44 protein-coding genes, 1 tRNA gene and 2 pseudogenes (1 of these 47 running past the window's edge) are annotated in these 57,671 nt (G+C 55.9%); 27 read left to right on the top strand and 20 right to left on the bottom strand.

The window, feature by feature from the left end; all coding sequences use genetic code 11:
• Together QK300_RS02075 and QK300_RS02070 are read right to left on the bottom strand one after the other, a co-directional pair.
• On the bottom strand, positions 1-116 hold the 5' end (the start) of the coding sequence (locus tag QK300_RS02075) for a Na+/H+ antiporter subunit E (protein WP_281300211.1). It extends 358 nt beyond the left edge of the window; the window shows 116 of its 474 coding nt (coding positions 1-116); it begins with the start codon at positions 114-116; the stop codon falls past the left edge of the window.
• A gap of 206 nt (positions 117-322) precedes the next feature.
• Entirely contained in the window at positions 323-7,669 is a 7,347-nt protein-coding gene (locus tag QK300_RS02070; protein WP_281300212.1) for an Ig-like domain-containing protein, read from the bottom strand.
• A 434-nt stretch (positions 7,670-8,103) separates the two neighbouring features.
• Between QK300_RS02070 and QK300_RS02065 the strand changes: the two genes are divergently transcribed.
• The 15 genes from QK300_RS02065 (at position 8,104) to QK300_RS01995 (ending at position 26,548) form a co-directional block, all read left to right on the top strand.
• Positions 8,104-9,789 (top strand): ABC transporter transmembrane domain-containing protein, encoded by a 1,686-nt coding sequence (locus QK300_RS02065; RefSeq protein WP_281300213.1) that lies wholly within the window; start codon positions 8,104-8,106, stop codon positions 9,787-9,789.
• Positions 9,786-11,987 carry a peptidase domain-containing ABC transporter gene (locus QK300_RS02060; protein ID WP_281300214.1) on the top strand — a complete coding sequence of 734 codons (2,202 nt, stop codon included), beginning with the start codon at positions 9,786-9,788 and terminating at the stop codon, positions 11,985-11,987. Before QK300_RS02065 ends, QK300_RS02060 begins: the two co-directional genes overlap by 4 nt.
• Before the next feature lie 74 nt (positions 11,988-12,061).
• Positions 12,062-13,378: an HlyD family type I secretion periplasmic adaptor subunit gene (locus tag QK300_RS02055; protein WP_281300215.1), complete on the top strand. Its 1,317-nt coding sequence runs from the start codon at positions 12,062-12,064 to the stop codon at positions 13,376-13,378.
• A gap of 368 nt (positions 13,379-13,746) precedes the next feature.
• On the top strand, positions 13,747-14,247 hold the full coding sequence (locus QK300_RS02050) for a PAS domain-containing protein (protein ID WP_281300216.1): 501 nt from the start codon (positions 13,747-13,749) through the stop codon (positions 14,245-14,247).
• Between the two features lie 95 nt (positions 14,248-14,342).
• Positions 14,343-15,116 (top strand): hypothetical protein, encoded by a 774-nt coding sequence (locus QK300_RS02045; protein ID WP_281300217.1) that lies wholly within the window; start codon positions 14,343-14,345, stop codon positions 15,114-15,116.
• A complete protein-coding gene (locus QK300_RS02040) occupies positions 15,113-15,877 on the top strand; it encodes a DnaJ domain-containing protein (RefSeq protein ID WP_281300218.1) in 765 nt (254 codons plus the stop codon). Before QK300_RS02045 ends, QK300_RS02040 begins: the two co-directional genes overlap by 4 nt.
• 23 nt (positions 15,878-15,900) lie before the next feature.
• Positions 15,901-17,298: a phosphomannomutase/phosphoglucomutase gene (locus tag QK300_RS02035; RefSeq protein ID WP_281300219.1), complete on the top strand. Its 1,398-nt coding sequence runs from the start codon at positions 15,901-15,903 to the stop codon at positions 17,296-17,298.
• A 208-nt stretch (positions 17,299-17,506) separates the two neighbouring features.
• Positions 17,507-18,433, top strand: coding sequence for a phasin family protein (locus QK300_RS02030; protein ID WP_281300220.1), 927 nt, complete (start codon positions 17,507-17,509; stop codon positions 18,431-18,433).
• 317 nt (positions 18,434-18,750) lie between these two features.
• Positions 18,751-19,077: an ATP-dependent Clp protease adapter ClpS gene (clpS, locus tag QK300_RS02025; RefSeq protein ID WP_042086323.1), complete on the top strand. Its 327-nt coding sequence runs from the start codon at positions 18,751-18,753 to the stop codon at positions 19,075-19,077.
• An 83-nt stretch (positions 19,078-19,160) separates the two neighbouring features.
• The gene (gene clpA / locus QK300_RS02020; protein ID WP_281300221.1) at positions 19,161-21,506 is read left to right on the top strand and encodes an ATP-dependent Clp protease ATP-binding subunit ClpA; all 2,346 of its coding nucleotides are present in this window, start codon (positions 19,161-19,163) and stop codon (positions 21,504-21,506) included.
• 288 nt (positions 21,507-21,794) lie between these two features.
• Positions 21,795-22,667, top strand: coding sequence for a UTP--glucose-1-phosphate uridylyltransferase GalU (gene galU, locus QK300_RS02015; RefSeq protein ID WP_281300222.1), 873 nt, complete (start codon positions 21,795-21,797; stop codon positions 22,665-22,667).
• Positions 22,668-22,680: 13 nt separating this feature from the next.
• Positions 22,681-23,994, top strand: coding sequence for a UDP-glucose/GDP-mannose dehydrogenase family protein (locus QK300_RS02010; RefSeq protein ID WP_281300223.1), 1,314 nt, complete (start codon positions 22,681-22,683; stop codon positions 23,992-23,994).
• 87 nt (positions 23,995-24,081) lie between these two features.
• Positions 24,082-24,170 (top strand) — tRNA-Leu (locus QK300_RS02005).
• 104 nt (positions 24,171-24,274) lie between these two features.
• Positions 24,275-25,750 carry a magnesium transporter gene (mgtE, locus tag QK300_RS02000; RefSeq protein ID WP_281300224.1) on the top strand — a complete coding sequence of 492 codons (1,476 nt, stop codon included), beginning with the start codon at positions 24,275-24,277 and terminating at the stop codon, positions 25,748-25,750.
• Between the two features lie 42 nt (positions 25,751-25,792).
• Positions 25,793-26,548: a response regulator gene (locus QK300_RS01995; RefSeq protein ID WP_281300225.1), complete on the top strand. Its 756-nt coding sequence runs from the start codon at positions 25,793-25,795 to the stop codon at positions 26,546-26,548.
• Positions 26,549-26,574: 26 nt separating this feature from the next.
• On the opposite strand, the gene panC is transcribed toward QK300_RS01995, so the two are convergent.
• Positions 26,575-27,462: a pantoate--beta-alanine ligase gene (gene panC, locus QK300_RS01990; protein WP_281300226.1), complete on the bottom strand. Its 888-nt coding sequence runs from the start codon at positions 27,460-27,462 to the stop codon at positions 26,575-26,577.
• A gap of 123 nt (positions 27,463-27,585) precedes the next feature.
• On the opposite strand from panC, the gene QK300_RS01985 reads away from it, so the two are divergent.
• From QK300_RS01985 to QK300_RS01975, 3 genes are read left to right on the top strand one after another with little or no spacing between them, the layout of a single operon-like run.
• On the top strand, positions 27,586-28,671 hold the full coding sequence (locus QK300_RS01985) for a TRAP transporter substrate-binding protein (RefSeq protein WP_281300227.1): 1,086 nt from the start codon (positions 27,586-27,588) through the stop codon (positions 28,669-28,671).
• Positions 28,668-29,207: a TRAP transporter small permease gene (locus QK300_RS01980; RefSeq protein WP_281300228.1), complete on the top strand. Its 540-nt coding sequence runs from the start codon at positions 28,668-28,670 to the stop codon at positions 29,205-29,207. Before QK300_RS01985 ends, QK300_RS01980 begins: the two co-directional genes overlap by 4 nt.
• Complete coding sequence (locus QK300_RS01975) at positions 29,204-30,478, top strand: TRAP transporter large permease subunit (protein WP_281300229.1); 1,275 nt, start codon at positions 29,204-29,206, stop codon at positions 30,476-30,478. The genes QK300_RS01980 and QK300_RS01975 overlap by 4 nt, the downstream gene beginning before the upstream one ends.
• Before the next feature lie 11 nt (positions 30,479-30,489).
• On the opposite strand, the gene recO is transcribed toward QK300_RS01975, so the two are convergent.
• The 11 genes and pseudogenes from recO to QK300_RS01920 all read right to left on the bottom strand — a co-directional run bounded on the left by recO (position 30,490) and on the right by QK300_RS01920 (position 39,507).
• Positions 30,490-31,239 carry a DNA repair protein RecO gene (gene recO / locus QK300_RS01970; RefSeq protein ID WP_281300230.1) on the bottom strand — a complete coding sequence of 250 codons (750 nt, stop codon included), beginning with the start codon at positions 31,237-31,239 and terminating at the stop codon, positions 30,490-30,492.
• A 54-nt stretch (positions 31,240-31,293) separates the two neighbouring features.
• Complete coding sequence (era, locus tag QK300_RS01965; RefSeq protein WP_281300231.1) at positions 31,294-32,214, bottom strand: GTPase Era; 921 nt, start codon at positions 32,212-32,214, stop codon at positions 31,294-31,296.
• Positions 32,211-32,951, bottom strand: coding sequence for a ribonuclease III (gene rnc, locus QK300_RS01960; RefSeq protein ID WP_281300232.1), 741 nt, complete (start codon positions 32,949-32,951; stop codon positions 32,211-32,213). The genes era and rnc overlap by 4 nt, the downstream gene beginning before the upstream one ends.
• Positions 32,952-32,960: 9 nt before the next feature.
• Positions 32,961-33,764 carry a signal peptidase I gene (gene lepB, locus QK300_RS01955; RefSeq protein ID WP_348651811.1) on the bottom strand — a complete coding sequence of 268 codons (804 nt, stop codon included), beginning with the start codon at positions 33,762-33,764 and terminating at the stop codon, positions 32,961-32,963.
• A 110-nt stretch (positions 33,765-33,874) separates the two neighbouring features.
• Positions 33,875-34,303, bottom strand: a complete 429-nt coding sequence (gene acpS, locus QK300_RS01950; RefSeq protein ID WP_348651810.1) for a holo-ACP synthase — start codon at positions 34,301-34,303, stop codon at positions 33,875-33,877.
• Positions 34,303-35,127 (bottom strand): pyridoxine 5'-phosphate synthase, encoded by an 825-nt coding sequence (locus QK300_RS01945; protein ID WP_281300235.1) that lies wholly within the window; start codon positions 35,125-35,127, stop codon positions 34,303-34,305. The genes acpS and QK300_RS01945 overlap by 1 nt, the downstream gene beginning before the upstream one ends.
• A gap of 77 nt (positions 35,128-35,204) precedes the next feature.
• On the bottom strand, positions 35,205-35,750 hold the full coding sequence (locus QK300_RS01940; protein WP_281300236.1) for a DUF2062 domain-containing protein: 546 nt from the start codon (positions 35,748-35,750) through the stop codon (positions 35,205-35,207).
• A gap of 88 nt (positions 35,751-35,838) precedes the next feature.
• Positions 35,839-36,417: an orotate phosphoribosyltransferase gene (gene pyrE, locus QK300_RS01935; RefSeq protein ID WP_281300237.1), complete on the bottom strand. Its 579-nt coding sequence runs from the start codon at positions 36,415-36,417 to the stop codon at positions 35,839-35,841.
• A gap of 98 nt (positions 36,418-36,515) precedes the next feature.
• Positions 36,516-38,672 carry a bifunctional (p)ppGpp synthetase/guanosine-3',5'-bis(diphosphate) 3'-pyrophosphohydrolase gene (locus tag QK300_RS01930; protein ID WP_281300238.1) on the bottom strand — a complete coding sequence of 719 codons (2,157 nt, stop codon included), beginning with the start codon at positions 38,670-38,672 and terminating at the stop codon, positions 36,516-36,518.
• A gap of 207 nt (positions 38,673-38,879) precedes the next feature.
• A pseudogene (rpoZ, locus tag QK300_RS01925) lies at positions 38,880-39,143 on the bottom strand (DNA-directed RNA polymerase subunit omega); the annotation flags it as partial.
• Positions 39,144-39,369: 226 nt separating this feature from the next.
• Positions 39,370-39,507, bottom strand: coding sequence for a hypothetical protein (locus QK300_RS01920; protein WP_281300239.1), 138 nt, complete (start codon positions 39,505-39,507; stop codon positions 39,370-39,372).
• Between the two features lie 66 nt (positions 39,508-39,573).
• Between QK300_RS01920 and QK300_RS01915 the strand changes: the two genes are divergently transcribed.
• The gene (locus tag QK300_RS01915; RefSeq protein WP_281300240.1) at positions 39,574-39,702 is read left to right on the top strand and encodes a hypothetical protein; all 129 of its coding nucleotides are present in this window, start codon (positions 39,574-39,576) and stop codon (positions 39,700-39,702) included.
• Positions 39,699-41,576 carry a sodium:proton antiporter gene (locus QK300_RS01910; RefSeq protein WP_281300241.1) on the top strand — a complete coding sequence of 626 codons (1,878 nt, stop codon included), beginning with the start codon at positions 39,699-39,701 and terminating at the stop codon, positions 41,574-41,576. The genes QK300_RS01915 and QK300_RS01910 overlap by 4 nt, the downstream gene beginning before the upstream one ends.
• Positions 41,577-41,602: 26 nt before the next feature.
• Here QK300_RS01910 and QK300_RS01905 read toward each other — a convergent pair whose 3' ends face one another.
• Entirely contained in the window at positions 41,603-42,748 is a 1,146-nt protein-coding gene (locus QK300_RS01905; protein WP_281300242.1) for a hypothetical protein, read from the bottom strand.
• 173 nt (positions 42,749-42,921) lie between these two features.
• Between QK300_RS01905 and QK300_RS01900 the strand changes: the two genes are divergently transcribed.
• The 7 genes and pseudogenes from QK300_RS01900 (at position 42,922) to QK300_RS01870 (ending at position 51,616) form a co-directional block, all read left to right on the top strand.
• Positions 42,922-44,490, top strand: coding sequence for an EAL domain-containing protein (locus tag QK300_RS01900; RefSeq protein ID WP_281300243.1), 1,569 nt, complete (start codon positions 42,922-42,924; stop codon positions 44,488-44,490).
• Positions 44,491-44,684: 194 nt separating this feature from the next.
• Positions 44,685-46,484, top strand: coding sequence for an acetolactate synthase 3 large subunit (locus QK300_RS01895; RefSeq protein WP_281300244.1), 1,800 nt, complete (start codon positions 44,685-44,687; stop codon positions 46,482-46,484).
• A gap of 16 nt (positions 46,485-46,500) precedes the next feature.
• Complete coding sequence (gene ilvN, locus QK300_RS01890) at positions 46,501-47,016, top strand: acetolactate synthase small subunit (protein WP_042083301.1); 516 nt, start codon at positions 46,501-46,503, stop codon at positions 47,014-47,016.
• Between the two features lie 242 nt (positions 47,017-47,258).
• Positions 47,259-50,756: an autotransporter domain-containing protein gene (locus QK300_RS01885; protein ID WP_281300245.1), complete on the top strand. Its 3,498-nt coding sequence runs from the start codon at positions 47,259-47,261 to the stop codon at positions 50,754-50,756.
• 137 nt (positions 50,757-50,893) lie between these two features.
• Positions 50,894-51,328, top strand: a complete 435-nt coding sequence (locus tag QK300_RS01880) for an AtaL-like protein (protein ID WP_281300246.1) — start codon at positions 50,894-50,896, stop codon at positions 51,326-51,328.
• Positions 51,329-51,411: 83 nt separating this feature from the next.
• A pseudogene (locus QK300_RS01875) lies at positions 51,412-51,507 on the top strand (transposase); the annotation flags it as partial.
• Positions 51,503-51,616: an SAM hydroxide adenosyltransferase gene (locus QK300_RS01870; protein ID WP_281300247.1), complete on the top strand. Its 114-nt coding sequence runs from the start codon at positions 51,503-51,505 to the stop codon at positions 51,614-51,616. The pseudogene QK300_RS01875 and the gene QK300_RS01870, both read left to right, overlap by 5 nt.
• A 26-nt stretch (positions 51,617-51,642) precedes the next feature.
• On the opposite strand, the gene parC is transcribed toward QK300_RS01870, so the two are convergent.
• From parC to motA, 5 genes are all read right to left on the bottom strand, one after another.
• On the bottom strand, positions 51,643-53,892 hold the full coding sequence (gene parC, locus QK300_RS01865; protein WP_281300248.1) for a DNA topoisomerase IV subunit A: 2,250 nt from the start codon (positions 53,890-53,892) through the stop codon (positions 51,643-51,645).
• A gap of 52 nt (positions 53,893-53,944) precedes the next feature.
• Positions 53,945-54,811, bottom strand: coding sequence for a squalene/phytoene synthase family protein (locus QK300_RS01860; RefSeq protein ID WP_281300249.1), 867 nt, complete (start codon positions 54,809-54,811; stop codon positions 53,945-53,947).
• Positions 54,808-55,362 carry a gamma carbonic anhydrase family protein gene (locus QK300_RS01855; RefSeq protein WP_281300250.1) on the bottom strand — a complete coding sequence of 185 codons (555 nt, stop codon included), beginning with the start codon at positions 55,360-55,362 and terminating at the stop codon, positions 54,808-54,810. Before QK300_RS01855 ends, QK300_RS01860 begins: the two co-directional genes overlap by 4 nt.
• Positions 55,363-55,400: 38 nt before the next feature.
• Positions 55,401-56,525 (bottom strand): N-acetyl-gamma-glutamyl-phosphate reductase, encoded by a 1,125-nt coding sequence (gene argC, locus QK300_RS01850; protein ID WP_281300251.1) that lies wholly within the window; start codon positions 56,523-56,525, stop codon positions 55,401-55,403.
• Between the two features lie 70 nt (positions 56,526-56,595).
• The gene (motA, locus tag QK300_RS01845; RefSeq protein WP_281300252.1) at positions 56,596-57,468 is read right to left on the bottom strand and encodes a flagellar motor stator protein MotA; all 873 of its coding nucleotides are present in this window, start codon (positions 57,466-57,468) and stop codon (positions 56,596-56,598) included.
• Positions 57,469-57,671: the final 203 nt, after the last annotated feature.

Below are 57,671 nucleotides of genomic sequence, written 5' to 3'. Positions count from 1 at the left end.
CATACCACAAAAAGGCATGAAACAAGCCCTAAGGATAAAAGGAGCGGCTCATAGAGCCCCGACCATAAAAGCCAGGTGCCACACAGCGCCAAAAATAAAACAAGATGTCTGATCATGCCCCTCAATCGCCATTTTTCTGAATGATCATTCTAATGCGCAGCCCGATGCCAAGCAACATGCTGGCATGTGACTACAAAGAAACGTGGCACTTGTAAACGATCAGTCGAAAAATTGCCTGCATGTGGGGTCTTTTCGGATAATTTCAGGGCAAATTTTCAACCAAAAAGAACCCATTCTGCTGATCAGAATTTGCGATACTCCCTCACCACACCACATGTTCAATATCGGTGAAATCGATTTTTGAACCATCCTCAAAGCTGATCGTACCCGATACATTTTCGCCCAGATCAAGCAGATTGCCGCTGAGATTACTTCCCTCGAAACTGGCACCATTTTCGATGGCAATGGTCCAATCCTGACCATTTCCAACGGCGGCGGATATGTCGATCACATCCGTCCAAGCCCCATCGCCGCCTTCGATGCGGTCATTGCCGCTATTGGCCTCGATCAGAAAAATATCCGCGCCTTTACCACCGTCAAGATGATCATTTCCTGCACCACCAGCAAGAATATCATCGCCATCCCCCCCATAGAGACGATCATTGCCAGCACCGCCTTCAAGACGGTCATTCCCATCGCCCCCTTCAAGGCGGTCATTGCCCGCGCCACCGATAAGAAGATCATCGCCAGCACCGCCTTCGATGCGATCATTACCACCTAGCCCACGGATTTCATCATCGCCACTCGTGCCGACAAGACGATCATTCCCATTGCTTCCCATGATCAATGAGCGGGCTTCAGATGATCCGTCAACCGCTTCAGAGTCGACCCCGCTCTGGGGCAGATTAATCCGCAAATTGGCACTATCGCGACCGCCTGCACCATCTGTGACCTCGATGGTAACAAGACGCTCGCTTTCGCCTTCCGCCCCCAGGCGGCTTTCATCGGCAATACGCAATTCACCTGTCGCGGCATCGATAGTGAAAGCCCCATCTTCATTGCCGCCGCTGATGGCAAAGGTCAAACTATCTCCATCCGGGTCAAGGGCATCGAAATCAAACACCATCATGCCATCGCTGATCCCGCCCGACAGATCAACGGCCACAGCCCCTTCATCAGGCAATTCCACAGGCGCAGGATCAAAACGGATCGATTTCAGCGTGAAATCAGAATTATCGCCTGTTGGTTTTCCGGTAACATCAATGGCTTCGATCCTGATCGCGGCAATCGCCGCCCCGCCCGCACCCAAGCTGAAAGCAAAGGAGGACCCCGACAGCTTTGTGCCGGTATCAGGGCTCATCACCCCGGTGGCCACGATATTGCCATCGGCATCAAAAGCCGTCCATCGGCCCTGCTCGCCACCCGGAAATTCACCTTCGATCTGGCGTTCAGTGATCAGTTCCACATTGGTTACCGGCTCATCAAAATTGATGACCAGCGATTCCGATGTTCCGCTTTCGGGCATGAAATCGATCTGACTGCCGATCCGCCCGCCGCTCACCCCAATCCCATTGGAGGCGTTCACCGCCAGATTGGCCGGATTACCATCGGCCCCCTGTGCCGTGATCGTGGCAAAATCACCCAGCCGACCGCTGGACCCATCCGCCGGATCGATCACCAAAGTGCTGGCATCAAGGCTGGTTGTGCTCTCGATTTTCGAAGCGACCGTCAGGATCGGCGCATCATTGGTGCCGGCCACCACGACGCTGATACGCTCTTCGCTCACCCCGCCCCGGCCATCATCCACCTGATAGGTGAAGCTGACGGTGCGGCTTTCCCCCAAGCCCAGATCCTGAAAATCATCGCCGGGATCAAAGCTGAAGCTGCCATCGGCATTCACCACCACCGAGCCTTCATCCGGCCCTTCGAGAAGGCTGAAGCTCAAGACATCGCCATCACCATCAATGGCAAAAAGCTGGCCATTGACGACGGGCCCATCCTCAACGGCAGCAACCCGCCCCGGAATGGCTATCGGCACGTCATTAACATCTTGCAGGCGCACCACAAGATCACCGTGATCGGTGCCGCCCTTGCCATCCGAGACCTCGATCACCAGACGATGTTCGGCCTTTGCATTGAAATCAAGGGCATCGCCATTGGCAACGGTGACGATGCCGGTCACAGGATCAATGCTGAAGGCCCCATCCTCATTGCCCGAGATAATCGAGAAGACGAGATCGTCGCCATCAAGATCAGTGGCATCGAAATCCGCCACCAATGTTCCATTGGCGGCTTTTTCCGACAACTCCGCCTCATAGCCATCCGCACCCGCTATGGCAGGCGGAATTTTATCGAAACTGACTGATTTCAAGGTAAAATCGGAATTATCGCCGGTTGGTTTTCCGGTGACATCAATGGCTTCGATCTTAATCGAGAAAACCGGCACACCGCCGGTATCGATATCATAGCGCACAGATGAACCCGATAAACGGGTGCCTTCATCCAGATTGAGCAATCCCGTGGCCACGATATTGCCATCGGCATCAAAAGCCGTCCACCGGCCCTGCTCGCCACCCGGAAACTCATTTTGAATCTGCCGTTCGCTGACCAGCGACACATTCACCACCGGGCCATCAAAATTCAGGGTCAGGGCTTCAGATGTTCCGCTTTCGGGCATGAAATCGATCTGCGTGCCGATCCGCCCGCCGCTCACCCCGATGCCATTTCCATTGGTGACCGCCAGATCGGCGGGATGGCCATCCGCCCCGCTAGAGGTCACGGTCACAAAATCGCCCAGACGCCCCATCGACCCATCATTGGGATCGATCACAAGGCCGGTTCCATCAAGGCTCACATGCTCGATCCCCGATTGATTAAGGCTCAGGATCGGCGGATGATTGGGATCGGCCAATGTCACCTGCAAGGAAGCCTGATCCGTACCCCCATGAGGGTCGCTCACCTCAACCACCAGATTGCGGATCGCCCCGCCCGAAAGATCAGGCTCCACGCCAGGCGCGAAGGTCACCACCCCGGTGGCGGCATCGATCAGGAAGGCCCCATCCTCATTGCCTGAAATAATCGAGAAAACGAGATCATCGCCATCAATATCGCTGGCTCCAAAATTGGCGACAAAAGCCGGATCGGATGCGGATTCGATCACCGCCCCGCCCCCAAGGGTGATCCCCTGCCCGGCGGGCGAGGCATCCACAAGCGGGCTGGTGCCCGTGAAATCAAAGCCCATCGCCAAAGCCGGATCGCCAGTGGCAACCCCGCCTGCGGCATCGGTTGCAATATCCCCGGCGCTGCGCACCCCATCAAAGATCTGAATGTTGTGAATGGTGCCGGAAAATTCCTGCGCAGGATCAAAGCCCCCACCCACGCTATCCTGTTCCTGGCCCACGGTCAGCGTGCCGCCCGAGGTGATCGGCGTGCCATTGCGGGCAAGGCCGATGCCTGCCAGATCGCCATCCACAAAAACCGCGATTTCCCGGCTATTGCTGTCAAAGCTCACCGAAAGATGATGAACAGCCCCATCAAATAAACGGCCCATATCGATATCGAGAACCGTTTCCTGACCATTGACAAAAACCCCGAGCTTGCCATCAGAGCGCGCGAAAATCAGAAATTCATTATCGCTGCCCGCCACATTATAAGAGGCGAGCACAGTGCCATTGGTTGCCCCCGGCTGCGGCGGCTCGGTGGAAGAAAAAGACAATTGCACCGTCAGCGCTTCGCCCGCCAGATCCACATTGGAAAACAGCGCCACATCCCCCGTGCGGCCATCATTGTTAAGGGAAAGACCATCCGCCTCTTCACCCTGAAGGCGAATTACCGGCGCATCATTGGTGCCGGTCACCCGCACGGTCATGATCGCGCTATCAACCCCACCCCTGCCATCATCCACCTGATAGCTGAAGCTGACATCGCGGGATTGGCCTACCCCTAAATCCTGGAAATCAGCACCGGGATCAAAGCTGAAGCTGCCATCCGCATTGACGATCACCGAGCCTTCCGATGGCCCTTCGATAAGGCTGAAGCTAAGCACATCGCCATCGCCATCCGTAGCGCTGAGAAGACCATCGACCGCCGGACCATCTTCCTGCGCTTCCACGCGACCATCCACCGCCACCGGCGCCATATTCGCATCAGATGGCGAAAGAAGAAGCGTTTGATCGGCAAAGCCACCATCACCATCTTCCACCCGCACCACAAGGCTGCGCGTGCCTTCATCGGCGGCATTGCCATCGCTGGCGGTAATCACCCCGGTGATCGGATCGATGACAAAAGCCCCATCATCATTGCCCGCGATGATCGAGAAAACGAGGTTATCGCTATCGATATCGCTGGCATCGAAATTGGCAACAAAGGCCCCATTACCCAAAATCGCACCCCCGCCAAGGGTGATCCCCTGCCCGGCGGGCGAGGCATCCACAAGCGGATCGGTGCCCGTGAAATCAAAGCCCATCGCCAAAGCCGGATCGCCGGTGGCAACCCCGCCTGCGGCATCGGTTGCAATATCCCCGGCGCTGCGCACCCCATCAAAGATCTGAATGTTGTGAATGGTGCCGGAAAATTCCTGCGCAGGATCAAAGCCCCCACCCACGCTATCCTGTTCCTGGCCCACGGTCAGCGTGCCGCCCGAGGTGATCGGCGTGCCATTGCGGGCAAGGCCGATGCCTGCCAGATCGCCATCCACAAAAATCGCGATTTCCCGGCTATTGCTGTCAAAGCTCACCGAAAGATGATGAACAGCCCCATCAAATAAACGGCCCATATCGATATCGAGAACCGTTTCCTGACCATTGACATAGACCCCGAGCTTGCCATCAGAGCGGGCAAAGATCAGAAATTCATTATCGCTGCCCGCCACATTATAAGAGGCAAGCACGGTGCCATTGGTCGCGCCCGGCTGCGGTGGCTCGGTCGAGGAAAAAGATAATTGCACCATCAGCGCATCACCCGCCAAATCCACATCAGAAAACAGCGCCACATCGCCCGTGCGGCCATTTTCATTCAAGGAAAGACCACCACCGCCTTCAGCCTCACCCAGAAAAATAAGGGGCGCATCATTGGTGCCGGTGACGACAATATCCACCGATTGGGTATCCACCCCACCCTTGCCATCATCCACCTGATAGGTGAAGCTGACAGTGCGGCTATCGCCCACCCCTAAATCCTGAAAATCGGCACCGGGATCAAAGCTGAAGCTGCCATCCGCATTGACGATCACCGAGCCCTCCGACGGCCCTTCGATCAGGCTGAAACTCAGCGTATCGCTTTCAAAACTGGCGGCATCAAGCTGCCCAGTGATTGGCGGGCCATCTTCCTCAGCCATATAAACACCGGGAATTGCCACTGGCCCATCAGAGGTGCCGGTGACGGTAATGGTGACGCTAGCCGTATCCACCCCGCCATTGCCATCATCCACCTGATAGGTGAATTGCACCGTGCGGGTTTCGCCCTCGGCCAAATCCTGAAAGCCATTGCCCGGATCAAAGCTGTAGCTGCCATCGGCATTAACAATCGCCACCCCTTCGGCAGGGCCATTGATAAGGCTGAAGGTCAGTTGATCATTGGTATCCACATCGCTTGCCACCAATTGGCCGCTGACCGCCGCGCCATCTTCAATGGCACTGTTGCTGGCGGGGCTGGCCACCGGCGCATCATTGGTGCCAGTGACGGTGATCGTAACGGTCGCCGTATCCACCCCGCCATTGCCATCATCCACCTGATAGGTGAACTGCACATCCCGGGTTTCACCCACACCTAAATCCTGAAAGCCGGTGCCGGGATCAAAGCTGTAGCTGCCATCAGGATTGACAATCGCCACACCCTCAGCAGGCCCGTCAAGCAGGCTGAAGGTCAGTTGATCATTGGCATCAATATCGCTCGCCACCAATTGGCCGCTGACCGCTGCACCATCTTCGGTCGCCGTCAAAACACCGGGGCTGGCCACCGGCGCATCATTGGTGCCGGTTACGGTAATCGTGACCGTGGCCGTATCCACCCCGCCATTGCCATCATCCACCTGATAGGTGAATTGCACATCCCGGGTTTCACCCACCCCCAAATCCTGGAAGCCATTGCCCGGATCAAAGCTATAGCTGCCATCAGGATTGACAATCGCCACACCCTCAGCAGGCCCATTGATGAGGCTGAAGGTCAGTTGATCATTCACATCCACATCGCTTGCCACCAATTGGCCCGTAACCGCCGCGCCATCTTCAATGGCGCTGTTGCTGGCAAGGCTGGCCACCGGCGCATCATTGGTGCCCGCCACCGTGATGGTGACCGTGGCGCTATCCACCCCGCCCTTGCCATCATCCACCTGATAGGTGAACTGCACATCACGGGTTTCGCCCACGCCCAAATCCTGAAAACCCGCACCGGGATCATAGCTGAAGCTGCCATCGGCGTTCACCACCACCGCGCCTTCGGCTGGCCCATCAAGCAGGCTGAAGGTCAGTTGATCATTGGCATCAATATCGCTCGCCACCAATTGACCGCTGACCGCCGCACCATCTTCGGTCGCCGTCAAAACACCGGGGCTGGCCACCGGCGCATCATTGGTTCCGGTGACGGTAATGGTCACAACCGCCGTATCCACCCCGCCATTGCCATCATCCACCTGATAGGTGAATTGCACATCCCGGGTTTCACCCACCCCCAAATCCTGGAAGCCATTGCCCGGATCAAAGCTATAGCTGCCATCAGGATTGACAATCGCCACACCCTCAGCAGGCCCATTGATGAGGCTGAAGGTCAGTTGATCATTCACATCCACATCACTGGCCACCAATTGGCCGGTGACGGCCGCACCATCTTCAATGGCGCTATTACTGGCAAGGCTGGCCACCGGCGCATCATTGGTGCCCGCCACCGTGATAGTCACCACCGAAGTGGCAAAGCCGCCATTGCCATCATCCACCTGGTAGGTGAATTGCACATCGCGGGTTTCGCCCACGCCCAGATCCTGAAAGCCTTCACCGGGATCAAAGCTGAAGCTGCCATCGGCATTCACCACCACAGTGCCTTCAGCAGGCCCTTCGATCAGGCCATAGGTGAGGATATCGCCATCCACATCGGTGGCCACCAATTGCCCGATGACCACGCCGCCATCTTCCACTGCATCCAACGTTCCGGCCTGCGCCAAAGGATCGGAATTGACCGCAGCCGTGGCGACCGCAAGGCCATCGACGCCAACCAAAGCCTGTGGCCCCACAGCTGCACCATCCCCTGTGGGAGGAGCGGTCACCGTGCCCTCAGGCGCAATCTGGTTGATCCCCGCCTGCCCCTGATTGGCGGGTTGCGTGGAATTGCCCGAATTCTGTGCATTGGGGATGAACAAAGGATCGCTGCCATCGCTCAAGCGGAATGGGGTCTCGCGATCAAAGATTAAAGGCGTATCGCGATCAAGAAGCAATTGCCGATCCAGAAGCGGGCTATCCGAAAGCGCCCCTTCATCAGGGGTCACAAGGAAACCTTCCCCGCGATCCGGTGCGCCGATATGCACATTCTGATTGGTCAATTCCGCATTTTCAAAAAGCCCGGACTCATCGGGGGGCAAAAAGCCTCTCTCCGCATCGGCAGGCGATTCGGTTTCCCTGAAAAGGGCCGGATCGGTGGCTGCATTGCGCAGATTATCTTCTGAAAATGTTTTATCAGCCATGTCATTCTCGCTCTAAATCAAAGGCACAAAAGCATCAGGGCGGCATCAGGCACGCATCTTAGAAATCCTGTGTCCCCAGAATTCTAAAAACTTTACTTAGCATAAAGTCCATTGGATCGAAATCATCTAAAATTTTTATTAACTCACTGATTTTTGTGTATTTTTATAAAATTTAGTTTAAATACAATCTATCTTTGCAGTTGCGCATAAACTTGTTAATCGTCTATGCGCTAAAATAATTTTTCCGATTATATCAGCGAAAGCATCCAACGCCCCAAGCTGATATGCGGCAATTTATGAAGTCAAAAAACCAGATTTGATATGAAATTGTTCAATCCCATGGCAGGCCGATGAATAATCCTAACGGAACCGGAATGAATTCTTCGGCGCCACTCTCACAGGCTGGCTCACAGGCTGGCGTACAGGATGGCGACATGCTGCATCAGCTTTGGCGTCAGTTCCTGCCCATGTCAAACGGACCGGTGCTGCTCGCCTCTCTGGCCATCAATCTTCTGGCGCTTGCCCTGCCATTGATGATCTTGCAGGTCTATAATCGGATTTTGCCTTATGAGGGATTATCCACCCTTGCCATGCTCAGCCTTGGGGTTTTTGTGGCGCTGATCATCGATCTCGTTCTAAAAATCGCCCGGGCGCATCTATCAGGCTGGGCTGGGGCACAATATGAACATAAGGCCGGCTGCATTGCCATGCACCGATTGGCCAGCGGCGATCTGGCGCATATCGAGGCCACACCATCAGGCACCCATCTCGACCGTTTATCGAGCATCAGCCAAATTCGCGAATTTTATGCAAGCCAGGCCAGCCTCGTCCTCGTCGATCTGCCTTTTATCGTTATTTTTCTCGGCATTCTGGCCCTGATCGCCGGATGGCTGGTTCTCATTCCCCTGTTCATGCTGGTTGTTGCGGCCCTGATTGCCTGGCGATTGGGCAAGCGCCTGCAAAATAAGATTGAACAGCGCCATCATTGGGATAGCCGACGCTACAGCTTTCTGATCGAGGTTTTGAGCGGCATTCACACGGTCAAGGCGATGGCCATGGAAAAAATGATGCTGCGGCGCTATGAGCGGCTTTTGGAAGCCAATGCCTCCCTCAGTGCCGAAGTCTCTGATCTGTCTGGCCATGCCCAAACCGTGGGGACCCTGACCAGCCAGCTCACCTTGGCCGCAGTCGTCGCCTTTGGAAGCCTTTTGGTGATCGATGGCCAGATGACCATGGGCGCGCTGGCCGCCAGCACATTGCTTGCCGGGCGCACGGTGCAGCCTGCCTTGCGGGCCTTGGGCTTATGGTCGCAATTTCAATCGGTTAGTCTTGCGGAAGACAATCTGCGCGACATCGATGCCATCCCCACGGAATCGCGCGGCCAGTTCGTGATGGATCGCTTTCAATCTCTCGAATTGCGCGGGGCGGCCTTTCGCTATGATGCCCCAGACATCGAGACCGATGATGTTTTAAAAGGCATCGATCTGCATCTGGACCGCGGCGAGGTCATCGGTATCACCGGGCAGAATGGCTGCGGCAAATCCACCCTACTGCATCTGGCCGCCGGGCAGATCAGCCCAAGCCGGGGCCGTGTTTTGCTCAATGGCCAGCCCCCCGAAGATTATGAAGCCGCCAGCATCTTTCGCCAGCTAGCCTATGTGCCCCAAAGGCCGACATTATTCCACGGCACGGTGCTCGATAATCTGACGATGTTTCAATCCGATGAGCCGAAAATCATGCAAAGGGCTTTGGAACTGGCGCAAAAGCTTTTGTTGGATGAAGTGTTTGCCCGCCTGCCCGATGGCTATGATACCGAAATTGGCGATAGCACCACGGCCATCCTGCCCGCAGGCGTTGCCCAAAGAATTACCATCGTGCGCGCCATTCTCCATCGCCCCGCGCTGATTTTGCTCGATGAAGCCAATACCAGCCTTGATGGTGAAAGCGATCGCGCTTTATGCGATCTCTTGCGCAGTTTGAAAGGCGATTGCGCGATGATTCTGGTGAGCCACCGGCCCTCCCTGCTGGCCTTGGCTGATCGGCGCTATAGCCTTGAAGAGGGTCGGCTTTTGCCCATAAAATCTCCACCTTTTGTGCCTTCAGGGGAGCCCCAAAGATGAATGCTCCGGCTCCTCCGCGCGGCTCTGAACAGGGCTCTCAACGTCCGCATACGGCCCTGAGCCATCAGGATGCGGATGCTTTGGCTTCAGCCATCCGCCGTGGCTCTTTGGGGGATTTCACCGCCCGATCAGGCTTTGCCGCCTGTTTGATGGCCCTGCTCGATGCCCGGGGGTGGCGCGGAACCCAGCGCAGCCTGAGCGAAGCCCTGCCGCATTTTGCATCCGACCTCAATCTGGCCAGCCTGCGCAATGTTCTGGCGGATCTGAATTTCAAAACTATCGAGCGTCCGATCAAAAAGGGCGAAGTTCTCGACCCCCGGTTGATGCCGTGCCTTTATCTCGATGATCAAGGCAATCCCAGTGCTTTGAGCGTCAATGAACAGGGCATTTTCGAGATTTTTGCCGGGGATGACAATGTCTGGCGGACCCTTGATAAGCCCCTTGGAGCGGGCCTTGTCATTCTGATCACTGAAATCCCCACCGATCAGGATGCCCCGCGTCCCGAACACAACTGGACCCGCGCCATCCTGCGCCGGATGCGGCCCCGGATCATGCGGCTTTTGGGGATGACCTTCCTGCTCAATTTATTGGCTCTGGTGGGTCCCTTGTTCATCATGGTGGTTTATGATCAGGTGGTGGCATCGGGCTCGCCGCGCCTGCTTGTGCCTTTGGTCATTGGCGTTGGCCTCGCTGCCCTCATCGAATTGATCACCCGCATTTTTCGCGGAAAATCCATTGCCTTCATGTCCGGGCGGCTGGAATTCATTATTTCGCGCAGTGTATTCCGGCAAATTTTAAGCCTGCCCATCACCCGCACGGAATCCGCACCCTTGAGCGGCCAGATTTCGCGCATCCGTGAATTCGATAGCATGCGCGATATTTTCATGGGCTCTCTTGTTACCGTGCTCCTCGAACTCCCCTTCATCGGGGTGTTTTTGCTGGTGATCGCCTTATTGGCGGGCTGGCTGGTGCTCATTCCTTTTGTGATGATCGGGGTGTTCATTCTGATGGGGGCCATCGCCCTGCCATCCCTGAAGCGATCCGTGGCCCGCACATCCAATCAAAGATCCCGGCAATATCGCTTTCTGATCGAATTCGTGACCAATCTGCGGACCATTCGGGAAGCCGGGGCGGGCGAACGCTGGGCTGATCGCTATCGCGAGCTATCTGCAACCACCAGCCTTGAGCAATTCCGCAATGGCCAGATTGCCTTCACTTTGCAATCCCTGTCGCAATTGATCATGATGATCGCCGGTGGCGGCACCATCGTTTATGGCGTTATTCTGGTGATCGGCGGCACGCTCACAGCCGGCGGGCTGATCGCAGTGATGGCTTTGGTGTGGCGGATTCTCGCCCCCATCCAGAATCTGTTTCTCACCCTCACCCGCGCCGAACAAATCTCGATGACAGTGGGGCATCTCGATCAACTGATGCAATTGCGCGGTGAACAAACCCGTCATCATTCCGGCGGGATCATCCGTCAATGGGCCGGGGCCATTGATTTCACCCGAGTCAGCTTTCGCTATCGCCCCAATACCGATCCCGCCCTTTTGGGCATCAGCTTCAAAGCCGATCCCGGCGAGATGATCGCCATCATGGGATCGAATGGATCAGGCAAATCAACCATTTTGCGCCTGATCGCCGGGCTTTATGAGGCGCAGGCCGGTCAGGTCAGCATCGATGGTCTTGATGTGCGTCAGATCGATCCACAGGAATTGCGCCAGCAGATCGCCTATGTTCCGCAAAATTGCCATGTCTTTCACGGCACATTGGCCCAAAATCTACGCTTTTCCAATCCTGTGGTGAGCGAGCGCGAGATTGAAGACGCCTGCCGCAAGGCCGGTTTATGGGACGAAATCACCCGCCTGCCCGATGGGCTCGAAACCCGCTTTGGGGATCAAACCGTCTGGCAATTGAATGCGGGCTTTCGCCAGCGCATTTCCCTGGCCCGGGCTTATCTGCGCGATGCCCAATTGATCTTGCTCGATGAACCGGCACAAGCCCTTGATGATGAGGGGGATCAGGCTTTGGTGCAGATGATCCAAAATTTGCGGGGTGAAAAAACCATCATCATGGTTTCCCACCGCCCCAGCCATATTCGTCTGGCTGATCGTGTTTTGCACCTTGAAAAGGGCATCCTGATTGCTGAGGGCGCACCCGAGCAGAGCCTGTCCCGATCCGAAGGCAAATTTTTATGAGCCAAAACCCTGATTTTGAACACTCCATCAAAAGATCGCCAGCCATGTTGAACCAAAAAAGCTCCCGGTCCCTGATGCGTATCAATGCTTATGATCGCGAAGTGCTCAGCCGATCCGTTTATCTCGAAGAAACCGGCCCTTCGATGGGCATGGCGGCGCTGATTTTTGTGATCGCCGCGCTGATTGCCCTGTTCATCATCTGGTCCGGCCTTACCCGGCTTGATGAAACCGTGGCCGCAAGGGGAACGGTATCGCCAATCAGCTTTGTGCAGCCGGTGCAGCATCTGGAAGGCGGGATCGTCGCCTCGGTGGAGGTTGAAGAGGGTCAAATCGTCAAGGCCGGTGATCCTTTATTGACCATGGATAAAACCATTTCGCGTTCCGATTATCTGGCCCTCAAGGTGCGCGAGGCCTCGCTCGCTTTGCAGATCGAACGCTTGCGCAGCTTTGCCCTCAATGATGAGCCTGATTTTTCCGCCCATCTGGAAAATTATCCCGAACTGGTGATGGATCAACAGCGCATTTACGAAACGCAGATCGATGCCCGCAACGCCCAGATTGCCATCAGTAACGCCCAGATCCAATCCCGCCAGCAGGAAGCCCTGAGCCTGAGCGAGCATCATGACATGCTCAAAAAGCAGGTTCTTTTGCTGGAGGAAGAGCTAGAGATGCGTAAAACCCTGCTCGACAAGGGCCTGACCAACAAGATCGTTTATCTTGATACCCAGCGTCGGCTTAATCAGACTGAAGGGGAAATCGCCCGCACCCGCGCCGATATGGCCCGCGCCGAAGCCGAAATTGCTCAGGCGCGCGGCGGATTGCTGGAAATGGAAGAGCGTCTGCGCGGCGATGCTTTGGAGGAATTGGGGCGCTTTTCTAATGAGCAGGCTGAAATCAAGGAACAACTGACCCGGCTTTCGGATCGGGTGCAAAGAACGGTGGTGCGCGCCCCCGTGGCTGGCACGGTGACCGGATTGGCCGTTACCGGCCCCGGCGCTGTGGTGCAGCCCGGAGCAAAGCTGGCTGATATCGTCCCCAATGATCGGCAGATTCTCGCGGAAACCCGCATCAGCCCGCGCGATATCGGGCATATCAAGCCCGGCCAGCCGGTTACAGTGAAAATCGATAGCTATGATTATGCACGCTTTGGTGGTGTTCCCGGAAAAGTGAAAAGCATTTCCGCCACCAGCTTCATCGACGAAGAAGGCGTCAGCTATTTCCGCTCGATGATCAGCATCGAGCAAACCTTTGTTGGCGAAAATCCGGCAAATAATACGATCACACCGGGCATGACCCTGGTCGCCGATATCAAAACCGGTGAAAAAAGCCTGCTCGCTTATTTATGGCGGCCTGTTCAGCAATCAATGTCGGGGGCCTTTTCCGAACGCTGATAATCCGTGCGCGACTTTTGCCTGCAGGTTTTCTGGCCCCGGGCCGCACGTCTTTGTTTTTAGTGCAGGGGCCTTTTCTTAAAAAGTGCACCCTAAGATAGATTCGCGCGTAAAGGCTGTGCGCCACTCTGCCGCCCTTAATTGCTCTTGAAACAAGAATAATCAATAAAAATACATTATATAGGATTAAATTATTTAAAGAATTTACAACATATAATTTATTGAAATGCAATTATCCCGATAAATAACCTCATAAGTTTCAATAATATATTATGAATAACGGATATTAATATTGTTATTTCAACATAAGTTCCTGTATTTATCGGTTAAGTATGGAGTTTATATAATTTATTTTTTGAGACGTCAGTATGAAAACAGCCATCTTTCCCGTCACGAAAGCCGATATTCTTAATCCATCACTCAAAAATCTGTTCATGCTGTGGGATGAAAAAAAAGCGGGAAAGCGCTATCCCAACAGGAAAGATTTTTCCTTTGCCGATTTTCGGCCATGGCTGGGATTTTTGATTATCTGTTCGGTCAATCATGAAACGCAGGAAATCTATCCCGATCTGGTGGGCACGCAGGTTGTCGCTTGGGATGGCGAGGATATGACCCATAAAATCATGCACCCCACAAGGCCGTCAAACTTCCCCACCAAAATTTCGCAGCCCTTTTATGCCACATTGGAAAACGGCCAGCCGATGATGGCGGTGCATACAAAACCCGATATCGGCGGCAAGCTCGAGCGATTGATCCTCCCCTGCGCGGCGGATGACAATCTGATCGACAAGATGATTTCCGCCATTCTTCCCAATCCGCCCATGGCCGATTTTCTCAAAACCAATAGCCTGCTGCATCTGATGTCATAAAGGGCGGCGAAGCTCTTGCGACATCGGGCTTTTACGCCCATCTTTGCATGAAGCACAGGCAACAGCGGTCGGGGGTCATGATCAAAAGCAGGAAAATGCCATTCTCCCAACCTTTGGAGCCGTCTTCAAGCCAATCGAGGAAGCCCGTAAACCCAGCCTCCGGGATTGATCGTTTTCTAAGCGATCTGGCCACGATCGATCACCAAACCCCATCCCGCTCTTCCGGCCAGCCATCCGGGCGCCTGATTTTTGCCCTTGATGCCACCTTGAGCCGCCAGCCCACATGGGATATGGCCACCCATATTCAAAGCCATATGTTTGAAGCCACCGAAGGGCGCGCCCCTTTATCGGTGCAACTGGTCTATTTTCGGGGCTATCGGGAATGCAAGGCCAGCCCTTGGGTGAATGACAGCCGGGCTCTGGCAAAATTGATGCGCGGATTGACATGCCAGGGCGGGATGACCCAGATTGGTCGGGTGCTGGGCCATTGCCTGCGCGAGCAACGCAAAAGCCTGCGAGATACCCCCTCGCCTGCGCCGATCAATGCCATCGTTCTGGTGGGCGATGCCTGCGAGGAAAAGGCCGATGATCTGTGCCATCTGGCGGGCCAATTGGGGCTTTTATCGGTGCCTATTTTTGCGTTTCACGAAGGCACGGATCCGGTCGCCAGAACCGCCTTCATGGAATTGGCGCGGCTTTCGGGGGGGGCCTATGCCCCGTTCGATCATCAAAGCGCCGATCAACTGCGCGATCTTTTGAAAGCCGTTTCGGCCTATGCCTCGGGCGGGGCGGCAGCGCTGCGCACCTTGGAAGCAAAGATGAAGCGCCCCCTTGGCCTTTTGCAGCAGATGAAAGGGCACCGCCCATGATCTGGTTGGGGGCCGGTGTCCTCGGCCTTGTGCTCTTGCTGCTTTCGCTCAACAGCCTCGCCAAAGCCCCGCCGGATCGGGTGGCCCGGGCCGCCCTTCTCACGCTTTTAACGGTGCTCGGCCTTTTTGGAGGGCTTTTGCTGATCACCGGCAAATTTCTCATCGCTTTGCCTGTTCTGGCCTCGGCGGCGGCGGGACTTTTCAAGCTGGCGGCGCTTTTACGCCTGTTTGGGGCACGCGCCTCGTGGACCCGCCCGCGCGCGTCGCAAAACAAGAACAAAAGCGCGGATGACTCTATGAGTGAAGAGGCCTCGACCTCTGGCTCCGATGTCGCAAGCCTTTGGCTTTCCATGCATCTGGATCATGACAGCGGCGAGATCAAAGGAACGGTGCTGGACGGCCCTTATCAGGGGTTAAAGCTCAGTGCCCTTTCTTTTGATGATCTCATCCGCCTGTTGCACGATCTTTATCATCATGATCCAGAAGGCAGCCGCCTTTTGGAAGCCTATCTGGACCGCAATCATGGGCCTTCTTGGCGCAATGCTAAAGCCCATGAGGCTGGAAAGCCCGATGCCGCAGGCACGATAAGCCTTGATGAAGCCCGAACGATTTTGGGGGTCTCGCCCGATGCCAGCCCCAAGGATATCCGCGCCGCCTATCACCGTTTGATGAAAAAAGTACATCCCGATCAAGGCGGCAGCGCCTATTTTGCGGCGAAACTGAATGAAGCCAAAGATCGCCTGCTGCACGATAAAATGTGAAACAAAACCCAAGGATAGCCCCGATGACCCGATCCCATCCCCTCGACCCCACGATTTTGCGGGAATATGATATTCGCGGCGTGGTGGACGAAAGCTTTGGCGAAGCCGATGTGCGGGCGCTGGGCCGGGCTTTTGGCAGCCTTGTCCGCCGCGAGGGCGGGCACAGCCTGGCGGTTGGCTATGATGGGCGCGAAAGCTCGGTCCGGCTTTCGGATGCGCTGATCGAAGGGCTGATATCCACCGGCATCACCGTAAAGATGATCGGTTTGGGGCCCACGCCGATGATGTATTATGCCGTGCATGAACTGGCCACCGATGGCGGGCTGATGATCACCGGTTCGCATAATCCGCCCGAATATAATGGCCTCAAAATGATGCTGGGCACGAAGCCCTTTTATGGAGCCCAGATTCAAAATCTGGGAGAGATGACCGCAAAGGGCGATTTTGAAAGCGGCGAAGGGGTGATTGAGCCGGTAGATTTATTTGATCGCTATATCGAGCGATTGGCCCGCGATTTCGATCCCCTGCCCGATGCGGCTGTGCCCATCGATGTGGGCTGGGATCCGGGCAATGGGGCGGCGGGCGATGCGGTAGCGGCTTTGGTCAAAAAATTGCCGGGCCGGCATCTGGTGATCAATGAAACCATCGATGGCCGCTTTCCCAATCATCACCCCGATCCCACAGTGGAAAAAAATCTCGAACAATTGAAAGCGTTGGTTAAAGCTGAAAATCTGGCTCTGGGCCTTGCCTTTGATGGTGATGGGGATCGCATCGGGGCGGTGGATCGCCATGGCCGGGTGGTGTGGGGGGATCAGCTTTTGCTGGTTCTGGCGCGCCATCTGCTGGCGCGCCTGCCCGGTGTTCCGATCATTGCCGATGTGAAGGCGAGCCAGATGCTGTTTGATGGCATCAGGGATGCGGGCGGGCTGCCGGAAATGTGGAAAACCGGCCACTCGCTGATCAAGGCCCGGATGAACGAGGTGGGCGCCCCGCTGGCGGGCGAGATGAGCGGCCACATCTTTTACAAGGATCGCTTTTATGGCCATGATGATGGCCTTTATGCGGCCATTCGGCTGCTCAATGCCATTACCGCCCAAGGGGGTGATCTGGCCGCCCTGCGCGATGCCATGCCGCAATTGGTGAATACCCCCGAGCTGCGCTTTCCCTGCGCCGAAGCGCGCAAAATTCCGGTGATCGAAGGGGTTCGCGCCCGGCTCCAGGAGCAAGGCGCTGAGATCATCGATGTGGATGGGGTGCGGGTGATCACCGAAGATGGCTGGTGGCTTTTGCGGGCATCCAATACCCAGGATGTGCTGGTGGCCCGGGTTGAATCCCATGATGAACCCGGCCTTTTAAGGCTGAAGGGTCTTTTGCGCGATCAACTGATCTTGAGCGGCATCACCCCACCCGAAGATCTATGATCGGTTGAATTTTAGAGCCGATGACTGCTGATTCGCCTGCCTAAGTCAGAAGAATCTGTGCCCCTGCCCTTTTGGCTGAGGGCGAGTTCATGAGCCCCATCAGCCTTTTATGCTGCACTGCAAAAAATCTTTTGACGCGCTGCGCTCATATGGGTTAATTTTAACCCTGAACAGTGGCGATATTCAAAGCTGATTATGGAGCAGCGACATGACGCAAAACAGCACAGAGCCAGGCACAAAAACGGCCAACGACCCCTCGGCCACGGCGCATGTGGCGGAAAAATCGTCTGCTCCGGCAGGGGGCACCCCACCGGCTCAGGCGGAAACAGCCCCAAAAGCTTCGGCGGCAAAACCTGTGGAAATCGCGGCAACAGCGGTGAAGGCAGCAGAGCCCGCCAAAGCCGCAGCCCCCAAAGCTGATGAGCCCAAAGACGACGCCCCAAAGACGGAAACGGTTAAGGCTCATCCAGTGAAAACGGTAACGGCTAAAACGGCCCCCAGGAAAGCACCTGAATCCGCCCCAAAATCAACCGTGAAATCGACCGCGAAAGCATCGGCCTCAACGTCGGTGCGCGAATCCGAGCGGGTGTTTGCTGAAGCCACCCTTCATCCCGCAAAAGATAAGGATGGCAGCAAGACAGCTTCCAAATCTGCCGCCAAAGCTTCGGCAAAGCTAAAGACACCGGTCGAAAGCACAAAACCCGCGACATCTGCCAAAAAACCCGTATCGGTGGCCGATGATGAGCTTGATCTGTCCGCCGATCTTAGCCAGCGGGTTGTGAGCGATCTGTTTGGCAGCATGGGGGCGATGATGGATATGCAGCAAAAAGCATTGAGCAATTTCCTCGATGCCGCCCTGTCTGCGACCGAACGCGCTGAAAATCTGACCGATCATTATTCCGGTCTGGCCCAAAAAATCGGCCAAAGGCAAAATTCCTTCCTTGATCGTTTGCGCGATGCAAAAGATCCGCTCAGCGCCAGTGAGGCCCAGATCGGGTATTTCAAGGATTGCTGCGATGATCTGATGAAGGAATATTCCGTCGCCACGGAATTATGGATGCGCGCCAGCCAGCAAAGCATCAATCCCATCAGCACGCAATTTTCCGTTCTGATCGATCAGATGAAGGGGCGCTAAGCCGCTGCATCCCCTTATCATTTGAGTGGCTTCGGCGCGCCTTGGCCCGAAGACTTGAGCTGCGCAGAAACAAGTGTTCTGCGCAGCGTTATGGCTGTGTTAAGATGACTTCTGCATGATGATGGATGATGCCTGAAGGATCGGGGCCATGTCATTCGAGCTTTTTTAAAAACTGTGTTGTGAAGGGGGTGTTATTCCCTTGGCCTTGCCTTATCTATGGACAGTTGGGGCTCGCGCCCGAGATGTCTTTAAAAAAAGCGGGGCCATTTCAGGCAGGCAAGGCAGCGGCTGGTAAAATGAGCGTAAAGTACATATCTATGTCTGAGAATGAACAGGATGGCACGGGTGCGCCCCATACGGGTTTATTGACCAAAACCGAGCCCAAAACCAAGAAACCATCCATGTACAAGGTTCTGATGCTGAATGACGACTATACGCCGATGGATTTTGTCATTCATGTCTTGAAACGCTTTTTCAGGATGTCATCAGAGCAGGCGACACAGGTGATGCTGCATGTTCATCAAAAAGGCGTGGGCGTTTGCGGCGTGTTTACCTATGAAATTGCCGAAACCAAAGCAACGCAGGTTGTGGATTATGCGCAAAAACATCACCATCCCCTGCAATGCACCCTTGAAAAAGAGTGAGATGTGATGACAGGATCAGGAGGACGAGCGCGAACCGGTTGAATGACCGTCATCACGTTTTTTGAGATAAAGGATACCGAACCGTGCCGAGTTTTTCACCACATCTGGAACAAACGCTCCATCGCGCCTTGGCGGAAGCCAATAAGCGTCGGCACGAATATGCAACCCTTGAGCATTTATTGTTCGGGTTGCTTGATGATGAAGATTCTGCCGCCGTTCTCAATGCCTGCAATGTCGATATTCATGTTTTACGCGCCAATCTTGCCGGTTATCTGGATAAAGAACTCGATAGCCTGAAAATTGATGATGATGGCATCGAAGCCACCCCCACGGCCGGATTTCAAAGGGTTGTGCAGCGGGCCATCCTGCATGTGCAAAGCTCGGGACGCGAGGAAATGACCGGCGCCAATGTGTTGGTTGCCCTGTTTTCCGAACGCGAAAGCCATGCGGTTTATTTCCTGCAACAACAGGATATGACCCGCCTGGATGCCGTGAGCTATATCAGCCATGGCATTGCCAAATCACCGCAGCAGAGCGACAGGCGGGCCGCATCCGGCGGCGCCACGGATGAGGAAAGCGGCCCCGGGCCCTCGGAATCCGCGCATCGTAATGAGCCGAAAAAAGGCGACAGCGCCCTTGAAAATTATTGCGTCGATCTCAATCATCGGGCCCGCATTGGCAAGATCGATCCCCTGATCGGGCGCCAAAGCGAAATTGATCGCACCATTCAGATTCTGTGCCGCAGATCCAAGAACAATCCCCTGTTCGTGGGTGATCCCGGCGTTGGGAAAACCGCCATTGCCGAGGGGTTGGCGCGCAAGATCGTTGAAGGTGATGTGCCCGAGGTGCTGCTTGATGCCACCATTTTCGCCCTTGATATGGGATCGCTGCTGGCTGGCACCCGCTATCGCGGCGATTTTGAAGAACGCCTGAAAGCGGTGGTGAAGGAACTTGAAGATCATGATGGCGCGATTTTGTTCATCGATGAAATTCATACAGTGATTGGGGCGGGTGCCACATCGGGCGGGGCCATGGATGCCTCAAATCTTTTGAAGCCCGCTTTGGCATCCGGGGCGATCCGTTGCATCGGATCCACCACCTATAAGGAATTTCGCGGTCATTTTGAAAAAGATCGCGCCCTTTTGCGGCGCTTCCAGAAAATCGACGTGGCCGAGCCCACTTTGCCCGATACCATCAAGATCATGCAGGGGTTAAAGCCCTATTTTGAAAAGCATCATCGGGTGCGCTATACTGCCGATGCCATCAAGGCCGCGGTGGAATTATCCGCCCGCTATATCACCGATCGCAAATTGCCCGATAAAGCGATTGATGTGATCGATGAAACGGGTGCCGCCCAGATGCTGCTGCCCTTGTCCCGGCGCAAGAAAACCATTGGGGTGAAGGATGTGGAGGCCGTGGTTGCCAAGATCGCTCGGATTCCGCCGAAATCGGTGTCGAAAGATGATGCCAAGGTTATGGCCAATATCGAACGCGATTTAAAGCGTGTGGTTTTTGGTCAGGATCGTGCGATTTCCGCCCTGGCCGCCAGCATCAAGCTGTCGCGCGCGGGCCTGCGCGAGCCGAACAAACCCATTGGCTCTTATCTTTTTTCCGGCCCCACCGGCGTTGGCAAAACCGAGGTGGCCCGCCAGCTTGCCCTGCTTTTGGGGGTTGAACTGACCCGCTTTGATATGTCGGAATATATGGAGCGGCACACGGTTTCCCGGCTGATCGGGGCGCCTCCGGGCTATGTCGGCTTTGATCAGGGTGGCCTGCTGACCGATGCGGTGGATCAGCATCCTCATTCCGTTTTGCTGCTTGATGAGATCGAAAAGGCGCATCCTGATCTGTTTAATCTGCTTTTGCAGGTGATGGATGCGGGCACCCTTACCGATCATAATGGCAAAAAGATCGATTTCCGCAATGTGATCCTGATCATGACCACCAATGCCGGGGCGTCTGAAATGGCTAAAACCGCCATTGGCTTTGGCCGCGATCAGCGCGAGGGCGAAGACGAAGAAGCCATCAAGAAGCTGTTCACTCCGGAATTTCGTAATCGCCTCGATGCCGTGGTGCCCTTCGATTATCTGCCGACCGAAGTGGTGTCGCGAGTGGTTGAGAAATTCATCCTTGAACTGGAAATCCAGCTTGCCGAGCGCAATGTGATGATCTCGGTCACCGAAGATGCCAAAAAATGGATGGCGGAAAAGGGCTATGATAAATCCTTTGGTGCCCGCCCCCTTGGCCGCGTGATTCAGGAAAATATCAAAAAGCCGCTGGCCGATGAATTGCTGTTTGGTCGCCTGCAGAAAGGCGGCGAAGTGGTGATCCGGATGATTGATGGCAAGATCGATTTCGAAATCACTCCCAATGCTGCCCCTTCGGGCAATCGGAAAAAGCGGAAGCCAAGGCCCGCACCTGTTGAATAACCGCATGGGCGCATGATCATTGGCTGATCGCATAAACGCATAAAAAGCATGTCTTGGATAAGGCATGCTTTTTTTGTAATTTGATGATAATCAAGGCCAATTGATGCGTCCTTTTGATATTTTTTAAAAAAGAAAGACCCTTTTTTAAAAAAGACAGGGCCGTGCGGGCAAATGTCATCTGAAGCTGCTTGGATGATATCTGGATGCGTATAAAAAGCCGATAAACGGATAGACAGCAAGACAGGGCTGGACGACATTAGAGAACGGAACGATCGAAAAGGGGAAATCATGAAAGCCAAAGTCCGCAAGGCAGTGATGCCCGTTGCCGGATTGGGAACGCGCTTTCTGCCGGCAACAAAAGCCATGCCGAAAGAAATGCTGCCGGTTGTCGATAAGCCGATCATTCAATATGCCGTAGAAGAAGCCTTTGCTGCGGGCATCGAGGAAATCATCTTCGTCACCGGTCGGGGCAAATATCTTCTGGAAGATCATTTCGATCATGCCTTCGAACTGGAAGCCACCCTGGCCGAACGCGGTAAGGATGAAGCCCTTGAAATCGTGCGGTCGATCATCCCCAAGGCTGGCGGCGTCAGCTATACGCGCCAGCAAAAGCCGCTGGGGCTGGGCCATGCCGTATGGTGTGCGCGCAATCTGGTGGGGGATGAACCCTTTGCCGTGCTGCTGCCCGATGATCTGGTGCAGGCTCAGGTGCCCTGCCTGAAGCAGATGATGGAAGCTTATGAGGAAAAAGGCGGCAATCTGGTGGCGGTGATGGATGTGCCCCGGGATCAAACCCAGCGCTATGGGATTGTGGATGCAGATCAAAATGATGGGGATCTGGTCACGGTCAAAGGGCTGGTGGAAAAACCCCTGCCGGCCGATGCCCCCTCCACTTTATCGATCATTGGCCGCTATATTTTGCAGCCCCAGCTTTTCGATGCGCTTGCCCGCAAGGAACGCGGTGCGGGCGGTGAAATTCAATTGACCGATGCCATGGTCCATCTGATCGGCCAACAGCCTTTCCACGGTTTTCGTTTTAGCGGAACACGCTATGATTGCGGCGACAAACTCGGGTTTCTAAAAGCCACCGTGGCCATGGCGCTGGAACGAGATGACCTTGGATCGGAATTCGCCGACTATTTAAAATCGCTCAGCATTTAACGGAGCAGGATATATGCGTGTTACAGTTGTGGGGACAGGCTATGTGGGCCTGGTATCGGGGGCCTGTTTTTCGGAATTTGGTCATCATGTCACCTGTGTTGATGTGAATGCGGATAAAATCAAGGCATTGAAGGCCGGGTCAATTCCGATTTTCGAGCCGGGCCTTGATGCTTTGGTAGAGCGCAATGTGAAAGCCGGACGGCTGGATTTTTCCACCCGGCTTGGCGATAGCGTGGGCGCATCCGATGCGGTGTTCATCGCTGTGGGCACCCCTTCCCGGCGCGGCGATGGCCATGCCGATTTGAGCTATGTGTATAAGGCGGTCGAGGATATTGCCGATCTGCTTTATGGCTATACCGTGGTGATCACCAAATCCACCGTTCCCGTGGGCACCGGCGCACAGGTGGAAAAGATTTTGCGCGACCGGGCGGGGGACAAGGAATGGGATGTGGCTTCCAATCCCGAATTTTTGCGTGAAGGGGCGGCCATCGATGATTTCATGCATCCTGATCGGGTGATCGTCGGCACCCGTTCAGAGCGCGCGCAAGCGGTCATTCGCGAGCTGTACCGGCCCTTGTTCCTCAATGAAACGCCGGTGATGTTCACCGCACTTGAAAGCGCGGAACTGATCAAATATGCCGCCAATGCCTTTCTCGCGACTAAAATCAGCTTCATCAATGAAATCGCCGATCTGTGCGAAGAATTGGGCGCCGAAGTGCAGGATGTGGCCAAAGGCATCGGGCTGGATAATCGCATCGGCCGCAAATTTCTCAATGCCGGGCCGGGCTATGGCGGCAGTTGCTTCCCCAAGGATACGCTGGCCCTGTTGCGCACCGCCGAAGAAATCAACAGGCCCCTGCGCATCGTGCAGGCCACTGTGGATGCCAATGATCAGCGCAAGAAATCCATGGCAGACCGGATCATCAAAGCCCTTGGCGGATCGGCCAAAGGCAAGCATGTCGCCCTTTTGGGGCTGACCTTCAAGCCCAATACCGATGATATGCGCGATAGCCCCAGCCTTGATATCGTCCCTGCCCTGCTCAAAGCCGGGGCAACCATCGCCGCCTATGATCCCGAAGGCATGGATGAAGCGAAAAAGCTTCTACCCGAAATCACCTATTGCGATGATGCCTATGCCACCATGGACGGGGCAGATATTCTGGTGATCCTCACGGAATGGAACCAATTCCGGGCCCTTGATCTGGATCGGGCCGGTTCATTGCTGCGCCAGCGCATTCTGGTGGATATGCGCAATATCTATGGCCGTGGCGAGCCGCAGGCCCATGGTTTTGAATATAGGGGGATTGGCCGCAAAAGCGTTGGCTGACCGCTTTTCCATGGATTCTTTTTCATCAATATAAACATTAACCCTTGCGGCGCATCCCGTGCTTGGTTATACGGCAATTCGGTTTACGCGGACGTGGCGGAACTGGTAGACGCGCAGCGTTGAGGTCGCTGTGGGGCTAATACCCCGTGGAAGTTCGAGTCTTCTCGTCCGCACCAATGAAAGCCCGCAGGTGACCGCCTGCGGGCTTTCGTTTATGATAGGCCCCGATCTGGCCTTTCCTTATGATCGATCCTGTTTTCCCCTGACCAAGGAGACGCTTATGAGCGCGCCGGAAGATCAAGATGATCTGATGACCAAAGATCCGGAACGCGCTCAATCCGAACATGGCGGGGATGATCAATCCCAAAGCAAGGCATCGGAAATCGCCCAGGATCTGAACTACGGCATGGATATCCATCTGCAGCCGGATTTCGTGCGTGCGGTCATTGAAGCCGTTCATGCCGAAGATCGTGAGCTGGCGCGATCCCTGGTGGCCGAACAGCATGTGGCTGATATCGCCGATCTGTTCGAGGTGCTGCCCCCCGAAGAGCGCCGGACTTTAGCCGTGCTGGTGGCCGATAGCCTTGATCCGATTTTCCTATCGGAACTGGAAGGCGCCGCCTTTGATGATGTGATCAGGGTGATATCGCCGCAGGTGATCGCCGATGCGGTACAGCAGCTTGATACCGATGATGCGGTTTATATTCTCGAAGATCTGGATGCCGATGCCCAGCATCAGGTGCTTCATGCCCTGACCCGTGAAGATCGGATGGCGCTGGAGGAAGGCCTCGCCTTCCCCGAAGATAGCGCCGGACGCCTGATGCAGCGCGATCTGGTGGCGGTGCCGGAATTCTGGAGCGTTGGCCAAACCATCGATTATCTGCGGGCCCATGATGATCATGAGCAGCCCCGGGATTTTTATGAACTCATCGTCATCGATCCTACTTATCGGCCCATTGGCACGGTCCCTTTATCCCGGCTTTTGGGCTGCCAGCGGCCGGTTCGCATCCGGGATGTGATGACCCCGGAGCCGCATATCGTCTCGGTCAGCACCGATCAGGAGGAAGTGGCCCGGCAATTTGCCAAATACCATCTGATTTCCGCCGGGGTGGTGAATGAACATGGCCGCCTTGTGGGGGTGATCACCGTTGATGATATCGTCGGCGTTATCGAGGATGAGGCGAGCGAGGATATTCTGGCCCTTGCCGGGGTCAGCGAGGGCGATGTCAATAATTCCATCCGCGATGTGACCCGAACCCGCTTCATCTGGCTGTTCGTGAATATGGGAACGGCCATTCTGGCCTCAATGGTGATCGGCCTCTTTGAAGCCACATTGGAAACCATGGTGGCTTTGGCGGTTTTGATGCCCATTGTTGCCTCGATGGGGGGCAATGCCGGCACCCAAACGATGGCGGTGGCGGTGCGGGCTTTGGCCACCAAGGAACTTTCGCCAGCCAATGCCATGCGCATCGTCAATAAGGAACTGATGGTCGCTCTGATCAATGGCGCGGCTCTTGCCGTCATCGTCGGCTTTGTGGGGATCATCTGGTTTGGCGATATCTTGCTGGCTTTTGTTTTGGCGGCCGCGATGATCATCAATATCGTCATGGCCGGGCTTTCGGGTATCCTGATCCCGATGATGCTGGATCGTTTCGGTATCGATCCGGCTGTGGCTTCAAGCGTTTTTGTCACCACGATCACCGATGTCGTGGGCTTTTTCGCATTTTTGGGCCTAGCCTCACTGATTTTGCTCTAAACATCGATACAAACCCGGAAAAAGAATGAAAAAGGTGCAGGTTTGACGATCCTTCTGATCGACGATGATCCGGCGATTGGCCGTCTTTATGGGGCCGCGATCCAAAAGCGCGGCTTTAATGTAAAGCTGTGCACGGCGGGCGATCAGGCGCTTGAATTTCTTCATCGCCAAAAGCCGCATTTGATCGTCTCGGATGTGGAAATGCCGGGGCTGAGCGGCCATGATGTGGCGCTGCGCCTGCTGCAGCGCGGCCCCCGCCCCTGCCCCATCCTGTTTTTATCCGCCAATGATACGGTTGAAAGCGTGTTGCAAGGCTTGCGCTGCGGCGGCGATGATTTTCTGATCAAGGGTGAAGCCCTCAATCACATGATCGACCGCATGGCCTTTTGGCTGACCAGCGGCTTTCGCGCTTTGCCCCTGGTGGCTCGCCATGCTGCCATGGATATGCTGGAAACCATGAATCCCATCGCCCCCCTGTTGCCGCAGATCAAAAAGGATCGGGCCCTGGTGGATATGGTCTTTGAAAGCCTGCATCGGGATGTGCAAAGCACCCCGCCGGGCTATGGGGTGCGGCTGATCGAACGGATCGAGGTGATGGGGCGCACGGCAGAATTGATCGAACGGCAATGCACCGAGCCTGCCCATTGGCTGCGCTTTCCCGATGCCGTGCTTTCGGTCATCCATAAGCTCCGCACCCCATGGGCCTTGGATATCGGGGTTTTATGCCGCCATTATGAGCTGCTATCGCGCGACCCGCGCTTTCAAAAAGCCCGCACGATGCTGAGAGCCGATCACTGAAAAACCCCCGATCATCGGGCAGTCCTTCAGATCGCCAGATTATCCAAAAGCCGGGTGGGGCCAAGGCGGGCCACCGCCAAAAGCCGCGCCGGGGCATTGAGGGTGGTGATGGTCTCAAGGCTTTGTGCATCGCGAAAGCTGACATAATCCACGCGATCAAAGCCCGCTTTGAGAAGGGCCGTGGTGCCCATCTGCTCTAAAGCAACGAGATCCGCCCCCGCCCCCGCCTCCGCCAAGGCCTTTGCGCGCAAATCAGCCAAAATCACATTAAGCTTCCCTGCGATTTCACGCTGCTGTGGGGTTAAATACACATTGCGCGATGAAGCGGCCAAACCATCTACTTCACGCACGATAGCACCGCCCAGAATTTCCACAGGCAGATCGAGATTACGCACCATATGCCGGATCATCACCAATTGCTGATAATCCTTTTCCCCGAAAATGGCGGCATCACAGCCGCTTTGGGTGAAAAGCTTCAAAACCACGGTGGCCACACCATCGAAATGGCCGGGGCGCACGGCGCCTTCCAGATCATCGGTGATACGCCCCACCCGCACCGAGGTTAAAAAACCGGGGGGATACATTACATCCGCCGCAGGGGCATAAACCAGATCGGCCGGCGTGCCCTGCAAGCGCAGGCAATCAAGCGCTTCCTGCCGGGGATAGGCCGCGAAATCTTCCTGAGGACCAAATTGCGCGGGATTAACAAAAATCGAAACGATCACCCGATCCACATCCTGCGCCAGCCTGCGCACCAGCGAAAGATGGCCTTCATGAAGCGCCCCCATGGTGGGCACCAATCCCACCTTCAGGCCCTTTGCCTTCCAGTCCCCTACGCGATCCCGTAGATCAGCAATGCTGCGCACCACATCCATGGGGTTTTCGGGCGAATTTATCTGTCTGATCGCGCTCATCAGAGGATCCATGCTCATGCCACAGACTTATGTCATATCTGGGGCCCTTTTAGTGCAGCGCAGCACAATCGGCAAGCTCTCAGGATTGACAGCCACCATCCCAACCGGCTTTGATCGCCTATCATGACCCAAAACCGCGCCATGTCCCTTGCCCAAATCCTTCAGGCCCTGATGCTGATCATGGCGCTTTCCCTTTTGATCTTCGGGCTATCGCGATTGGTGGAGCGGCCCGCCGCCCCCCTTGATCTGTCATTGCCTTGGGGGGCTGAGGAATTTCACGTCAAAAATGCCCGGCTTTTTGCCCAAAGCATCCGCGAACATACCCATGGCCGGGTCGAGATTGCGCTCCATCCCGGGGCGGTTCTGGGCATCAAGGGGCCGGGATCCCTGCGCGCCGCCCGGGATCATCTTATCGCCATGGTCGAGATGGGCGGTTTCCAGCAGGTTGGCGAAGCTCCGATTCTAGGGCTTGATGCCCTCCCCTTTCTGGTTCGTGATCAGCAGGAATTGCAGATTCTTTATGAGGATTTCCGCCCGATCATCAAACAGACATTGGCCCGCCATGGCTTGCAGCTGCTTTATGCCGTGCCCTGGCCCGCCCAGAATATCTATGCGGATCGCGCCTTTCATGAGCTTGCCGATTTTAAGGGCCAGAAGGTGCGGACCATCGATGCCAACACCACCGATCTCGCCCGCAGCCTTGGCATGGCACCGATCCAGATGGCCTCGGCCGATGTGGTGCCCGCCCTTGCCACCGGCAGCCTTGATGCGGTGATGACCTCGACCACCACCGGAGTGGCCCAGAAATACTGGCAATTTTTAAGCCACATCCATCGCACCAATCATGGCTGGCTGACCAATCTGATGGTGATCAATGATCGGGCGCTGGCAAGGCTCAGCCCCGAAGATCAGCAGGCGCTGTTTGATCTCGCCCAGGATATGGAGCCCGATTTCTGGGCTGTTTCAAAAGCGGACGACCACGAAAAACTGGCCCGGCTCAAAGCCGAAGGGATGCGCATCATCATCCCCGATGCCGCCCTCCAATCCGCATTGGAAGAACAGGCGCGGCCCCTTTGGGCGGCCTTTGCCCAAAGGGTTCCGGGCAGTGCGCCGATCATCAATCGCTTTTTGATCCGCACCCATCGCGCGCCCCTTGATCTGCCCATCAAAACCATGCCCCGCCAAAGCACCGACAAGGACCGCCCATGACCCCACGCCGCCCCGTTCTTACACCACTTTTGAAAGGGATCGATGCCCTTGGCCTGCTGGCAGCCCGGGCAGGCGCTTTGTGTTTGGCGGTACTGTTTTTGCTGGGGCTTGGTGAAATCATCCTGCGCGCCAGCATCGGTCAATCCCTTGGCATCACCTTGGAATATAGCGGTTATCTGGTGGCGCTGAGCCTGTTTCTTGGCAGTGGCGAGGCCCTGCGTCGTCATCGCCATATCCGGGTGATGCTGGTGCGCGATCATCTGTCCGCACGGCTCATTCCGGTGCTCGATCTGGCAGCCAGCCTCATCGCCTTTTTGATCAGCGCCCTTTTGAGCTACGCCCTGATCCGCTATGCCATCGAGAGCGCGCAATGGGATATGCGCTCATTTTTTCCCACCCGCACAGCTTTATGGATCATACAGTTTTTATTCAGTCTTGGGCCTTTGGTGCTGACATTGGCGCTTTTGGCCCGCATCATCAGGCTGATCATCGGTGAGGCGGAGCCGCCTTCAGCAGCGCAAGATCAGCCCTCATGAGCGCCTTGATCATCAGCATCATCAGCCTTTTGATCCTGCTTTTGGGGGCCGGGCTGTGGGTGGGTCTGGCGCTTTTAGGCACCGGCATCATCAGCCTGTCCCTGTTTCGTGATCTCGATGTTCTGGCCTTTCTGGCGGGTGATCTGTGGCGCAGCCTCACGTCAGCCGAGCTTGCGGCTTTGCCCCTTTTCATCCTGATGGGGGAAATTCTCAATCGCACCCGACTGGCCGCCCAATTATTTCGCGGGCTTTCCCCCTTCATGACCCCCCTGCCCGGCGGGCTTTTACACAGCAATATCGTGGGATGCACCCTTTTTGCGGCCGTCTCCGGCTCATCGGCGGCCACCACCGCCACCGTGGGTCGGATCACCATGCGCGAGTTGGAACAGCGCGGCTATGATCGCTCGCTGGCCATGGGATCCTTATGCGGGGCTGGAACCCTGGGGTTTCTGATCCCGCCATCGCTGGTTTTGATCATCTATGGTGTGCTGGCCGAGGTCTCTATCCTCAAGCTTTTTCTGGCCGGCATTCTGCCCGGTTTATTGCTGGCTTTGGGCTATATGGCCTGGGTGGCCTTTGCCTCGATGGGTCAAAAACAGCGCCCCTTAAAGGATAGCGCCCCGGCGATGGGCAGGATCAGGGCGCTTTTCGCCCTGTTGCCGGTGATTTTATTGATCGGGCTGGTGATCGGATCGCTGTATCTGGGTTTGGCCGGACCATCCGAAGCCGCCATCATCGGGGTAGCCGGGGCCCTGATCATTGCCGCCTTCCACAAAGCCTTGAGTTTTGCTCGGCTGACCGAGGCCCTGATGGCCAGCATCGAGACCTCATCAATGCTGGGGCTGATTTTAGCCGGGGCCTTTTTCCTGTCAAAGCTCGCCGCCCTGTTCGGCCTGCCAACAGCCGCCGCTGCTGCTGTGGATGCGCTGCAATTATCGCCTTTGGGCCTGATCAGCCTGCTTTTGCTTTTCTATATCCTGCTGGGCATGGTGCTCGATGGACTATCCATGATCGTGATGACCTTGCCCCTTGCCCTGCCCCTTGTGGTGGGGGCTGGCTATGATCCTTTATGGTTTGGCATTTTTCTGGTGATCGCCGTGGAAATGGCGCAGATCACGCCCCCCATTGGTTTCAATCTTTTTGTGGTGCAGGATCTGACCGGCGAGCCGATGGGGCGCATTGCCGCTGCTGCCTTTCCGTTTTTCCTGATCACAGCGGCCATGGTGTTTATCCTCGTGCTGTTTCCCGATCTGGTTCTATGGGTTTTATGAGATTGCGCGCTTCAGCCCAAAAAGCGTTGCAAAACCCGCAGCCTTTCCCCCGGCAAAGGGCGGGCATGGCAATCGCTGACCAGGCGTTCGAGGAAAAAACCGGTGAGCTTCAGGCCATCGGCAATGGCCGATTTTGGGAGCGCGTCACGCGCTTCGCGCAGATTTGGCCGGGCCAGCAAAAAGCCGGGCAAGGGCAAAAGCCGGTGCTGCCAGGGGGCCCCGGCATCCGCGCTCACCGCCCGCCCGCTTTTGGGGGAGACATAAATCAGATCGTCCACCGCCCCGCTGACCGCACAGGCGCTGAGATCAAGGCCATAGCCAAGGTCCGCCAAAAGGCCCATTTCCACCTGCACCAATGCCGCCCCCCAGGCAATCTCGGTGATCCGCTGATCTTCCAAAAGATCGAGAAAGGCAATGGCGGCCCGATAAACGCCGGGGTGCGCCTCGCGCTCGGGCAGGCAGGCGGCCAAAGTGGCGCATAGGCTGACCAAAGCCGACAGCCGCGCCGGATCATCCATCAAAGAACCAGCCCGGCTATGGCGCGGCTCCACGGTCACGGTTCCCAATTGGCTTTCCAGCCGGGCCCGCCATGCCATCTCGATTTCATTGCCGGGCTGCAAAAGACCCGATAAACGCCGCCCCTTGCCGCCGCGCACCAAGCCCCGCCAGCGGCCATGCTCGGCGGTCAGCACATCGATGATGGCATGATGTTCGCCATAGCGACCGGCGGATAAAATCAGCGATGGTGCGGCCCATTGCATAACAAAAGACCTTTCTTCCAAGCATGGCGTGGCCCGGGCACGGCAAAGCCGCCCTCAATCGACGTAATTCAGACCCATCGACAGATAATGCTCGCGATCCTCAGCCCAGCGTTCAGTGACCCGCACAAACAAAAACAGATGCACCCGGCGGCCAAACATCGTTTCCATATCATGGCGGGCAGCTTCGCCAATGGCTTTCAGGCTTTGGCCGCGCTTGCCGATCACGATCCCCTTATGGCCATCACGCGACACATGGATCACCTGATGGATTTCAAAGGAGCCATCGGCCCGATCATCCCATTTTTCGGTTTCAACGGTGATGCCATAGGGCAATTCCTGATGCAGGCGCAAAAAAACCTTCTCGCGGGTGATTTCCGCTGCCAGCACGCGGCTGGTGATATCGGTGATCTGGTCTTCGGGATAAAGCCATGGGCTTTTGGGCAGGGCTTTGGCCAGATGGGTTTTCAGATCCGCCACCCCATCGCCGGTGAGGGCCGAAATCATGAAGATATCGCCCGCCACCCCTTCATCCTGAATTTTCTGTGCCAATCCCAATAGCCTGTCGCGGGGGACCGCATCGATTTTATTAAGGGCAATGACCGCCTTCCGGCCAGACTCCCTCAAGCCTTTGATGATCCGCTCTTCATCCTCGCGGATGCCCTTGGCGGCATCGATCAAAAACACCACCTGATCCGCATCGTTCGCCCCATCCCAGGCGGCGGCCACCATCGCCCGATCCAGCCGACGGCGCGGCGCAAAAATGCCCGGCGTATCAACAAAAACAAGCTGGCTCTGGCCTTCGATGGCAATGCCGGTAAGGCGGGTGCGGGTGGTTTGCACCTTGTGGCTGACAATGGCGATCTTTTGCCCCACCAACGCATTTAAAAGCGTAGATTTTCCGGCATTGGGTGCGCCGATGAGGGCGATGAAGCCGCAGGCAGTCTGCTGCTGGGGTTTTTGGTCAGATGGGGTCATGGGGTCTCGTCCTTGCCTGTCAGCATATCCAGAAGGCGGGTGGCTGCCAATTGCTCGGCACTTCGTTTCGATGCGCCGCTGGCTTCAGCCTTGCCCGCTGTGCGCACCTCGACCCTCATCTGGAAAACCGGACTATGATCAGGCCCGCTGCGGCCCAAAAGCTGATACACCGGAAGCGGCAGGCCCCGGCCCTGCGCCCATTCCTGCAGCGCAGTTTTGGCATCGCGATAGGCTGATGGCCCGGCCTTCACCCGATCCGCCCAAAAACGGTGGATCATCTGCCGGGCAGCATCCAAGCCCCCATCCAGATAAATTGCACCGATCAAAGCCTCGCAAATATCGGCCAGCACCGCCGATGCTTTCGCCGTGCCTTCGCTGCGGGCCCCGGCCTCCATGCGGATCATCGGCCCCAGATCAAGCTTTTGGGCCAGATCGCTCAATGTTTCCCGACGCACCAAAGCGGTGAAGCGGCGATTAAGCTGGCCTTCGGCTTCATCGGGATATTTTTCATAAAGCCAGTGCGAAATCACCAGCCCCAAAACCCGATCCCCCAAAAATTCCAGCCGCTGATAATGCGCCCCACCCGCCAGGGATGGATGGGTGAGAGCCATTTTCAAAAGGCTTTCATCGGCAAAATCATAGCCGATGCGCTGAGCGATCCGGCCCTTGAGGCCATCATCCTGATCCGGCTTTGGTTCGGCATCCGGTTGCTTGGCGCGATCAGATTGCATGGTCATAAGCATTGCTTAATGCAGATCATTGAACAAACGCCCATAGCGGATGGATTGGAACCAGAACCATGGTTCCCATAAATGCGCCCCGCCATCGGTGGCAAAAAAGATGATTTCCGCCCGGCCTACCAGATTTTCAGCCGGAACATAGCCCACCCCCACCGATTGCGGGCGGCGGCTATCCTGAGAATTATCGCGATTATCGCCCATCATGAAAAAATGACCTTCGGGCACCACAAACACCCGGCTCTCATCCGAGGGGCTATCGATCTGCATATCCAACGTGTTATAGCTCACCCCATTGGGCAGGGTTTCGCGATATTGGCGATAGCGGCAAAAAGCATCCCCCGTGGCCGACATCACCCGGTAATTTGAGGCGCAGGTGGTATTATCAGACACCTTGACTTCAAAATCGGCGATCCGCTCGCGCTCTACGGGCTGATCATTGATCCACAAGGCCCCTTCGCGCATCTGCACCCGGTCTCCCGGCAGGCCGATGACCCGCTTGATATAATCGGTGCGATTATCGCGGGGCAATTTGAACACCACCACATCGCCGCGTTCGGGGGCTGAATATAAAATACGGCCATCAAATAAAGGCGGGCTGGTGATGATGGAATGACGGGAATAGCCATAGGCATATTTGGATACGAACAGATAATCCCCCACCATCAAAGTGGGCAGCATCGATTCCGAAGGGATATTGAAAGGCTCGAATAAAATCGTTCGCACACCCAGAACGATCAGGGCAACACTGAGAACGAAGCTGACCGTTTCCTTGATCTGGTTTTTAAAGCTTTTATTCACGCTTGCGCCCATTCCGACCGCTTGTGCCTCATCGGTTCGCCCCTGTTGTTGCTGGAAATCGCTATCGCCCATGATCTGCGCCTTTCAATGAAAAGGCATCAAGCCGAGCCGCCTTCGCATTGTCAAGTTTGATGGCTTAGATGATGTGAAAATTCAGCCGGAACCGCCGTGATCAAAACGATCGCCTGCGCCCAGGGATGATCATCGGTGATGGTCAGATTGATCTGGGCGATCATGCCATTTGGGGTGATCGCCCTGAGCCGCGCCATCGCGCCATTGGTCAGCATCAGGCTGGGCTTGCCACCAGACAGGTTCACCACCCCCAGATCCCGCATGAAAACCCCGGCGGCAAAGCCGGTGCCCAAAGCTTTTGCGCAGGCTTCCTTGGCGGCGAATCGCTTGGCATAGCTGGCCGCCCGATTGGCCCGACGTTCGGATTTAGCGATTTCGATCTCGGTAAAAACCCGATGGATGAAGCGCGCGCCAAAACGCTGCAAAGAGCGATCGATGCGGCGGATATCGATCATATCATTGCCCATGCCCAAAACGATCATCGGGCCTCACCCATGTTCGATCTTATCCCATCCCCGGCCATTTCGGGCACCTCATCAATGGCTTCATCGATCGTTCGGCGCATCCGCCGGATGGCGGCTTCAAAACCAACAAACAAAGCCTCGCCCACCAGATGATGGCCGATATTCAGTTCCATGATCTGGGGGATTTGCGCCACCGGCCCCACATTGGCATAATCCAGCCCATGACCGGCATGCATCTCCAGCCCCAATTCGGTACCGAAAGCCGCCGCATCGGCCAAAAGGCGCAGATGATCTGTGATCGAACCCGCGGGCACCCCGGATGCCGAGCCAGACATCGTGGCATGGGCATAAGCCCCGGTGTGCAATTCCACGGCCTGAGCCCCCAGCGCATGGGCGGCTTCGATCTGCCGCCTGTCGGCATCGAGAAACAGGGCGACCCGGCAACCGGCATCGGCAAGGGCAGCGATGATCGGGGCCAGAATTTTTCGCCCCCCCACAGCATCCAGCCCGCCTTCGGTGGTCAGTTCAGCCCGGCGTTCGGGCACGATGCAAATGGCAAAGGGGCGATGGCGCAGGGCAATCGCCAGCATCTCGTCGGTGGCGGCCATTTCCATATTGAGCGGCAAGGAGACTTCAGCCATCAGACGTTCGATATCGGCATCTTTGATATGGCGGCGATCCTCGCGCAGATGCGCGGTGATCTGATCCCCCCCGGCCACCGCCACCAGATGGGCGGCGCGCACCGGATCGGGATGCACCCCACCCCGCGCATTACGCACCGTGGCCACATGATCGATATTAACCCCCAGCCTCGTTCGTCCCATGGGCTTAGCAGCCATTGCGGCAGTCATCCTTTTCATTCCACAATTCTGATCAGGTGATAAAGACGCATCTTAGGGGCAAGAGGGGGACGCCATCAAGCGCGCTTCATGCCTCCATCCCGATCCTGATCCTGCTGGTTCAAGACCTTTTTGCGGACCATTTCAAGCTTGATCCGCCGCGCTGCCTGAAAACGTTCGATCGAGCGCCGCGCCAGCCAATAAGTGACGAACCATGAAATCAAAGCCAAAGGCAGGCCACCAATCACCATGGGCAGCAATAAAGGACCCAAAGCCTGGGTGGGATGATGCACTAAAAGATCAAAGCTCAATCCCGATGCCGCCGCTTCACCCGTGGTGCCGCCAATGATCCAATTGCCCAGCCGATAGGTTCCCACCCAGATGAATGGAAAGGTCCAGGGATTGCCAACCAGCGATCCAATCCATGCCGCCAGAACATTGCCACGCGCCGCAAAGGCAAGCCCCATGGCTCCGATGAGATGAAATCCCATGAAGGGGGTAAAGGAAATCGCCACACCCGATGCCAAACCCGCCGCCACCCCATGGGCGCTGTCTTTCAGCCGCACAAGACGATGCCAGATATAGAGGAACGCCCGTGACCAGCCCCGTTTCGGCCACAGCATCTGGCGCATCTTCTGCCATAAATTCAAAGGTATTTTACGACGAAACAACATCCGATTTCACATAGGTCCATACATCAAAAGGCCCAAATCATAAAGCGCGGCTGCCCGGCTTGATGGCGGGAAGCGCGCGCAATTGTGGGGGAAGATCATCAGCGCTATAAACCGGTGCCGTGATCTGTGCCAAAGAGATGAGGGGCACCCCCACATCCGCCGCCCCCCCCGACCGATCAATCAAACAGGCAGCCGCCACAACATGGCCGCCCGAGGCCCGAATGGTGGCGATACATTCCCGCGACGACAGGCCGGTGGTCACCACATCTTCAACCATCAGAACTCTTTGCCCGGGCTTCATGGCAAAACCGCGACGAAAAGCGAATTTTCCGGCTACCCGCTCCACAAAAACCGATTCTGCGCGCATTTGCCGCGCCATTTCATAGCCCACAATCACCCCACCCATGGCCGGCGACACCACCAAGGGGATTTCCCCATAATGATCCCGCACCCTTTGTGCCAATGCCGCGCATAAACGTGCGGCCCGCACGGGGTCCATCAAAACTCTGGCACATTGCAGATAAACCGGGCTGTGCAATCCCGATGACAGCAGAAAATGCCCTTCCAACAAGGCCCCTGCGTTCCGAAATTCCTGCAAAACCGTGTCCCGATCCATCTTTGCTCTCCCCTTTAATAAATATGGCACAAAGTTCATTAACCAAGACTTGACGGCCATGGTCAAAAAACTTTTACCCCCACGGATTTTTTACATTTTCAGCTTCGCAGGCGTTCCGCGGAATTGACGACCCGGATCGCCCGCAGGCTGGCTAGAATATCGATCAGATGCCGCAGGTCTCTTACCTCTACATCAATCCGCATGGTGTGAAATTCACGATCGCGTTCGGCAATAGTGAGATTGGCGATATTCCCGCCTCTTTTAGCCACCACCGAGGCGATATTGGCCAAAGCTCCCATTTCATTGAGCACCACCAATTCCAACCGTCCGGTGAAAAAAACCGCCGCATCTTCGGGCAACCGCCAAGCCAGATCGAGCCAGCGATCCGGCTCTTCGGAATAGGCCGCCAGCTTATCGCAATCAATGCTGTGAACCTTCACCCCTTCGCCCGGGATCATGATTCCCACGATTCTGTCCCCCGGCATGGGATGGCAGCAATCCCCCAGCCGCACGGCCATGCCATCGCTCAATCCCGAAATAGGGATAGCCCGGGCTCCCGGGGTCTGTTTCGATCCGGTATCATGCCATTCGCGCATCACCTGTGGCAGGCCTTTTTGATCTTCGCGCGTGACCGTGCCGGGATAGCAGGCCTGCAAAATCTCGAACACGGTCATCTGCCCCTGGCCCACCTCGAAATAAACATCCTCGATGGTCTGGCGTTTCAATTTGGGCAGGGCTCCGGTGAGAATACGCTCCGAAAAATCGAGATCTTCAGCCTCGAAAGCCCGCTCCAGAAGGGTTTCGCCCAAGCCTTCATATTCTTCCCGCTCCATCTGGCGAAAGGTGCGGCGGATTGCCGAACGCGCCTTGCCCGTCACCACAAAGCTTTCCCAACGCGGGCTGGGCTCCTGACCTTTCGAGGTCAGGATTTCCACCTGATCGCCATTGAGCAATTGATGACGCAAGGGCACGAGGCGGCCATTCACCTTCGCCCCCACACAGCGATTACCCACTTCGGTATGCACCGCATAGGCAAAATCCACCGGCGTGGAGCCGCGCGGCAGGGCAATCAGATCGCCTTTGGGGGTAAAGCAAAACACCTGATCATTGAACATTTCAAGCTTGGTATGTTCCAGAAATTCCTCAGGCGTGGAGGCATTTTCCAGAATTTCCAGCAAGGATCGGATCCAGCGATAGCGCGCGCCTTCCGCCTTTTCCGGCGATTGCTTATATTGCCAATGGGCGGCCACCCCCAATTCCGCCACATCATGCATTTCATGGGTGCGGATCTGGATTTCGATGCGCGATTGCCGGGGGCCAATCACCGTGGTGTGGATCGATTGATAGCCATTGCGTTTGGGGGTTGAGATATAATCCTTGAACCGCCCCGGCACCATCGACCATTTGCCATGCACGATCCCCAGCGCCCGATAGCAATCGGGCACATCATCGACCACGATCCGAAAAGCCATCACATCGGAAATCTGCTCAAACGTCGCCCGGGAATTTTCCATTTTCTGCCAGATGGAATAGGGCTGTTTTTCCCGCCCGCTGATGCGCGCCGGCAAGGCGTTTGCCTGCATCGTCTGGTCCAGTTCGCGCACCACATCATCAACCAATGTGCCCGCTTCGGTGCGCAGATAATTGAGCCGGGTGGTGATGGTTTGAAACGCTTCCGGTTCGATCTGCTGAAAGGCCAGTTCTTCCAGTTCGTCTTTCATCTCGCGGATGCCGATCCGCTCCGCCAAGGGCGCGTAAATCTCAAGCGTTTCCAATGCGATACGCCGCCGTTTTTCGGGCTTTTTAATATAGTGCAGCGTCCGCATATTATGCAGGCGATCCGCCAGTTTCACCAGCAACACGCGGATATCGTTCGACATCGCCAGCACGAATTTACGGAAATTTTCGGCATGGCGGGCATGCTCGGTTTGCATTTCGATCCGCGACAGCTTGGTCACCCCATCCACCAATTCGGCAATCTTGGGGCCAAACAGCGCGGCCAGTTCCTCAACCTTCGCATCGGTATCTTCGACCACATCATGCAAAAGCGCTGTTGCGATGGTGGCGCTATCAAGCTTCATACCGGTCAAAATCCCGGCCACTTCAAGAGGATGGGAAAAATAAGGATCGCCAGACGCGCGAAGTTGGCTGCCATGCGCCTTCATCGAATACACATAGGCCCGGTTCAAAAGCCCTTCATCCGCATTGGGATCATAGGCCCTCACCCGCTCCACCAATTCATATTGCCTTATCACTGCGCGCGTTTTCCTTCATGAGCAGACGACCGATCCGGTCTTCATGAATAAGACGTTAGAAGCCCCGTGGAAAGAGCGGATCAAGGCCAAAGCTGCGCCGAACGAAAAAAGCCCCGCTTGATCAGCAGGGCCGTTTTTCGATGCAAAGCCGATGGATCGTGCAGCTTAGCTGCCAGAGCCTTCGCCCGCCGAACGACGACTGCGCATCATCAAAGCCATATCATCTTCTTCGGGCTCATCCACATCCACATGCTTTTGCATGCTTTGGATCACCGATTCCCGCATGCTATCGGGGCTGATCTTTTCTTCGGCAATTTCGCGCAAAGCCACCACCGGATTTTTATCATTATCCAGATCAACCTGTGGTGTGGCACCGGATGAAATCTGGCGTGAACGCTGGGCTGCGAACATCACGAGTTCAAATCGATTGGTAATCTTATCGACACAATCTTCAACGGTGACGCGGGCCATGCGTTACTCCTTCAGGGCATAGTCGGGATAGATCATCAGAAGAGATCAGATTTCAGCGAACCACCAAAGCGATGCACAGCAAAAAGCCATGCCGATGCTTTGAGCAGCGCCGTCAACCCCGCCTCCTTACTATCTTGCCATCCATCTGTAAAGCGCAGATCGCCTGAAACAGCCTTCAATAACGCAAAAGCGCCATCGCATCCCTTTCAGGCTTGGCCTTACAGGTTTAATCGGCTTTGGGAGTGGCATAGCCGGGCGGATCGCTGGCGGGGAAGCTTTCCTCCAAAGCCTCGTCGATATCGCCATTCTCCTTCTTTTTGTGGGTTTTATCCGGTTCATTTTTATCTTGATCAATCTTTGCCATTGCCTATCCTTGTGCTTTCATTAACCTCGGTTTTCTAGGTCTCGGCCCGATGGCTCTTCTTCAGAAATGGAAGCGGCCATCTGCTTCATAAACGCCAAAAACACCGATGCTGTTCCGCAAAGTTTGACGGTTCGCGCCTGGCTGATCGATCTTGAAAATTTTCTTCATGAGCGCATTAAAGGACAGGATATATGACCTTACCCAATGACCCGGCCGTGGTCTTGTCCTTCATCATTGCAGCGGGCATTGCGGCACAATGGCTGGCGGCACGCTTTCGCTTCCCCTCGATCCTTCCCCTGTTGCTGATCGGCTTTATCGCCGGACCCATCAGCGGCCTATTGAACCCGGATGCCGTTTTTGGCGATCTGCTCCTGCCCGGAGTTCAGCTGGGGGTTGCGGTGATCTTGTTTGAAGGCGCGCTCACCCTGCGCTTTGCCGATCTGAAGGGGGCGGGCAATATTGTCCTGCGTTTGATCACCATCGGGGTTTTGACGACCGTATTGGTGATTGCGATTGCCACCCATATCGCCCTTGATTTCCCCTGGTCTTTGGCGATCCTGTTCGGGGCCATCACCTGTGTATCGGGCCCCACCGTGATCATTCCGCTTTTGCGCGCCGTGCGCCCAAGCGAGCGCTTGTCTAAAGTTCTGCATTGGGAAGGGATTTTGATCGATGCTATCGGCGCGGTTCTCGCGGTGGTGGTTTTCGAGGTCATCGTTTCCGGCTCGATGGAAAATGCCAGTCCGATCCTGTCGCTTGCCAAATTGTTTATTTTGGGGGGATTGGTTGGCGTCATCGCGGGCTTTCTTGTGGGGCAGATGCTCAAGCGCCATATTCTTCCCGATTTTCTGCGTAATGTGGCCACCCTGAGCGCTGTTTTGCTGACCTTTGTGCTGGCCAATATGATCGGCCATGAAGGCGGGCTGGTGGCGGTGACAACGATGGGGCTGATGATGGCCAATATGAAGGGGATGCCGCGGGATGGCATTCTGGATTTCAAGGAAAGCCTGTCGGTCTTACTGATTTCCTCATTATTCATCGTGCTGGCAGCCAGAATCGAATTGGAAAGCCTTGCCTTGCTTGGCCCCGGTCTTGTGGTGATCTTGCTGGCGATCTTGTTCATCGCCCGGCCGCTCGCCGCCCTCGTCTCTTCTTTGGGGAGCGATATGCCATGGCGGGAACGGGCCCTTTTGGGCTGGATGGCACCGCGCGGGATCGTCGCCGCTGCGGTCTCGGCTCTTTTTGGATTGCGGCTCGAAAATGCGGGGATCAGCGGTGGCGAATTGCTGGTGCCCCTCACTTTTTCAGTGATCGTCGTCACCGTAGTGGTGCATAGCCTCACATCGCGGCCTTTGGCGCGGATTTTAAAGGTGGCCGAGCCGGAAGCCCATGGCGTGCTGATCGTGGGGGGCAATCTGGTTGCCGTCAAAATAGCCGAAATCCTGAAAAACAATCAGATCAAGGTGTTGCTGGCAGATCCCAATTGGCTCCAGGCGCGCCGGGCGCGGATGCTGGGGATTCCGACATTTTTCGGCAGCGCGGTGTCGGAATATGCGGATCGCAAGATGGATCTGGTGGGCCTTGGGATGCTTTTGGCCTTGTCGCGCCGGTCCAGCCTCAATGCCTTGGCCTGCTTGCGCTATCGTCAGGAATTTGGCAGCGCCAATGTCTATACCGCCCGGCGCAATCCCAAAAATATCGATCGCGAACAGGAAACGGTCTCCTTCAGCTTTCGCGGTCGTCTGCTTTTTAAAGAAGGCATGACCCTAGATCGGCTCGAAGACGAACTGGAACAGGGCCGCAAAATCCATCTCACCCGCATCAGCGAAGATTTTCCTTTCGATGCCCTGCTCAAAAAGCTGGGGGGCACCGATCCCATGTTGTTTGCCCTGTCGCCACAGGGAAAGCTGCATCCTTTTGCTGAAGAACCCGGCTTTACCATCACCAAAGGCTGGAAAGTGGCCTATCTGGCCGCCGAGGATACAAAAGTGGCGGAACAGGATGAGCGGGATGGCAAACGCTCGAACGACTGGCCGGCCGAGCCCAATGGCTCTGAAGCCCCGGCATAAGAACAGTTTTCACGGCCTTTCTAGCCTCATCTCCCGTCTTCGATAGGGAGGATATGATCGGGCAATGTACCGGTCTCGATCATTTCATCAAGGGCATCGCTCAGGCGTTCGGTTTCAGCCAAAACCGTGCGCCATGCCGCTAATCGATCCTCAGTGGATAAAGCCCTGAAATCCTTGCGATCCGGGATTTTTCCATAGGGCAGACGCGCCACAAAGGCTGGTGAGGGGGCGATCAGCAAAACATTGGCAGCATGGGTGGCGCGGGCCTTGCGCCAGCGTAAAGGTTTATCAAACCAGCCGGGGATGATCCGATCAATGAAGTGGGGATAAAGCACGATCTTGTCCCGATTATCCGGCTTTTCCCGATTGTCCGGCTTGTCCCGATCATCCAACTTGTTAGGATCATTTGGGAAAAACGGCAGATCGAAATGATAATCAATGATCCCGCCATCCCGATAAAGCCCCCCCATCGCGCCGGGAATATCGCCAATACCGTTCAAAACCATGGGGATCGAGCAGGATGCCATGATTGCCTGCCGAAGATTATCGGGATTGAGATCAAAGCGCCGAAAGGGAAATCCGCCCCAATCGGCATAATCAAGGGTGCTGCGCGGATCGGCAAACAAGGCGCGCTCAAAAAATCCACCTAAGACCCGACGGCTGATCAGATTGCCCGCCGCCGCCGCCGCCAGCCCCAGGCCTAAGGGAATGGGATGATCAAAATTAAGCAGATGCCGCCCGCGCACCGCCATCACCGCCAGCCGCATGGGGCCATGAAAAACCTGCTCACGGCCATCAGGGCCCAGAATTTCATCAAGAATGGCATAGCTGTCGCGGGTAATGTCGGCCGCTTTGTGATGCGGCTCATAGCGATATTCCAGATAAGCCTGCTCAAAGCGCGAAAAGGCCACCAGCGGGTCTTTTTGGGCATAGCAGGCAAAGCGCCAGGTACCGATGGATGAGGCCAGCAAATCCAAAGGTTCGCTGCGGCCCAAAATCCAATGGCGCAGGATCGCCCGATCCAGCCGCGCCAGTACAAGCCATTTCGGCCCCCCCGATGCCCCCACCATCAGCTTGATCCGGGCGGGATCAAGGCCGCCATCAGCCAGAATGGCGGCATGGGCATGGCGCCCCGCGCGAATGGTAAGAAGATCGGAGATTGTCTGACGCATGATGTCGTCTCAACCGCAATGTTGCACTGCAATAGAGCCTTGATGGCCAATATGCATCAGAAAATCAATGCCTTTTTTAAAATCACTAAAAATCTCAGCCATTTATATGTCTTCAGATTTCACTAAGAATTTATCGGCTATAAAGGGTCAAGAATAATGAAAGCACAGCGGATATGGCTGATAAAAATGATATATTCGTAGCCTATGCTTTTTGCGTTGGTGATATTTTCATGGAAATCGGCCCGGATCAGTGCATCACCAGGCTTGAAGGGGCGCTGGATTGGGTCGGTATTGCCAAAGGCGCATCCGCCATCGGCCAGCCCTTGAGCGCTTTTTTATCCGCCCATGATGCCGAGGTGATGCAATCCGCTTTCATGCTTTTGGAAAATACCCCTCGCATTGGGCCTGTGCGAGTGGCCTTTGGGGCCACAGAGGCGACAAGGCGGCGGCTGGGTCTTTTTATGTCGCGCTTATCTTCCCATGAAAAAAACACGCATATTGTGGCCATGTCGCTCAATCGATTGGATGGCGGCGAACAGAGCCGGAAACAGCCTATTCTGGATAAGGATAATTTCCTCGATCATCTGCCCAGACTTTTGGAAGAGCATGGGAAAAACAGCAATACCGATCTTCTGGTCAGCCTGTTGCAATTAAGCAAAGATGCCGATGCGGATGAACGGAAAAAATTCACCCAAACGCTGGCCACCTTATCGGTTGGCGGGCAATCGGCTGCGGAATTGAGCGATGGCCGCTTTGCGGTGGTGCATGAAGCCAATGATGAACGATCCGCCCAAACCCTGATGGATACCCTCAAAAGCACCACCGGGCAGGCGTTTGATTCCGCCACCCTTGATGCCGAATCCATGGGCAGCGGGGCGGATGCGGCCAAGGCGCTGGTTTATTCCATTCGGCAATTTTCCGATAGCGGGGAAGAATTTGACCTTGAAAATCTCACCCGCAATTATTCCCAGAATATGGAGGAAACCCGCAAGCGCATCCAATCCTTGCGGGCGCTGATCAAGGACCGCCGCTTTAATATTGCCTATCAGCCCATCGTGGCGATCACAACGAAAGCCCTGCATCATGTGGAAGCTTTGGTGCGGTTCGATATGCGCGGCGGATCGCCTTATGAAATGATCAGCTTTGCCGAACAGGTGGGGATGATCGATGAATTCGATCAGATCATGCTGGAAACCGTGATCAAAAATCTGCGCCGCCTAGTGGCGCGCGGGGCCAATCCCAGCATTGCCGTCAATCTTTCCGCGCGCTCGCTCACGACACCCTCTTTCATCAGCCGCTTGAAAGAAACCCTTCTGGCGCATCGTGGCTTGCGCCAGCATCTGATCATCGAAGTCACCGAATCCGCGCAGGTCTCCGATCTTGGGCCTTTGGGCCAATCCATCGCAATGATCCGCGAAGCGGGCTTTGCCGTTTGCCTTGATGATTTTGGTGCCGGACATTCCGGCTTTCAATATCTTCGGCAATTAAAGGTCGATGTGGTGAAGATCGATGGCAGCTATATCAAGGACGCGGAAAATGATGCGGAAAGCCGCGCCTTCTTGCGGGCCATGGCCAGCCTGTGCAAAGATCTGAAAATCAAAATGGTTGGGGAATGGATCGAAACCCCGGCCCAGGCCGAATTGCTGAAATCCGTGGGCGTGGAGCTTGGCCAGGGCTTTTTATTCGGGCGACCGATGATGACCCTGCCCAAAGAGATGCAAAAAACACCCACGCCCCCATAACATCTATCTTAGGTTTTTAAAATTTCTTCAATATTTATTGCATATTTCCTTTTCATATATTTCTTTTTTTGGTTTGACAGTGGAAGAAACATATTTTAGGACAATCCCGAAGGATCGCCCCCTGCCTATGATGTTTCGGGTTCGGGCCTTCTCCCAAATATAGATATCAAATCCGATCTGATTGAGGACGACCAATGATTGCGCTGAATGAAGCCGACATGACGGCACAGGAAACCCAAAGCCCCATCATCATGAGCGGGGCAGCCCTTGTCATGAAGGCCCTGCACGATCTTGATGTGGAGGTGATCTTTGGTTATCCGGGCGGTGCCGTTCTCCCGCTTTATGATGAATTGTTCAAGCAATCGCATATCCGGCATATTCTGGTGCGCCATGAACAGGCAGCGGTTCATGCCGCCGAAGGCTATGCCCGCGCCACCGGCAAGCCCGGCGTGGTGCTGGTTACATCCGGCCCCGGGGCCACCAATGCGGTGACCGGCATAACCGATGCCATGCTCGATAGCATCCCCATCGTGGTGCTTACCGGTCAGGTGGCCACCCATCTGATCGGCAATGATGCTTTTCAGGAAGCCGATACCATCGGCATCACCCGGCATTGTTCAAAGCATAATTATCTGGTGAAAGACCCCAATCAGCTCGCGCGGGTGATTTTTGAAGCCTTTCATGTGGCCACATCTGGGCGGCCCGGCCCTGTGGTTGTGGATCTGCCAAAAGATATTCAGGTTGGCCCTGCCCCTTATGCGCGGCCACGCGGGGTAACCCATCGCACCTATAAGCCGCAGGTGAAGGGGGATCGCGCCCTGGTCGAACAGGCAGCGGGCCTGCTCGCCGGGGCCAAAAAACCGATCATCTACAGTGGGGGAGGCATCATCAATTCCGGGCCTGAAGCCGCCGCCGCCCTGCGCGCTTTGGCCCGGCTTTCGGGCTTTCCTGTCACCTCCACATTGATGGGCCTGGGGGCCATGCCCGCCAGCGATCCGCAATTTCTGGGGATGCTGGGGATGCATGGCACTTATGAAGCGAATATGGCGATGCATGATTGTGATGTGATGCTGTGCGTGGGGGCGCGCTTTGATGATCGTGTCACGGGCCGGGTGGATGCTTTTTCACCCAACTCACGCAAAATCCATATCGATATCGATCGCTCGTCGATCAATAAGAATGTCACCGTTGATCTGGGGATCGTTGGGGATGCACGGCATGTGCTGGAGGATATCATCAGCCTTTTGCAAAGCCGCAGGGATGAATTCGATCTCGATGCTCATCAAAGCTGGTGGCACAGCATCAATCAATGGCGGGGTCGCGATTGTCTGGCGTTCGAGCAAAAGGGGCAAACCATCCTGCCCCAGCAATCGATCAAAAGATTGCATGCTCTCAGCCATCATAAAAGCCCGATCATCACCACCGAAGTGGGCCAGCACCAGATGTGGGCGGCCCAATATTTCGGCTTTGAAGCCCCGAATAAATGGCTCACATCAGGTGGGCTGGGCACCATGGGCTATGGCCTGCCCGCCGCCATTGGTGCGCAATTGGCTTTTCCCGATGCTTTGGTCATCGATATTGCCGGTGAAGCATCGATCCAGATGAATATTCAGGAACTGGCCACCGCCACCCAATATCGCCTGCCGGTGAAGATTTTCATCCTGAATAATGAATATATGGGCATGGTGCGGCAATGGCAGGAACTGACCTATGAAAGCCGCTATTCCGAAAGCTATTCCGATAGCCTGCCCGATTTTGTGAAGCTGGCCGAAGCCTATGGCTGGACCGGGCTGCGTATCAGCGATGCCGATGCTTTGGATGATGGCATCCGCACCATGATCGATACCCCCGGCCCGGTTCTGGTGGATTGCCGGGTGGCCAAGCTTGAAAATTGCTTTCCCATGGTTCCATCGGGTGCAGCCCATAATGAAATGCTGCTGGGGCCCGCCGATGTATCAGCACCGCTTTCCAGCGATGCCCAATCGCTTGTTTGATTGAAGGACGACGCTTATGTCACGCACCGACCAGATCGTGGGCCGGCACGCTATTGCGCTTGTGGTGGATAATGAAGCCGGGGTTCTGGCCCGGGTGGCCGGTTTGTTTTCCGGTCGGGGCTATAATATCGAAAGCCTGACGGTGGCCGAGGTTTCAGCCGGCCATGATGTTTCACGCATCACGATTGTAACAACTGGTACACCCATGGTGGTGGAACAGATCAAAGCCCAGCTCGAACGCCTCGTGCCGGTTCAAAAGGTCACCGATCTGAGCAGCCATGGCCCTTTTCTGGAGCGTGAACTGGCCCTTGTGAAGGTAGCAGGCAGCGGCGAAAAACGGGTCGAGGCCCTGCGGCTGGCCGATGCCTTTCGGGCGCGGGTGATCGATACCACCACCCAATCCTTCATTTTTGAGCTAACCGGCGCCCCCGATAAGATCGAGGCCTTCATCGATCTGATGCGCGATTTAGGGCTTGTGGAGGTGGCGCGCACCGGAGTGGCCGCCATCGTCCGCGGGGCCGAAGCCCTTTAGGGTCAGGACCCATTAAACGTGGCTCTCCAAGCGCATAGACATGCCGCCCACCCCTCCCCGGTAAAATAAATGTTATTTTCCTTGTGATTGTCATCGGAATGAAGATGATCGACGAATAAGGTTGTGATTTTCTGAAAATTGCAATCCACGCTGATATCTTGCATGATCAGAAACACAGCCTTAAAGCTGTAAAATAAGCGTAAAAGGCTATCACAAGCCACAACAGACCGGGGAAACGGCTCATGACATTTTCATTTCACAAAACTTTGGCCAGCACCATCACGGGCGCCGCTCTTTTCGGGGCCGCCAGCCTGTTGGGGGTGCCGCATCCCCTCGCCGCATCGCCGGTTGAGGCACAGACCAAGGACCAATCCGGGCTTGATGGGCTTTTTGCCGCAAAAACCGCGCAGGCCCAAAAATTGCTGCTCGATCTGGGGGGGATGTCCAGCCCGATCCGCAAGGAGGGCGTCAGCACCAGTTTTCTGGGCCATGATGTGAGACTGCGGCCGAATATTTTGATTGCCGAAAGCCTGGGCACCACCGATGATATTCTCGATCTGGATGGCAGCTTTGACAATGTTCTGGGTCTTGCCTTTTTCGATCTTCGCACCGGCCAGATCACCGGATTTTGTTCTGGCACGCTGGTGAATGCGCGCACGGTGATCAGCGCTGCCCATTGTAACCGCCCCGATGGCTCGACCGAGGCCGATGATCGCAATCTGGGGGTGGCCGTCACTTTAGGTGCCAATGGGATCGACGATATCAATAATGGCAATTTTGTTTTTGCCTCCAGCCATGTCACCCCTGTTGAATTTCTGCGTGATAATTTCTCGGCTGGCTATGATATCACCACCATCGCTTTGCAAGAACGGATCACCGGCATCACCCCCGCAGGCATTGTGACAAGCGCCCCCGAATTGGGGACCGAGGTGACCTTCGTGGGATTTGGCACCACGGGCACCGGCTCGGTGGAAAGCTCGTTTTTTGATTTCCGCCGGCGCGCAGCCACCAACACGCTCGATTTCATCGGCGGCTTCAATGGCGCGATCTTGCCCGATTCCCTGCTCTTTACCGATTTCGATGATCCCGCCAATCCCGGCCTGTTTGATTTTTTTGCCACCCCCGATACCACCAGCCTTGAAGGCACCACAGGCAGCGGCGATTCCGGCGGCGCGCTTTTTGTTCGCGGCGAAAATGGCGAATTATTGCTGGCTGGCATCACCAGCGGTGGCTTTAATATTTTTTCTAATGATATCAATCAGTTTGGCGATGTGGCCTTTTTCACCAATATCGCGGAAATGCAGGATTTCATTGCCGCCACCAATCCGCTGATCGAAACCCGGGCAGCGGCGGGCGATGGCGATTGGCTTGATCCCACGCGCTGGACCAATGGCTTTGTGCCCGCCAATTTCGATCCTTTGCGCGATGCTGGCGACCCCACCCTCATCGCCTCTTTTTTCGAGGTGACGCTGGATGCGCCGGGCACCACCAGCCTCAGCAATGCCGCGATAGAAATCGATACATTAAGCCTTTCGGGTGAGGCCGCTTTATCGGTCGAGGCCGCCCAGCTTGATGTGGTTGATTTCATTTCCGTCGCCGGTGGCAGGCTCGATGTGACCGGTGCCAATCTGTTGTCGGGCTCCTTGTTCATCAGCGGCGGCGCGGTCAGCATCGATGCTGATAGCGTTTATAGCGATGCTTCGCGCTTTATCGATGCCGGGCTGGTGATGAGCGGTGGCACGCTGGATATTGCCGGGCAATTTTCCACCGATTTCCTTGATCTCAGGGGCGGCAGCCTCAGGATTGCCGAGGGCGGCCTTGTCACCGATTTTGTGGGCAGCCTGCTTTCTGGCGGCACCATGGCGGTGGATGGCACCTTTGACAGTCAGAATTTTTTCCTCGATGGCGCGGCCCTCACCATCGGCGCAACCGGGATCATCGCTGATCAGGGAACCGTTTCAACGATGGGCAGCGGCAGCCTCTTGGTGAATGGCCAATTCCAGACCGGCGCCCTGGGCCTGATGGGCGGCACATTGGGCGGCAATGGCACCATCATCGCACCCTTGGGTGTGGCGCAAAGCGGCGGTGTTCTATCGCCGGGCACTTCGGTGGGAACACTCACCATCATTGGCGATCTTTTCCAGGATAGCGGTGCCACCACCCGGATCGAGATCGACCAAACCGGTGCCATTGATTTGATCGCAGTCCGCGAATTTGCCCCGGGGCAAGGTGGCAATGTGGTGCTGGATGGCACCATTCTGGTGGAAACAGCAGCGGGTGTTAATCTTGGGCGGGGGGACCGCTTCAATTTTGTGGAAGCCGATGGCAGCATCGAAAACCGGGCCAATGTGGTGGGTCAGGTCACGGCCCTCAATGGCAGCAGCAGCGTTCTGCGCTTCAGGAACAGCCTTGATGCCAATGGCAATGCCGCGGGGGTCACTGTTTTTGCCCTGCCCTTTGCTCCGCAGGCCACCAGCGTGCAGCAGCGTGATGTGGCCCGAGCGCTGGATGGCATCAGCTCCGGTACATCGATTGAAAGCGAAGGGCTGAGGGATGTGGTGCAAAGGCTGGATCGGCTGGGCACCAATGGGCAATTGCAGGCCAGCCTGCAATCCCTCAACCCCACTCAAACCTTTTTGTTTGATCGCTATGGCTTCCAGCTTTCCCGGATCCTTGCCAATACCCTGAGCCAGCGCGCGGGCACGATCCGCTCGGGTCGCCATGGGGGGATTGATGGCACCATGGGCAATGCGGCCTCCAGCCTGCGCCTTGCCGCCAATGACGAAGCCGGTGCCATGATCGCCGCCGCCGCGCAGAATGCCGAAAGCACATCGGCCAATGCTTCAGCCAATCAAGCAGCCAATGGCGGCAGCGCCCGCAGTTCTGCCCGCAGTTCTGCCTTGGGCGTGCCAGACGATATCGGCCTTTTCTTCTCTGCCGATTTCCTCAATAGCGAGAGCCAGATGGTGGAAGGCGAATTTGACAGCACCACCTTCAGCATGACCATGGGGATCGACAAACGCATCGGCCGCAATGCCCTGATCGGCGTGGCCGGGACCTTTGCCAATTTCTCAACCGATGAGTTGAATGGCCATGATAGCAGCGCCACAGCGGGGGGGATCAGCACCTATGGCAGCATCTTCCACGGGCCCTATTATGCCAGCGGCTATACCGGCGTGCAATTTTACGATCTGGAAAGCACCCGCCCGGTGATCACCGATGTCACCAGCTTTGCCCGGGGCGATGGATCTGCGCGGCAATTCATGGGGGGCTTTGATCTGGGGGCCAGCTATGGCGATGGGCCGGTGCGCTTGGGGCCGTTGGTTCGCCTGCGCCATTCCTCGCTGGATATCAATGCTTTCGAAGAAATGGGCAGCGGAGCCACCGATACCATCATCGATGATCGGAAAGCACGCGAAACGGTGCTTGGCATCGGGGGTGAGCTGAGCATCGATGTGGCAGGCAAAAATCACAGCACCAGCGCCTTCAGCCGGATCACATGGCAAAGACGGATCGGCGGTAAGGGGCAGTTCCTTACCGATGCGGCTTTTGTGGGGGATCGCACAGTGGATTTCACCGTCACCGGCACAGAAATCGATAGCAAATATGCCACCTATGCTCTGGGCATCAACAGCATGATCGGAGTCAATACCTCGATCCAACTGGCCTTTGAATCCGATATCGACCGCGATGATGTGGATGAATATCAATTGTCCTTCGGGATCAAAATCGGCTTCTGATCAGGGCACTAAGCCGGTTTGGATGCATTTTCCGCGCGCCCCTGATCGGCAGAACAATGCCGCTGGCTCCCTTCCGCCCCCTTGGGGAATAAACGGAGCCAGCGGCCAAGACCGAAAGCATGGAAAGGACGCAGTCAATGCCCTTCACAAATTTCAAAACTGACGTTCATGCCAGCGCAGATCTTTTATGGGACATGATGGTCGAGAAAATCCGCAGGCCCGATAAATTTGTACCCGGAGTTGTGTCCGTAGAGATTTTGCAAGAATTTTCAGATCTTTCCGTGGAACGACGCATGACGGTTAAAGATGGCAATAATAGCAAGATTATTCGAGAAATCATTACGGCCGATCCTGTTACACGAACCGTCATCTTCAAGCTGAAAGACGATCAAGCCTATACCGGCTACGTTCTCAACATGGTGTTTGATGAGGATGGCAAAGTCGAACTTGATTACACAATGCATTGGACGCCAAAAAACCCCGACACCCAGATCAACGAACCGAATTGGGAGAGCGCCATTCATAACGCAGTCCTACACGCCAAAAAGCTTGCGGAGGCAGAGGCTGGATGAACAGAGCTTTGGTAATCCCCCCCCCGTGATTAAGGGGGTTTAAAAGTAGAATTTTCTCGGCACTATGCATGAGGAGATTTTGAATGAAGACCAGCCGAACCAGTGAAGCGCAGATTCTTTCGATTTTGCGTCAGGTGGAAGGCGGCGTGCCGGTGGCGCAGTTGTGCCGCGAGCATGGCTTTCTGTTATGCGAATTCCAGCGGCCTTGCGGAAATCGCAGTCACAAAAGGCAGTGCCGCCCGTCAGCTTGATCTTGAAATCGGCACGGCCATATCCCTTACGCCCTGATCAAAAGCGAAAAGGCCAACACCGCTTCAGCCTGAAAAGCGATTGGAACGCGGGAAGCCCGTGGGCGGCATGCGGCCACTGCCCGCCCGCTTGCCAAGCCACAGGGCCAGATCGGTTTCCGTGCGGGTGCGGCCTTGCGAGCCGCCCATCGGCCAGCTTAAACCCTCGGCCAGATCAAGCAAACGCAGATCCGACAGGCCGCCATCCTTATAGCGTTGCAAAATCACCCCACGGCCCCGCGCCAGCACCGGCACCTCATCCAAAGGAAAAAGCAAAAGCTTGCGATTTTCACCGATGATCGCCACCGTATCGCCCCGCACCGGCAAGCAATGGGTGGCCCGCACACCCGATCCCACATTCATCACCTGCCGCCCGCCCCGGGTAGAGGCCAGAACCTTGTCGGCTTCAACCCTGAAGCCCCGCCCTTCCGATGAGGCCAGCAATAATTCGCTGCCCGGAACATAAGGAAGGAGGGCGACCACTTCCTCGTCGCTTTCCATCTCGACCAGAAGCCGCAATGGCTCGCCATGCCCCCGGCCCCCGGGCAATTTATCCGCGCCAAGGCTGTGAATCCGCCCCATCGAGGTGAAAGCAAGAATTTTATCGGTGGTGAAGGCATGGAAACGAAAACGTTCCTCATCGCCATCCTTGAACCCAAGGCTGGCTTCGGCGGCCATATGGCCCTTCAAGGCCCGAAGCCAGCCGCGCCGGGAGAAAACCACCGTCACCGGCTCGCGTTCGATCATCGCTTCGGCTGGCACGAAATCCACATCCGGCATATCCGCGAATGATGTCCGGCGTTTGCCTTCCAATGTTTCGGATCCGAAACTTTCTTTGACATGGGCCAGCTTTTCCCCCACCGCGATCCATTGACGCTCGGATGATCCCAGCAAAGCCTGCAACTCTGCCTGCTGAGTGCTCAGCTTTTCATGTTCGCCACGAATTTCCATTTCCTCAAGCTTGCGCAGGGATCGCAGGCGCATATTCAGGATTGCTTCCGCCTGCACATCGGTGAGGTCAAAGGTTTTGATCAGGGTCGCTTTCGGCTCATCTTCCTCGCGGATGATGCGGATCACCTCATCAAGATTGAGATAGGCCTTCAGATAGCCTTCCAGAATCTCAAGCCGCCGGGCAATTTTATCAAGCCGAAAAGCCGTGCGGCGCTTCAGCACGTCAAGCTGATGATCAAGAAAGGCTTCCAGAGCCTGACCCAAAGATAAAACCCGGGGGGCCCCATCCAGATCGATGACATTGAGATTGAGGGACGCCCGCACCTCAAGATCGCTGAGCCGAAACAGACTTTCCATCAGAATCCGGGGATCCACATTGCGGCTTTTGGGTTCCAGCACCAGCCGGATATCTTCGGTGGATTCATCGCGCACATCGGCCAGAATCGGCAATTTGCGATCATTGATCAATTCCGCGATTTTTTCGATCAGCTTGGATTTCGCCACCTGATAAGGAATTTCCGTGACCACGATCTGCCAGGTGCCATGGCCGATCTCTTCCTGCTCCCATCGGGCACGGGTGCGAAAGGAACCGCGCCCGGTGCGATAGGCTTCCAACATGCTGGCGCGCGGCTCAACAATCACCCCGCCGGTGGGGAAATCCGGCCCCGGCACCAAAGTCATCAGTTCATCATCCAGAACCGGGCCGCGCCGCCCCAGCCGGGCTTCGATCAGGATTTGCAGGGCATCAATCAACTCGCCCGCATTATGGGGGGGAACCGAAGTGGCCATACCCACCGCGATGCCCGCCGCCCCATTGGCCAGAAGATTGGGAAAGGCCCCGGGGAAAACCACCGGCTCTTCTTCCTCGCCATCATAGGTGCGGCGAAAATCAACCGCATCCTCATCCAGCCCATCCATCAAAAGGGCGGCCACGGCGGTCATCCGGGCTTCGGTATAGCGCATGGCCGCAGGATTATCGCCATCCACATTGCCAAAATTGCCCTGACCATCGATCAGCGGATAGCGCACGGCAAAATGCTGAGCCAATCGCACCAGCGCATCATAAACCGCCTGATCGCCATGGGGGTGATATTTACCGATCACATCCCCCACCACCCGGGCGCATTTTTTATAGCCGGTGCCGGGATCAAGCTTCAGCAGGCGCATGGCATAAAGCAGCCGCCGATGCACAGGCTTTAACCCATCGCGCACATCGGGCAGCGATCGTGACATGATCGTTGACAGGGCATAGGCAAGATACCGTTCAGACAAGGCGGCATCAAAAGGCGTTTCAAGGATCTGTTCGCTGGGAATATCACTGTTCATGGGCGGACTATAGCAGTGCTTTCAGGCTTTTCCAGTGCTGACTTTGATGGCTTTAATAACGTCCGCGCCAAGCTGCGATCAACAGCTTTAACTGCCGCATGGCCGCACCCCGGGCAAAATCCGCTTTGAAAGGATCATCGCCGCCGCGCTTCAGGCGCAGCAGATAATCATCGGTCAATATCCCCAAAAGCATGGGGCTGCGCGCTTTGGGGGGAAAATGCTTTTGCCGTTTGCGGGCGGTGGCGCAGGCTTTTGCTGCCTGCGCGGCCAGTTCGCGGATGAAGGGCTTCAATTCCGGGGCAAAGTCCCCGCGATAAAGGCTTTCAGGGGCAATGCCCGCTGCATCCAGCGCCTCTTTGGGCAGGGTCGTGTTTTGCATCGCTGCCTGAAAGCCCAGGGCCCGCACGATCCCGGTCAGGGCCCAGGCACGCCCGATGGCATGGGCCGCTTCCTGATCGGCCGGATCATCAGCCCCGCAAATCTGGGCAGCCAAAGCATTGAGCCCACCCCCCGTGGCATCGGCATAGGCGATCAGATCGCCAAGGCCCTGCGGCCCTTCATCATAAAGATCGGCGCTGCGGGCATCGATCAGCGCCATAAAGGCCGTGCGATCAAGGGCATGGCGTTCCAAAACCAAAGCCAAAGCGTCCGCCACGGGATGCCTGCGAGGCCTGCCTTCATAAAGGCCATCAATGGTTTCCCGCCACCATTGCAGGCGGATTTCCCCCAGCATCGGTTCCGATATCTGCTCGCGGGTTTTGGCCACCTCATGATTAAAGGCATAAAGAGCGGCCAGATCTTCGCGATCCTTTGGCGCGGCATAAAGCAGGGTCAGCCAACGATCATGATCATGATCGCGCACCATTTGGGCGCAGGGGCTGAGCGCGGGCAGTTTTGAATGATCGTTCTGGCTGTTCATATTTGGGGATCGCGTGCGCTTTTCAGATAGATCTGCGCCAGTTCGGCATAGCCTTCTGCCCCTTTTCGCTGCGCCTCGATATCCGCATCAGACAGCAGCCGCACTTTTTGCGCCGGGCGGCCCATCCATAATTCGCCACGCTGCATCCTTTTACCCGGAGCCAGCAGGGAACCCGCCGCCAGCATGGCATCGTCCTCGATCACGCAGCCATCCATAATGATCGCCCCCAGCCCCACAAAGCTGCGATCGTGCAAAGTGCAGCCATGAATCATCGCCATATGGCCGATCAACACATTATCGCCAATGAAGGTGGGATGGGTTTTCCGCGACACATGCACCACCGTGCCATCCTGAATATTGCTGCCCGCGCCCACATGGATGCTGTTCACATCGCCGCGCAATACGCAATTAAACCACACCGATGAACCGGCCCCGATGCGCACATCGCCAATGATTTTAGAGCCGGGGGCCAGATACACATCATCGGCGATCTGCGGCTTTGTATCGAGGAAGGGCAATAAAAGCCCCCCACCATGGCGGGAATGGGTCATGACAATCTCATCACAATTTGAAGGGCTGTTTCAACGGATCAGGGGAATAAGGGCGCCTGCATCAGGCCGGTGGTTTCCGGCAGGCCCAGCATCAGGTTCATCGCCTGCACCGCCTGCCCCGAAGATCCCTTTACCAGATTATCGATCACCGAAACAATGATCGCCCGCCCCGCGATCCGATCTTCAAACACATTGAGCAAGCACTGATTGGAGCCGCGCACATGCCGGGTCGCGGGCACCACACCCGGTTCCGCCACCCGCACAAAAGGCTCATCGGCATAGCGTTCAGCCAATATCATACGCAGATCATCAGCCGAGCGACCCTTCGCCAACCGCACATAGATCGTCTCCAACTCGCCCCGGTTCATCGGCACCAGATGGGGGGTAAAGCTCAGCCCCACCGGGCCGCCGGCGGCCTTGGCCATTTCCTGCTCCATCTCCGGCATATGGCGATGGCGGCCAAGGCCATAGGGGTGCATGGCTTCGGAAATTTCGCAAAAAAGCATCGATTCCTTCAGGCTGCGCCCGGCCCCTGTGACCCCGGATTTGGCATCGATGATGATCTCATCAGGGTCGATGGCCGCCGCCTCCAGCAGGGGCAATAAGGCCAGAAGCGCCGCAGTGGGATAGCAGCCCGGGCAGGCCACAAGGCTGGCCGAACGCAAAGCATCACGATGAAATTCAGGCAGCCCATAGACGGCCCCGCGCTGCAAGGCCACCGCCTGATGCGGACGGCCATACCATTCTTCATAAATCGCCGGATCATCGAGCCGGAAATCAGCCGATAAATCGATGATGCGGATATCTTTTTGCGTGCCCGCCACCAGATCCTCGCGCCGCTCGATCAACAGCTCATCCAAAAGGCTATGGCCGGTGGCATGCATCAGCCCCATCACCACTTCCTGACTGGTGGCATGGGGCAGCGCGCAAAAAATCAGATCCAGATCAAGCCCCGGCCATTCCACCTCATCAAGGCTGATCAGATCAGGCAAGGGCAAATGCCCCAGATGGGGAAAAACCTCGGCCAAGGGGCGGCCCGCACTGCGCCCCCCCACCAGAAGCGAGATTTCAATGGCGGGATGCCCCGAAAGGATACGAATGAGATCGGCCCCGGTATAGCCCGAAGCGCCCAGAATGCCGATGCGATATGTTTGTGTGCTCATGCCCGCAGATTATGACCAGCCAGCCCCATGAGCAAGGGCAAGCTGCACCCGATGCCTCTAAATCGGACTTTTAGGCAAAATCATTGGGTAGCTCTGCCAGCGACTCTTCCAACTCGATAAAGCTTGGCTGATGCTGGGCGGGCACATTGCGCCGCCCGATTTCAACCGAAATCTGCGGGGCATTGCCATGGAGATGCGAAATCAGCACGGTTTTGATGATGTCGAACATCTTGCCTTCTTCATTCAAAACCTGCGCAAAGCGCCCGGCAATCGGCGCCACCATCAAATATGACAGGAAAATTCCAAGGAAGGTTCCCACCAAGGCACCACCCACCATGCGCCCGAGAATTTCCACCGGCTCATTGATGGATGCCATGGTTTTGATGATCCCCAAAACCGCCGCCACGATCCCCACCGCAGGCAAGCCATCGGCCATGGTTTGCAAGGCATGTTGGGGTTCATGTTCTTCCGCATGATGGCGTTCGATATCCTGGTTCATCGCATCTTCCATCTGATGCGGATCTTCAAAATTCATGGTCATCATGCGCAAATAATCGGCGATAAAGGCAACCAGATGATGATCGGCGGCAATCCTCGGAAAATGATTGAAAATTTTCGATTCTTCGGGCTTTTCGATATGCTGTTCAATCGCCACAACGCCCTTTGTGCGCATGGTTTTGATCAGGATGAACATCAGGCTGAGCAGATCGGTATAATCCTGCCTTTGCCATTTTGCCCCCTTAAAGGCCCGGCCCATCCCACCCAGGGCTTTTTTGATGACGCCTGAGGAATTGGCGATAATAAAGGCACCAATCGATCCCCCCAGAATGATCATCAATTCAAAAGGCAGCGCATGGATGATGATCTCCATCTTGCCGCCCGCGAAAAGATAGCCGCCAAACACCATGAAGAGCACGATCACAAAACCAATAATGAGAAACATGCTCTGTCTACCACTTTGCCGAAATGTTAAAATTCCGCGCCCGGAGAAGGCGCGCGAGCCTTGAAGGCCCACTATCGTGCAACAGCCTTAAAAAAGATTAAATCTTACAGGACTAGAGCAAGCCAAAGATGGATCCCTGTGTGTTGGGGCTGTGATATGATGGGTGCGGGCGGGAGATCGTTGGATCCCTGGTTTTTTAGACC

This window comes from Iodidimonas sp. MBR-22, from assembly GCF_029946565.1.
GTDB lineage: Bacteria > Pseudomonadota > Alphaproteobacteria > Sphingomonadales > Rhodothalassiaceae > Iodidimonas > Iodidimonas nitroreducens.
The sequence above is the reverse complement of the archived record's forward strand: the minus strand, read 5'-3'. Positions and strand labels throughout refer to the sequence as shown.

Excerpts from the sequence above, each read along its gene's own strand:
- QK300_RS02070 (WP_281300212.1), bottom strand. The coding sequence starts at position 7,669 with ATGGCTGATAAAACATTTTCAGAAGATAATCTGCGCAATGCAGCCACC.
- QK300_RS02065 (WP_281300213.1), top strand. The coding sequence starts at position 8,104 with ATGCTGCATCAGCTTTGGCGTCAGTTCCTGCCCATGTCAAACGGACCG.
- QK300_RS02060 (WP_281300214.1), top strand. The coding sequence starts at position 9,786 with ATGAATGCTCCGGCTCCTCCGCGCGGCTCTGAACAGGGCTCTCAACGT.
- QK300_RS02055 (WP_281300215.1), top strand. The coding sequence starts at position 12,062 with ATGCGTATCAATGCTTATGATCGCGAAGTGCTCAGCCGATCCGTTTAT.
- QK300_RS02050 (WP_281300216.1), top strand. The coding sequence starts at position 13,747 with ATGAAAACAGCCATCTTTCCCGTCACGAAAGCCGATATTCTTAATCCA.
- QK300_RS02045 (WP_281300217.1), top strand. The coding sequence starts at position 14,343 with ATGCCATTCTCCCAACCTTTGGAGCCGTCTTCAAGCCAATCGAGGAAG.
- QK300_RS02040 (WP_281300218.1), top strand. The coding sequence starts at position 15,113 with ATGATCTGGTTGGGGGCCGGTGTCCTCGGCCTTGTGCTCTTGCTGCTT.
- QK300_RS02035 (WP_281300219.1), top strand. The coding sequence starts at position 15,901 with ATGACCCGATCCCATCCCCTCGACCCCACGATTTTGCGGGAATATGAT.
- QK300_RS02030 (WP_281300220.1), top strand. The coding sequence starts at position 17,507 with ATGACGCAAAACAGCACAGAGCCAGGCACAAAAACGGCCAACGACCCC.
- clpS (WP_042086323.1), top strand. The coding sequence starts at position 18,751 with ATGTCTGAGAATGAACAGGATGGCACGGGTGCGCCCCATACGGGTTTA.
- galU (WP_281300222.1), top strand. The coding sequence starts at position 21,795 with ATGAAAGCCAAAGTCCGCAAGGCAGTGATGCCCGTTGCCGGATTGGGA.
- QK300_RS02010 (WP_281300223.1), top strand. The coding sequence starts at position 22,681 with ATGCGTGTTACAGTTGTGGGGACAGGCTATGTGGGCCTGGTATCGGGG.
- mgtE (WP_281300224.1), top strand. The coding sequence starts at position 24,275 with ATGAGCGCGCCGGAAGATCAAGATGATCTGATGACCAAAGATCCGGAA.
- panC (WP_281300226.1), bottom strand. The coding sequence starts at position 27,462 with ATGAGCGCGATCAGACAGATAAATTCGCCCGAAAACCCCATGGATGTG.
- QK300_RS01985 (WP_281300227.1), top strand. The coding sequence starts at position 27,586 with ATGACCCAAAACCGCGCCATGTCCCTTGCCCAAATCCTTCAGGCCCTG.
- QK300_RS01980 (WP_281300228.1), top strand. The coding sequence starts at position 28,668 with ATGACCCCACGCCGCCCCGTTCTTACACCACTTTTGAAAGGGATCGAT.
- QK300_RS01975 (WP_281300229.1), top strand. The coding sequence starts at position 29,204 with ATGAGCGCCTTGATCATCAGCATCATCAGCCTTTTGATCCTGCTTTTG.
- recO (WP_281300230.1), bottom strand. The coding sequence starts at position 31,239 with ATGCAATGGGCCGCACCATCGCTGATTTTATCCGCCGGTCGCTATGGC.
- era (WP_281300231.1), bottom strand. The coding sequence starts at position 32,214 with ATGACCCCATCTGACCAAAAACCCCAGCAGCAGACTGCCTGCGGCTTC.
- rnc (WP_281300232.1), bottom strand. The coding sequence starts at position 32,951 with ATGACCATGCAATCTGATCGCGCCAAGCAACCGGATGCCGAACCAAAG.
- lepB (WP_348651811.1), bottom strand. The coding sequence starts at position 33,764 with ATGGGCGCAAGCGTGAATAAAAGCTTTAAAAACCAGATCAAGGAAACG.
- QK300_RS01945 (WP_281300235.1), bottom strand. The coding sequence starts at position 35,127 with ATGGCTGCTAAGCCCATGGGACGAACGAGGCTGGGGGTTAATATCGAT.
- QK300_RS01940 (WP_281300236.1), bottom strand. The coding sequence starts at position 35,750 with ATGCTGTGGCCGAAACGGGGCTGGTCACGGGCGTTCCTCTATATCTGG.
- pyrE (WP_281300237.1), bottom strand. The coding sequence starts at position 36,417 with ATGGATCGGGACACGGTTTTGCAGGAATTTCGGAACGCAGGGGCCTTG.
- QK300_RS01920 (WP_281300239.1), bottom strand. The coding sequence starts at position 39,507 with ATGGCAAAGATTGATCAAGATAAAAATGAACCGGATAAAACCCACAAA.
- QK300_RS01915 (WP_281300240.1), top strand. The coding sequence starts at position 39,574 with ATGGAAGCGGCCATCTGCTTCATAAACGCCAAAAACACCGATGCTGTT.
- QK300_RS01910 (WP_281300241.1), top strand. The coding sequence starts at position 39,699 with ATGACCTTACCCAATGACCCGGCCGTGGTCTTGTCCTTCATCATTGCA.
- QK300_RS01905 (WP_281300242.1), bottom strand. The coding sequence starts at position 42,748 with ATGCGTCAGACAATCTCCGATCTTCTTACCATTCGCGCGGGGCGCCAT.
- QK300_RS01900 (WP_281300243.1), top strand. The coding sequence starts at position 42,922 with ATGGCTGATAAAAATGATATATTCGTAGCCTATGCTTTTTGCGTTGGT.
- QK300_RS01895 (WP_281300244.1), top strand. The coding sequence starts at position 44,685 with ATGATTGCGCTGAATGAAGCCGACATGACGGCACAGGAAACCCAAAGC.
- ilvN (WP_042083301.1), top strand. The coding sequence starts at position 46,501 with ATGTCACGCACCGACCAGATCGTGGGCCGGCACGCTATTGCGCTTGTG.
- QK300_RS01885 (WP_281300245.1), top strand. The coding sequence starts at position 47,259 with ATGACATTTTCATTTCACAAAACTTTGGCCAGCACCATCACGGGCGCC.
- QK300_RS01880 (WP_281300246.1), top strand. The coding sequence starts at position 50,894 with ATGCCCTTCACAAATTTCAAAACTGACGTTCATGCCAGCGCAGATCTT.
- QK300_RS01870 (WP_281300247.1), top strand. The coding sequence starts at position 51,503 with ATGGCTTTCTGTTATGCGAATTCCAGCGGCCTTGCGGAAATCGCAGTC.
- parC (WP_281300248.1), bottom strand. The coding sequence starts at position 53,892 with ATGAACAGTGATATTCCCAGCGAACAGATCCTTGAAACGCCTTTTGAT.
- QK300_RS01860 (WP_281300249.1), bottom strand. The coding sequence starts at position 54,811 with ATGAACAGCCAGAACGATCATTCAAAACTGCCCGCGCTCAGCCCCTGC.
- QK300_RS01855 (WP_281300250.1), bottom strand. The coding sequence starts at position 55,362 with ATGACCCATTCCCGCCATGGTGGGGGGCTTTTATTGCCCTTCCTCGAT.
- argC (WP_281300251.1), bottom strand. The coding sequence starts at position 56,525 with ATGAGCACACAAACATATCGCATCGGCATTCTGGGCGCTTCGGGCTAT.
- motA (WP_281300252.1), bottom strand. The coding sequence starts at position 57,468 with ATGTTTCTCATTATTGGTTTTGTGATCGTGCTCTTCATGGTGTTTGGC.